Below are 49,067 nucleotides of genomic sequence, written 5' to 3' on the forward strand. Positions count from 1 at the left end.
GGTGGTGGTCGGGCACGCCCCAATGCCATGTGCGCTGGCCGTTCTTGCTTCGACACGCTCAGCACGAACGGGGGGGGGTAGGCTCAGGGCGAACGCAGCGGGTAGGCTCAGGGCGAACGGGGGCGGGTAGGATCAGCGCAAGACCGGCAGGGCCGAGCGCATGGTCTGCACCGCTCCCCCGCCAATGGCCGCGCCGAACTTCTTGGCCAGGCGCTCGGCGACGTTGTCGCGGCGCGTGTAGTCGATCACTTCCTCGACCTTGACGATTTCGCGCGCCACGTAGTCGAGGTTGCCGAGCTTGTCGGCCAGGCCCATCTCCACGGCCTGCTGGCCGGTCCAGAACAGACCGCTGAAGGTGTCGGAGTCGATCTTCAGGCGCTCGCCGCGGCCGGTCTTCACGGCGTTGATGAACTGCTGGTGGATCTGATTGAGCATCGACTGCGCGTGCAGGCGCTGGGCCTCGGTCTGCGGGCTGAACGGGTCGAGAAAGCCCTTGTTCTCGCCGGCAGTGAGCAGACGGCGCTCGACGCCGAGCTTTTCCATGGTGCCGGTGAAGCCGAAGCCGTCCATCAGCACGCCTATGCTGCCGACAATGCTGGCCTTGTCGACAAAGATGTCGTCGGCCGCGGCGGCGATGTAATAGGCGGCCGAAGCGCAGGTTTCCTCGACCACCGCATAGACCGGCTTGCTGTGCTTGGCCTTGAGGCGCTGGATCTCATCGTAGATGATGCCGGCCTGCACCGGGCTGCCGCCCGGCGAGTTGATCAGCAGCACCACGGCGCGCGATCCCGAGTCTTCAAACGCGCTGCGCATCGCGGCGACCACGAACTCGGCGCTGGCTTCGGCGCCGGTGGCGATCTCGCCCTTGATGTCGACCACGGCCGTGTGCGGGCCACTGACAGTTGTGGTGGCCACGTCGCGGCCAAACATCATCCAGCCCAGCGCCAGCAGCACCAGCAGCCACGACATGCGGCCGAACAGCCGCCAGCGGCGCGCGGCGCGCTGCTCGCGAATGGTCGCCATGACCAGGTTTTCAAGCACCTCGCGCTCCCAGCCCGGCGACTGCGCAGCGGAGGACGCGGATGCGGGGGCGGCGCTTTCGGGCCGCGCCTGCGCCCACAGATCGGGGGCTGCGGGGTGGACGGGTTCGGAGCCAGGGGTTCCAGGAGGCAAAGGGGTGGTCATGTCAGAGCTCGACAGGGTGCAGGTCTTGGGAAGTATGCCAGTGCACCACACCCTGAGCTTCGCACACTACTATTTTCACCAGACCGCCGCGGCAGGGTCCGCCCGCACAGGCACCGGTGTCGGGCGCGTAGGCCGCACCGTGGGTTGCGCACAACAGCCATTGGCCGGAATCGTCGAATATCCGGTTGGGCTGCCAGTCCAGTTCCATGGGAACATGGGTGCAGCGGTTCAGATAGGCGTGCACGCCGCCCTGGAAGCGCACCGCGAAGGCCCGGCAGCGCTGGCCGGCGTAAAGCACATCGAAGGGCTGGGCCAGGCCGCCCTCGGCCAGGTCCTCGCTGCGACACAGGAAGACCGCCGGCATTGCAGGCTCAGCCGTTGGCCAGCAGCCACTGGTGCAGCCCGGCCACCGATTCCGCCACGTACAGCGGCTCGAACTCGCCAAAGCCGCCGGTCGCATGCGCGCCGTACGACACGCCCACGCGCGCGCAGCCGGCGTTGCGCGCCATCAGCAGATCGTGCGTGGTGTCGCCGATCATCAGCACGCGTTCGGGCTCGACGCCGAATTCGGCCATCAATTCCTGCAGCATCAGCGGATGCGGCTTGCCCGCGGTCTCGTCGGCGGTGCGCGAGCCGTCAAACAGGCCCTTGAGCGCGACGCTGGCCAGCACTTCATTGAGCCCGCGCCGGCTCTTGCCCGTGGCCACGGTGAGCAGATAGCCGCGCTCGCGCAGCGTCTCGAGCAGCGGCACCACGCCGTCGAACAGCGTCAGATCGTTCTGGTGCTGCAGGTAGTGGTAGCGGTAGCGGTTGCCCAGCTCGGCGTACTTCTCGGGCGGTACATCGGGCGCCGCATGGGCCAGGGCCTGGGTCAGCGCCATGCCGATCACATAGGAAGCGGCCTCCTGGGTAGGCACCTGGCCGCCGACATCGCGCACCGCTTCCTGGATGCTCTTGGTGATGGCGGCTGTCGAGTCGTAGAGCGTGCCGTCCCAGTCGAAGGCAATCAGGTCAAAGCGGCGGGGGGAAACAAAAGACATGGCAGTTCCGTCGGAAATCAACAAGGCCTTCAGGCCACAAAGCTGGCGAGCTCGGCGGGCAACTCGGCGCGCAGTTCGACGCGCTCGCCCGAAGCCGGATGGTTGAACTGTAAACGCCACGCATGCAGGAACATGCGCTTGAGGCCGTGCTTTTGCACGCGGCGGTTCAGATCGAAATCGCCATACTTGTCGTCACCGACAATGCCATGGCCCTGCGAGGACAGGTGCACGCGGATCTGGTGCGTGCGCCCGGTCTTGATCGTGACTTCGAGCAGGCTCATCGCGGGCAGGCCCTGCAGCGGCCGCGCGGCAATGTGGCTGCGCACCTTGACCAGCGTCACCGAGCGCATGCCGTCGGGGTCGTCGGGCGTGGTCACGCGCACGCGGCGCTCGCCGTCGGGCAGCAGATATTTGTGCAGCGGCGTGTCTATGACCTTCTTGTTCGCGGGCCAACTGCCCTGCACCAGCGCCAGATAGGTCTTGCCGGTCTCGCGCTCGCGGAACTGGTCCTGCAGGCCGGTGAGCGCCGAGCGCTTCTTCGCGACCAGCAAGATACCCGAGGTTTCCCTATCGAGCCGGTGCACGAGTTCGAGAAACTTGGCCTCGGGACGCGCCTGGCGCAGCTGCTCGATCACGCCGAAGCTCACGCCGCTGCCGCCGTGCACGGCGACGCCCGCGGGCTTGTCTATGGCCAGCACATGGTCGTCCTCGAGCAGCTGCGGGAATTCGCGTGCCGGTGCCGGATGGGCCGCCTTTTCAGCGACTTTCTCGGAAATGCGCACCGGCGGCAGGCGCACGCTGTCGCCTTCGGCCACGCGCGTGTCGGCGCTGGCGCGGCCTTTGTTGATGCGCACCTCGCCGCTGCGAATGATGCGGTAGACATGGGTTTTGGGCACGCCCTTGAGGTGCCGTATCAGGAAGTTGTCCAGGCGCTGGCCAGCGGAATCGGCGTCGACTGCGATGAGGCGTGCAGCGGGAATTGCAATGCCTTGGGCTCGGTCCATCGCCGGTTTGCCCTCTATAATGTGTTTCACCTGCGCGATACTAGTGTAAGTGGTTGATTTGCATGGAGTTTAGTCCACCCAGCCATTTCCCGCTGCGCAGGCAGGTCGATGCCAGCCGGTTTCGCACACGCAGATTGCAGGCCAGATGCCTGTATTGGCCTGTGTCACACCGGGCATTCTGACGAATTGAAACAACGGAATCTCACAGTTGGCGGCTTTCGGCGAACCTCAAGCGTTCGCAACCTGCCAACGGATCAAAGCGAGCATGTGGATCTTTTATGCATGGATGGTCTTTATGGGTCGGAGGTCTTCACCTCCGCACTCGGCCGTCCGCGCTCTCAGGACTCCCGCCTCCCCGGCGTTGCCACTTTCACGCACCATGGTGAAACTGCGCGCGCATTTACTCGCTCCCATCCACGCGCCTTTGCCCCCTTTGCTGACATAACTCAATGATGGTCAGCAACCCGCGGCATCCCCGGCCATTCCTTTTCGTTTCAAGACGTCAGTCCGGCATCATCGGCTCCGACAGAGCCCGTCTTTGATTGAGAGTCACAGACGTGCCGCTACGACAGCGTATGGCTGCCGATAGGCGCGTCTTATAACGAATAAAGGAAACGCATCATGAAACGGATGCTTATCAACGCTACGCAGGCCGAAGAACGCCGCCTGGCCATCGTCGACGGTCAAAAACTCCTCGACTACGAAATCGAAATCGAAGGCCGCGAACAGCGCAAGGGAAACATCTACAAGGCAGTCGTGACACGCGTCGAGCCTTCGCTCGAAGCCTGCTTTGTCGACTACGGCGAAGACCGCCACGGTTTCCTGCCCTTCAAGGAAATCTCGCGCCAGTATTTCGCCGAAGGCGTTCCCGCCAGCCAGGCGCGCATCAATGACGTGATCCGCGAAGGCCAGGAAATGCTGGTCCAGGTCGAAAAGGAAGAACGCGGCAACAAGGGCGCGGCCCTGACCACGTTCATCTCGCTGGCCGGCCGCTATGTGGTGCTGATGCCCAACAACCCGCGCGGCGGTGGCGTCTCGCGCCGCATCGAAGGCGAAGACCGGGCCGAACTCAAGGAAGCGATGGACCAGCTCGAATACCCCAAGGGTATGAGCATCATCGCGCGCACCGCAGGCATAGGCCGCAGCGCTCCCGAACTGCAATGGGATCTGAACTACCTGCTCAAGCTCTGGAGCGCCATCGACAGCGCGACCAAGGGCAAGGGCGCGTTCCTGATCTATCAGGAATCGAGCCTGGTGATACGCGCCATCCGCGATTACTTCAACAACGAGATCGGTGACATCCTCATCGATACCGACGACATCTACGAACAGGCCCAGCAGTTCATGGCGCACGTGATGCCCGAGCACACTGCCCGGGTCAAGCGCTACCGCGACGACGCCCCGCTGTTCAGCCGCTTCCAGATCGAACACCAGATCGAGTCGGCCTACTCGCGCACCGTGACCCTGCCCTCGGGCGGCGCGGTGGTGATCGACCACACCGAAGCCCTGGTCTCGGTGGACGTGAACTCGGCGCGCGCCATCAAGGGCGGCGACATCGAGGAAACGGCCACGCGCACCAATCTCGAAGCCGCCGACGAAGTCGCGCGCCAGATGCGCCTGCGCGATCTGGGCGGCCTGATCGTGATCGACTTCATCGACATGGAAGAGTCGAAGAACCGCCGCGAAGTCGAGAACCGCCTGCGCGATGCGCTGCGCCAGGACCGCGCCCGCGTGCAGTTCGGCAGCATCAGCAAGTTCGGCCTGATGGAAATGAGCCGCCAGCGGCTCAAGCCCGCGCTGTCCGAAGGCGCGCACATCAACTGCCCACGCTGCGGCGGTTCGGGCCATATCCGCGACACCGAGAGCTCGGCGCTGCAGATCCTGCGCATCATCCAGGAAGAGTCCATGAAGGACAACACGGCCGCCGTGCACTGCCAGGTGCCGGTCGAAGTGGCTTCGTTCCTGCTCAATGAAAAGCGCACCGAGATCGCCAAGATCGAACTCAAGCAGCGCGTGTCGGTGCTGATGGTGCCCAACAAGTCGCTGGAAACCCCGCACTACAAGCTCGAGCGCCTCAAGCACGACGACCCGCGCCTCGAGAACCTCGACGCCAGCTACAAGCTCGCCGACGAAGTCGAAGCCAACACCGCCGTGACGCGCCGCTCGCAGGAGCCGACCAACAAGCAGACGCCGGTCATCAAGGGCGTGCTGCGCGATACGCCCGCTCCCGTGGCCGAGCCGCGTCCCGACGCCGCGCCGCGCGCTGCCGCACCCGCGGGCGCCGCTGCGCGCCCTGCAGGCGCTGCGGCCCGCCCGGCGGCCACGCCCCGCGCTGCGGCCGCCGCACCGCGCGAGCAAGGCTTCTTCGCCTGGCTCAAGAACCTGTTCGGCTTTGGCACCGCTCCAGTGGAAGCCGCGCCGGTCACGCCCGCACCCGAAACGCCGGCAGCACGCGAAGCGCGTGAACCCCGCCGCGACGGTCGCCCTGGCGAGAACCGCGGTCGCCGCGGCGAGGGCCGCCCCGGCGAGCGCAACGGCCCACGCGAAGGCGGCCGTGAAGGTGGCCGCGATGGCAACCGTGAAGGCGGCCGTGATGGCAGCAACGCCGGTGAAGGTCGTGGTCGCCGTGGCGAGCGCGCCGACGGTCGCAACGGCCCGGGCCGCGACGGCGAACGCGCCGAAGGCCGCAACAGCCGCAACGACCGCCCTGAAGGCGAACGCAACAGCCGCCCCGAAGGCGAGCGCAACGGCCGCAACCGCGGCGAACGTGGTGACCGCACAGGCCGTGAACAGGAAGCACGCCAGCCGCTGGAAGCCGCCGCACATCTGGCGCAAGTCGGTGCGGTGGACGGCGAAGTCTCGCTCGAGGCCGATGGCCGCGGCGAACGCGCACCCCGTCGCGAACGCGGCGAGCGCGCAGAGCGCCCCGAAGGCAACGCCCGCCGTGAACGCGGTGAACGTGGCGAGCGCCGTGAACGCGCTCCCCGCCCTGCCGAGGCCCCAGCGGCCGAAGGCCAGCCCCAGGACCTGAACGCTCCCGTGCTCGAAGCGGCTGTGGTCGAAGGCGAAGGCTTGCCCCAGGCCACGAATGCCGAAGGCGAACCCCGCCAGCGCCGTTCGCGCGACCGCTACGGCCGTGATCGCCGCGAGCGCGGCGAGCGCCCCGCGCGTGACGCCGCTGCCCAGCCGGCATTCGATGCCGCCGAGCCCGCCGAAGGCCAGGCCCAGGTGTTTGTGCCCGAGCAGAACGACGCCGAGCCCGCGCGCCGCAGCTACTTCAGCGCCACCCCCGCCGAAACCGCAGCACCTGCAGCACCTGCAGCCCAGCCTGCAGTCGCGCCCGTGGTCGCAGCGCCCGCAGCTGCGGCACCGGTCGCAGCCGCGCCCGTGGCCGCACCGGTCGCCGCTCCCGTGGCACAAGCTCCGGTGCTCGCGCCGGTCGAGATCGCCCCGGTCGCAGCTCCTGTGGTCGCAGCTCCCGTAGCAGCTCCTCAGGCTGCAGCGCCCGTCGCCGCCGGTCTGCCGCAGATCGCCAGCTTCACGCTGCCCGTCGATGCGCTGCATGGCATTGCGCGTGAATCGGGCCTGGAATGGGTGAACTCGGACGCCGAGAAGATTGCCGCCGTCCAGGCAGCGATCGCCGCCGAACCCAAGCCCGTGCATGTGCCGCGCGAGCGCCCCGCGCCCGTGGTGCTCGACGAAGGCCCGCTGGTGCTGGTCGAGACCCGTCGTGACCTGCGCGACATGACTCTGCCGTTCGAGCAGTCCAGCAACGCTTAAATGCGCTGAAACCAGGGGCCTTCAGGGCCCCTGGTTGTTTCTGGGCCTGTTGTTTCCATTGATTCCGCTTTCCGTCCATGCTGCTGCTGCTGTCCCCCGCCAAATCGCTCGACTACGAAACCCCGCTGCCCGCGGGCCTCAAACACACGCTGCCCCCGTTCATCGCGCAATCGAGTGAACTCATCGATGTGCTGCGCCTGCAGACGCCGCAGTCGCTGGCCGAACTGATGGGACTGAGCGACAAGCTCGCGGCCTTGAATGTGGCGCGCTATGCGGCCTGGAGTCCCGAGTTCACCGCCGCGAACGCGCGCCAGGCGCTGTTTGCGTTCAACGGCGACGTCTATGAAGGCCTGCAGGCGGGCACGCTGTCCAAGCCCGACATCGCCTGGGCCCAGGATCACCTGGCAATGCTCAGCGGCCTCTATGGGGTGCTGCGCCCGCTGGACCGCATGCAGCCCTACCGGCTCGAGATGGGCACGCGCCTGGCGACGCCCGCGGGCAGCAACCTGTATGCGTTCTGGGGCCGGCAGATTGCCGAGCACCTGAACGAGCGCCAGAAGGACCAGACCGATCCGGTCGTCGTCAATCTCGCGTCGCAGGAATACTTCAAGTCGGTGGACCGCAAGCACCTGCGCGCGCGCGTGGTCGAGTGCGTGTTCGAGGACTTCAAGGCCGGCAAGTACAAGATCATCAGCTTCCACGCCAAGCGCGCGCGCGGCATGATGGCGCGCCACGCGGTGCGCGAGCGCCTCACGCGGCCCGCGCAGTTGCAGGGTTTTGCGGCCGAAGGCTATGCTTTTGCCGATGCGGTCTCGACGCCCGAACGGCTGGTGTTCCGTCGCCGGGCCGACTGATCGCATCCACACCGGACCCGCTTTTTTTCGCTCAGGTGAAAATAGGCGGTCAGGCCCAGGCCGCATCCCCCCTGATTGCCATGTCCCAATCCATGACTTCCTCCTCGTCAGCGCAAGGCCAGGCTGTTGCCGGCGCCTCCCCGCAACTGCTCCAATGGATAGACGAGCAGCGCCGCATCGGCGTGCTCGACGCCACCATGCTCACGGCGATGACCGCCGCGGGCTGGAATGAAGCCGTGGCGCGTGAAGCCCTGCAGGGGCCGGCCCAGCGCGCCGCGCCCACCTCGGGCCTGCCCGAACCCGACCTCGCGGGCGAGCCCGGCATGATCGATGTCGGCGACCGCCAGGTGCGCGTGCTGATGAGCATGAAGGCGCCGCGCGTGGTGCTGTTCGGCCAGATCCTGTCCGATGCCGAATGCGCGGCGCTGATCGATGCCGCCAAGCCCAGGCTTTCGCGCTCGCTGACCGTTGAAACCACGTCGGGCGGCGAGGAAATCAACGCCGACCGCACCAGCGACGGCATGTTCTTCCAGCGCGGCGAGCTGCCGCTGGTGCAGCAGCTCGAGGAGCGCATTGCGCGGCTGCTCAACTGGCCGATTGAAAATGGCGAAGGCCTGCAGGTGCTGCGCTACGGCCCGGGCGCCGAGTACAAGCCGCACCACGACTATTTCGCGCCCGACGAGCCCGGCACGGCGACCATCCTGCGCCGCGGCGGCCAGCGCGTGGGCACCCTGATCATCTACCTCAACGAACCCGAGCAGGGCGGCGCGACGATCTTCCCCGAATCGGCGCTGCAGGTCGTGCCCCAGCGCGGCCATGCGGTGTTCTTCAGCTACGACCAGCCCGATCCCGGCACGCGCACGCTGCACGGCGGCGCGCCCGTGATCAAGGGCGAAAAATGGATTGCCACCAAATGGCTGCGCGAAGGCAGATTTGATTAAGCCGGGCATTGCGCCCGGGATCTGGCCGCTCCTGCCGGGCTGGCCGGCCCACTTCGGCGCCTCGGCGCCGCATCTCCAAAGATTTTCCGAATGAACACCCCTGAACACTCGCAGCTGGGCAAGACCTCTGCGTATATCGACCAGTACGACGCCAGCCTGCTGTTTCCGCTGCCGCGCAAAACCAAGCGCGCCGAGCTGGGACTGGACGCGCAGCCGCCGTTCTTCGGCGCCGACCTCTGGACCGCGTTCGAGCTGTCGTGGCTCAACCTGCGCGGCAAGCCCCAGGTCGCGCTCGCGCATGTGACCATTCCCTGCGAGACGCCCAATATCATCGAGAGCAAGTCGTTCAAGCTCTATCTCAACAGCTTCAACAATGCGCGCTTCGCCGATGCCTCGGAAGTGCTGGCGCGGCTGCGCGCCGACCTGGGAGAAGCCGCCTGGCGCGGCAGCGACCAAGGCTCCAGCGTGGGCGTGACGCTGTTGTCGCCCGAGATGTTCGACCGCCAGCAGGTGCATGAATTCGACGGCATCAGCCTCGACCGCCTCGACGTCGAATGCACGCACTACCAGCCCGCGCCCGAACTGCTGCGCGCCGACGACAGCCAGCCCGCGGTGACCGAAACCCTGACCAGCAACCTGCTCAAGAGCAACTGCCTGGTCACGGGCCAGCCCGACTGGGGCAGCGTGCAGATCCGCTATACGGGCGCGAAGATCGACGAGGAAGGCCTGCTGCAGTACATCGTGAGCTTTCGCAACCACAACGAATTCCACGAGCAGTGCGTGGAACGCATCTTCATGGACATCTGGCGGCGCTGCGCTCCGCTCAAGCTCTCGGTCTACGCACGCTACACGCGCCGCGGCGGCCTGGACATCAACCCGCTGCGCACCAGCCATCCGCAGGCGCTGCCGGCCAATATCCGCAACGCAAGGCAATAAATATGGCCCCCACGCTTGCTCGCTACGCGTAGCTCGCGCTGGGGGGCGGAGCCCCCCAGATGCGTTTTGTCTGGGCGGCCCGGCGGCGGCTTGTCTGACCCCCACGCTTGCTCGCTTCGCGTAGCTCGCGCCGGGGGGCGAAGCCCCCCGGTGAAAAACCTCAATCCAGCCTGAACACCGCCACCGACCGGCGCAGCATCTGCGCGCGGTTGCCCAGCGAAGCGGCCGATGCGGCCGACTGCTCGACCAGCGCGGCGTTCTGCTGCGTCACCGCGTCAAGCCGCGCCACGGCTTCGTTGACCTGGCCAATGCCCGCCGACTGCTCGCGCGTGGCGATGCTGATCTGGTGCACCAGGCTGCCCACGCGGTCCACGGCCGTGACCATGCCCTGGATGGTGTCGCCGGCCTGGGCCATGCGCACATTGCCGTCGTTGATGCCTTCGACGGTGCTGTTGATCAGCGTGCCGATTTCCTTGGCCGAAGCCGCGCTGCGCTGGGCCAATGCCCGCACTTCGCCGGCCACCACCGCAAAGCCACGGCCCTGCTCGCCCGCGCGCGCGGCTTCGACCGCCGCGTTGAGCGCCAGCAGATTGGTCTGGAAGGCAATGCTTTCAATCACGCCAATGATTTCGCGCATGCGCGTCGAAGAGCCGCGAATGCGCTCCATGGCTGCGCCGACTTCCTGGATGGCCGCGCCGCTGCGGCTGGCCACCTGGGTGCTCTGCTCGCTTTCACCGGCCATGCGCTGCGCGGTCTCGGCGGTCTGGCTCACGGTGCCCGACAGCTCCTCCATCGACGCCGCGGTCTGCTGCAGACTCGTGGCCTGCGATTCGGTGCGGTTGGCAAGGTCGGCGCTGCCCTGGGCAATTTCCTGCGAAGTCTGGGCAAAGCTCTGCACATCGTGCAGCAGATCGCCGAGCACGGCGCGCAGATTGATCTGGATCTGCTGCATGCGCCGCAGCAGGTTGCCCATTTCGCCCGCGTAGCGGTTGTCAGGGGCGGTCATGAGGTTGCAGCCCGCAAGGTCGGAGGCAAACTGCCCCGCGGCTTCGAGGCCCGAGGCACAGCGCGATTGAAAACGCCACAGCACCCAGGCCGAGCCCAGCGCCAGCACCAGCAGGCGCGTGCCCCAGGCCAGCGGCCCGGACCAGCCGAGAACATCGGGCAGCAGCGTCAGCAAGGCCACGACGGCCAGCATCAGCGCCATGCGCGCCGTGAGCCCCAGGTCATGCCACAGACCCGCAATGGAGCGCCAGCCCAGGTAGCGCACCTCGCCGCCGCGCAGGCGCAGCGTCGCCTGACCCGCGGCCTCCTCGGCGCGCATGCGCGCATACAGCGCCTCGGCTTCGCGCACTTCGTTGGCCCCAGGCTTGCTGCGCACCGACATATAGCCGTTGGGCTTGCCGTTCTGCATGATAGGCGTGACGTTGGCGCGCACCCAGTAGTGATCGCCGTTCTTGCGGCGGTTCTTGACCAGGCCGGTCCAGGGATAGCCATGGGCGATGGTGCGCCACATGTCCTTGAAAGCCGCGGCCGGCATGTCGGGGTGGCGCACCAGGTTGTGCGGCTGGCCCATCAGTTCTTCATAGGAATAACCGCTGACGCGCACGAAAGCGGCGTTGCAATGGGTGATTTCGCCCTTGGTATTGGTGGTAGACACCAGAAGCTCACCGTCAGAAAAATCATGGTTGTTTTGGCTGACGGGCAAATTGACACGCATGCGCAGTACTCCTCGGGATGACTTGTTTTATGTGTTGTACAGGCACGACCTGGCCGCGCCCAGCCCCTCTCGAGGGTCTAACCCACGATCATCGCATAGCGCGCCCGGCTTTCCCCGGCTAGAACAGCGACGCAGTAAAAGGGTCGGCTTCCGGGCGCGTGCGCCGGGCCGGACCTTTGAGCGGAGCGGCCTGCTCGCCCGCCTTGACCAGCGCGCCCACGCGCACGCCCAGCAGCCGCAGGCGCTGGCTCAGCGGCACGCGCTTGAGGCATTGGCCGGCCGCGCGGCGAATCGCCGCGGCATCGGCAATCGGCAGCTCCAGCGTCATGTCGCGCGTCGCGGTCTTGAAGTCGGCGTAGCGCAGCTTGATGCCTATGGTGCGGCCCGAATAGCCTTTGCGCTGCAGGTCGGCAGCGACCTGTTCGCACAGCGCGGTGAAGACCTGGGCGAGTTCCGCGCGGTCTTCGCGCGCATGCAGATCGCGCTCGAACGTGGTCTCGCGGCTCATGCTCACGGGCTCGCTTTCGGTGACCACGGGGCGGTCGTCGCGGCCCCAGGCGGCTTCGTGCAGCCAGGCGCCATAAGCCTTGCCGAAATGCTGCAGCAGCCAGGCGCGCGGGCGCGCCGCGAGATCGGCGATGGTCTCTATGCCCAGTGCCTGCAGCTTGGCCTCGGACTTGGGGCCTATGCCGTTGATCTTGCGACAGGCCAGCGGCCAGATAAGCGCCTGCAGGTCTTCGGCCTGGACAATGGAAATGCCCTGGGGCTTGTTGAATTCGCTGGCCATCTTGGCCAGCAGCTTGTTGGGCGCGACGCCGATCGAGCAGCTCAGCCCCGTGGCATCGGCGATCGCGCCCTGCATCAGCTTGGCCAGCGAACGCCCGCCCTGGCGCTGGCCGCCGGGCACATCGGTGAAGTCGATGTAGACCTCGTCGACGCCGCGGTCCTCCATCAGCGGCGCCATCGACAGCACGATCTCCTTGAACCAGCGCGAATAGCGCCGGTATTCGGCGAAGTCCACGGGCAGCAGGATGGCCTGCGGGCACAGGCGCGCGGCCTTCATCAGGCCCATGGCCGAGCCTATGCCGAACTGGCGCGCCGCATAGGTGGCGGTGGTGATCACGCCGCGGCCGGTGTAGTCCTTGAGCAGCGGAAACTCCTCGACCGGAATGGACGACAGCGGCTGGCCGGCATAGCGCTGCAGCAACGCGTTGTCGGGCGCGCGCCGGCCGCCGCCTATCACCAGCGGCAGGCCCCTGAGCTGCGGGTAGCGCAGCAGTTCGACGGAAGCGTAGAACGCATCCATGTCGAGATGGGCAATGCGGCGCGGCAGGGGCGTTTCGGCAGTCACCCAGGGATTGTGCGGGCAGCGGCGCGGGCGCGCCGGCAGGCCATCAATACTCCAGCGTGACCATGACCAATCCGCAAAGCATCAGCAGCATGCCGATCTTTTCCGGCCAGCTCAGCGGCTCGCGCAGCACGCGGCGCGAGACCAGGTAGCTGAACACCACTTCGACCATGCCCAGCGTGCGCACCTGGGCCGCGCCCTGCATCGCATAGGCGCTGAACCAGGCGAGCGACGCGGCCGCCCCCATGCTGCCCGCGACCAGCGACACGCGCCAGGCGCGCCACACGGGCGCAATGCCGCCGGGATGGCGCCAGGCGACCCAGGCGCCCAGCACCAGCGACTGCAGCGTCTGGGCCAGCGTCACGCCCCAGGCGCCGTTGATCCAGGGCGAGGATTCACCCAGCGCCAGCGCGCCGCCGCGAAAGCCCACCGAGGCAATTGCAAAGCAGGCGCCGCAGGCCAGGCCGTAGAGCGCCGAGCGGCTGAACCAGGCCGACATCGACCAGCGCTTGTCGCGCGCCGGCAGCGACAGCGTGAATACGCCTATGGTGGCGATGACCATGGCGACCACGGCCAGCGTCGTCGGCAGTTCGTGCAGGAACACGCTGGCAAACAAGGCGACCTGCAGCACTTCGGTCTTGGACAGCGTCACCGCCACCGCGAAGTTGCGCTCCTTCATTGCCAGCAGCAGCATCGCCGTGCCGCCCACCTGGAACAGCGCGCCCAGCGCGATCCAGGCCAGATAGGCCAGGCTGAAATGCGGCAAGGCGCGTGGCGTCAGCAGATAGAGCAGGCCAAGCCACAGCAGCGCGAACGGCAGGCCGTAGAGAAAGCGCACCAGCGTCGCGGGCAGAGTGCCTATGGCCTGGGTCAGCGAGCGCTGGGCCGCGTTGCGCGCGGTCTGGGCCAGGGCCGCGAACAGCACCATGGGAACCCAGAGCCAGGAGAAATCGATCAGAGAGGAGGACATGCGGCGGACCAGAAGATGGGGCCGAATGCCCCTGCGCCGAGCATAGCGCCCGCCGCCGGCGCGCGGCTGCGCTTTTGGCGAGGCGCGCCGCAGCGATCAGCGATTGCTGCGACGGCGCCGATCAAGCCGCGGGAAAGGGCAAGGGATAGCTGCCCGGCACCAGGATGGAGCGGTCCACCTGGTCGATCTGCGTGCGGCCGCAGAACGCCATGCTGATGTCGAGTTCGCGCTGGATGATCTCCAGCGCGCGCGTCACTCCGGGCTGGCCGTAGGCGCCCAGGCCGTAGAGAAAGCTGCGCCCGATCAGCGTGCCCTGCGCGCCCAGCGCGCGCGCCTTGAGCACGTCCTGGCCGCTGCGAATGCCGCCGTCCAGCCAGACTTCGATGTTCCTGCCCACAGCCTCCACGATCGAGGGCAGCGCCGCAATCGACGAGGGCGCGCCGTCGAGCTGGCGCCCGCCGTGGTTGCTCACGACCAGCGCGTCGGCGCCGCTGTCGACCGCATGGCGCGCGTCTTCCGCATCCATGATGCCCTTGAGAATGATCTTGCCGCCCCAGCGCTTCTTGATCCACTCGACGTCGGCCCAGCTCAGTTGCGGGTCGAACTGCTCGGCGGTCCACGCCGACAGCGACGACAGGTCGGACACGCCTTTCGCATGGCCCACGATGTTGCCGAAAGTGCGCCGCTGCGTGCCCAGCATGCCCAGGCACCAGTGCGGCTTGGTCGCGAGATTGATCAGGTTGCGCAGCGTGGGCCGCGGCGGCGTCGACAGGCCGTTCTTGATGTCCTTGTGGCGCTGGCCCAGGATCTGCAGATCCAGCGTGATCTGCAGCGCCGAGCAGTTGGCGGCCTTGGCGCGATCGATCAGGTTCTCTATGTATTCGCGGTCGCGCATCACATACAGCTGGAACCAGAACGGGTGGCGGTCAGTGGCCTGGGCCACGTCCTCGAGCGAGCAGATGCTCATGGTCGACAGCGTGAACGGAATGCCGAAGGCCTTGGCCGCGCGCGCGCCCAGGATCTCGCCGTCGGCATGCTGCATGCCCGTGAGCCCCGTGGGCGCGATCGCCACCGGCATGGCCACGTCCTGGCCCAGCATGGTGCTGCGCGTGCTGCGGCCGCTGAGGTTCACGGCGACGCGCTGGCGCAGCAGGATGCGCCGGAAGTCGTCTTCGTTGGCGTGGTAGGTGCCCTGGGTGTACGAGCCTGAATCCGCATAGTCGTAGAACATGCGCGGCACGCGGCGCTGGGCCACGGCGCGCAGGTCTTCTATGCAGGTGATTTTGGAAAGATCGGATGCCACTGTGCCCCCTTTTTTAATCAGGCTGCATCGTAATGCGCGGCGCCGCCGCCGTGGGGGCTGGGGTGCTGAAAGGATTTCTGGGGACGTGAAATTTTCTCCGCCGCCAGCTTCGTATTGAGCCCATCGCGGCATGAGCGGCCCGTGCTCGAACAAAGGACGGGACTGTTGTTTGCGGCGGCCGTTGTTTGCGGCGGCCGTTCACCCTTCGACAAGCTCAGGGCGAACGGGGAAGGGCCACAAGCTCAGGGCCAACGGGGAAGGGCCACAAGCTCAGGGCGAACGGGGAAGGCCCACAAGCTCAGGGCCAACGGGGAGGCCTGTTGGGCGCAATGTCTGCAGCCCGTTCGTGGTGAGCCCGTCGAACCATGAACGGCCCGCCCTCAGCCAGACCTACCGCACCCCGGCCCCGCGCACCTCGAATGCCACGCTGTCGAGCACCACCCCCTTGGCATCGCGCAACTCCATGCGGTGGCGCCCCGGCCACGGCAGCCAGGCCCAGTGCGCGCCGCGCGCGACCTCCTTGCCGTCGAGCCACCAGCGCAGCGCGCGCGCGTCGCCGGCCGCGAGCCGGGCGGCGAACTGCAGCCGCTGTCGATCGGGCGGAATGTCGGGGTCGAGCGCGATGATGGTGCCGGGCGCGGGCCGCGCGATCCGGCCTTGCGCTACGGCCGTCAGCGAGGGGGCAGCGCCCTGCTCCAGCGCAAACAGCGCCTGCTGCGTTCCCGGCAGAAACCATTCGCTGCGCGCCGCGGCCAGCGGCTCGCCCGTCGCCGGGTCGGGGCCGTAGCGCACAGCAGCGCGCAGCAGCGCGGGCTGATTGGCAGAAGCAACCGGAGGCGGGGGCGCGCGGCTCGAACGCTGCGCATGCAGCAGCCCCATCAGCTCGGCCCAGATGGGCGCGGCGCCGCTGCTGCCGCTGACGCCATGCATGGCTTCGCCGCCCGCGTTGCCGACCCAGACGCCCACGGTGTAATGCTGCGACCAGCCCACGGCCCAGTTGTCGCGCATGTCCTTGCTGGTGCCGGTCTTCACCGCCGTCCAGAAGCGCGTGGCCAGCACGCTGTCGGTGCCGAACGTGGGCGCGCGCGCGTTGCCGTCGGAAAGTATGTCGCCAATGATGAACGCCGCACGCGCATCGAGCGCGCTGCTGCAGGCCGGCGCGGGCCGTGGCGCTGCCGGCAGCGTCGCCTCGGCCACGGGCCGCCAGCAGCCGCCGTTGGCCAGCGCGCGATAGGCATTGGTCAGCTGCAGCAGCGGCACTTCGGCGCTGCCCAGCGCCAGGCTGTAGCCGTAGTAGCTGCCGCTTTCGCGCAGCGGCATGCCCAGCGCGCCCATCTGGGCAAAGAACGCGTCGGGCGAGACCATGGCCAGCGTGCGCACCGCCGGCACGTTGAGCGAGGCCGCGAGCGCCGTGCGCACCGAGACCCAGCCCTTGAAGCGCCGGTCGTAGTTCTGCGGAATGTAGAGGCCGCCGGCCGTCGGAATGTGGGCCGAGGAGTCCTCGATCAGCGAGGCCGCCGTGAGCCGGCGCTCGGCCAGCGCCTGGCCATAGAGAAACGGCTTGAGCGTGGAGCCGGGCTGGCGCAGCGCGAGCACGCCGTCGACTTCGCCCGCCTGGCTCAGCGCGCCAGATGAACCCACCCAGGCCAGCACTTCGCCGCTGGCGTTGTCGAGCACCAGCACCGCGCCGTCCTCGACATTGCGGCCCTGGAGCTCGCGCAGATGCTGCTGCAGGCTGCGCATCGCCTGGCGCTGCAGCGGCGCGCTGAGCGTGCTGCGCAGGCGCGCGGGCAGCTCCTGGCCGGCGTCGGTTCGTCCCGAGCTTGGCGAAGATTGGACGGCCTGCGCGAGCACGCGCCGCGCGAAATGCGGCGCCACGCCTTCGGCCGCGGGCCATTGGCGCTGCTGCAGGCTGCTTTCGGTGAACAGCTGCAGCGCCGCGCAATCGATCTTGCGCGCCTGCAGCTTTTCGAGCAGATCGCAGGCGCGCTGGGCGACACGCTGCGGCGCGGCATTGGGCGCGCGCACCAGCACCGCGGCAACGGCGGCTTCGCGCGCGTCCAGCCCATGGGCGGCCTTGCCGAACAGCGTGCGCGCCAGCGCGTCTATGCCCACCAGCTCGCCGCGAAACGGCACCATGTTCAGATAGGCCTCGAGAATCTGGTCCTTGCGCCAGCGGCGGTCAAGCACCTGCGCGGCCACGGTCTGGCCCACCTTCTGCACCAGGGTGCGCCCGCCCGGGCCGCGGCGCCAGTCGCCGTCGACCAGGCCCGCGAGCTGCATCGTGATGGTGCTTGCGCCGCGCGTGCGCTGGTGCCACAGCCGGCCCCAGGCGGCCGACGACACCGCCGACCAGTCGACGCCGCTGTGTTCGTAGAAGCGCTGGTCCTCGCTGAGCACCAGCGCGTTGCGCAGCGCCGGCGAAACATCCTGCAGCGCGATCCATTCGCCGCGGCGCACGCTGGCGTCGGTGCGCAGCCGCTGCAGCACTTCGCCCTCGCGCGACAGCACCAGCGTCTCGGAGGGGCGGTGGGCGGCGCGCACTTCGTCATAACTGGGAACGGCCCAGGCCGCGGGGGCGGCCATGCACGCCAGGCACCACAATGCCGCCGCGCGCCACGCGCGCTTGAGCTGCTCCATGGCCTCAGCCCAGCGTCAGCACGACAGGCTGGTGGTCCGATGCCTGGGTGTGGCCATCGGTCTGCCAGTCGCGCACGCGCGACTGCAGGCTGTCGCTGACCAGCATGAAGTCGCAGGCCACGGGCTCGGGCCCGTAGCGCCGATCGAACAGTTTGAACGTAGGCGGCTGGGGGTCGTCGGCGTGCAGCAGCCGCCAGCTGTCATGCCACTGGCCGGGCTGCAGTGCGCCCTCCTCGCCCGTCGCCCAGCGCGCCGTGAGCGCCGCGTACTCGGCCTCCTGCGGCTCGAAGTTGAAGTCGCCGCACAGCACCGCCTGGTGCGTATGCGACTTGGTCTGGAACGGCGAGCCGTCACGGCAGTCCTGCGGCGGCGCATCGGCAACGCTGCAGGCCGCGAGGTGCAGGCCGCGCAGCGCCAGCGCCTGGGCCATGCGCTGGGCCTTGGAGTAGTACTCGAGGTGGGTGGTCATCACGCGCACCGCGCCCAGGCGCGCGTCCATCACCGTGACCACGGTGCAGATGCGGGGCATGCTGCGCACGCCGGCATCGGCCGGGTACGGCAGCGGATAGTGCTGCACCTGCAGCGCCGGCAGACGCGTGGCGATCAAATTGCCGAAGCGCTGGCGGCCGGTGGTCGTGAACTCATCGACGGCCGCGCCGAAGAACAGCTGCCAGCCGGGCAGCAGCTTCTGCAGCTGCGCGAGCTGGTCGCCGGGAGCGCCCTGCAGGCCCGGATAGTTGACCGCGATTTCCTGCAGGCACAGGACATCGGCGTCGGCAAGAGAACGCGCGCGTTCGATGATGCGCTGCGGGCTGACCAGGCCGTCGAGGCCACAGCACCATTGGGTGTTCCAGCTGAGGATTTTCATGCAAGCATTACACCCCAAGGCGGCAGCGGTCCAAGCCAGCAAATGCCGTCTGTGCGTCCCGGTCCCGGCGCTACTTGATGCCCGCGCGCATGAAGCTCTGCACGAACTGGCGCTGGAACAGCAGGAAGGCAATCAGCAGCGGCGCCGAGGTCATCAGCGTCGCGGCGGTGATCGTCGACCATTCGACGCCCTGCTCCACCGACGAGAACACCTGCAGGCCCACGGTGAGCGGCCGCGACTCCACGCTGTTGGTGATGATCAGCGGCCACAGGAAGTTGTTCCAGTGAAAGCTCACCGAGACCAGCGCGAACGCGGTGTAGACCGGCTTGGCCAGGGGCACATAGACGCGCCACAGCGTCTGCAGCGCGCTTGCGCCCTCGACGCGCGCGGCTTCGTCGAGCTCCCTGGGAATGCCCATGAAGGTCTGGCGCAGCAGGAAGATCGCGAACGCCGAGGCGAAGTACGGCAGGCCTATGGCCAGCAGGCTGTCGACCAGGCCCAGCTTCGCCATGGTCTGGTAGTTCTCCACCAGCAGGATGTCGGGCATGATCATCAGCTGCACCAGCACCAGCGCGAACGCCACGTTCTTGCCGCGGAACTCGTAGCGCGCAAATGCATAGGCGGCCAGCGTGCTGAGCACCAGCTGCGCGGCCAGGATCATGCCCACCAGCAGCGTGGTGTTGAGGAAGTAGCGTGCAAACGGCGCGGCCTGCCAGGCATGGCGGAAGTTCTCCAGCGTCCAGGGCGCGGCGAGATCGAAGCGCGTGGAGAACTCCGCGGGGTGAAACGCCGTCCAGACCGCGTAGACCAGCGGCAGTATCCACAGCAGCGCCAGCACCCAGGCGGCAAGCGTGTCCAGCCACGAGACCGTGTACAGCGCCGGGCCCTGGCGCGGCGAATCCTTGACTGCGCTCATTTGTAATGCACCCGCTTGTCCAACACGAAAAACTGGAACAGCGCGACGCTGGCCAGCACCACCACCAGCACCACGGTGATTGCCGCCGCATAGCCCGCGTCCCAGAACTTGAAGCCGACTTCGTAGAGGTGGTAGAGCAGCAGGCTGGTCGCGTTGTCGGGGCCGCCGCGCGTCAGGATGAACACATGGTCGACCAGCCGGAACGCATTCACCACGGCGTTGACCAGCACGAACAGCGTGGTCGGCATCAGCAGCGGCCACTGCACGCGCCGGAAGTAATACCAGCGCGACGCGCCTTCTATCGCGGCCGCTTCCTTGAGGCTGGGGTTGAGCGTCTGCAGCGCCGCGAGGTAGAAGATCATGAAGAAGCCGGCTTCCTTCCAGATCGCGACCAGCGTGATGCAGGCCAGCGCGGTCGAAGGATCACCCAGCCAGTTGTGCGACGGCAGGCCCAGCGCGCCCGTGATCTGCTCGAGCAGGCCGTATTGCGGCGTGTAGAAGAACAGCCAGATATTGGCCACGGCAATCATGGGCAGCACCGTGGGCGTGAAATACGCCATGCGCAGGAATGCGCGGCCGTGCATGCGCTCGTTGACCCACAGCGCCATCGCCAGCGCCAGGCCTATCGACAGCGGAATGGTCGCGCCCGCAAACCACAGGTTGTTGCGCACCGCCTGCCAGAACACCGGGTCATCGACCATCACCTGGTAGTTCTCCAGCCCCACCCAGTGGCCCGGCCGGCTGCCGCGCGGCGTCGAGAAGAAGCTGTCGATCAGCGTCGCCAGCGCGGGCCAGTGCGTGAACGCCACCAGCAGCGCCAGCGCCGGCAGCAGCAAGAGCCAGGCATGCAGTGCATGCTGGCTGACTGCAGCACGCGGCGCGGCGAAGTTCGTGCCCGCGGCCATGGTCTTACTGGTAGCTGCGCAGCAGGCGGTCGGCTTCGCGCTGCGCGTCCTTGAGCGCCTGGGCCGAGGTCTTGCTGCCGTTGAGCGCGGCCTGCACGGCGTCGTTGAGCAGCTTGGTCACGCGCTGGTTGTCATGCGTGGAGAACTCGGCCACCGACACCGGCAGCTGGTCACGCGCGACCAGAGCCTGCGGAAAGTCCTGTCCGTATTTCTTCAGCACCGGCGTGTCGTAGGCCGCGGGCGATACCGCCACATAGCCGGTGTCCATGCTCCACTGCGCGGCGCGCTCGGGCTGGGTGACCCATTTGATGAACTCGAACGCGGCCTGCTGCTGCGCCGGCGTCGACTTCTTGAAGATGTAGAAATTGCCGCCGCCCGTGGGCGAGCCCTTGCGCACATTGCCCGCGATCTGGCCCACGCCGAAGTCGAACTTGGCATTGGCCTTGAGGTTGGTCAGATTGCCGGTCGTGGTGACGATGATTGCCGCCTTCTGCTCGATGAAGTCCTTGGGCGTAGTGCCCCACTCGACCACGCCGCTGGGGTGCACGCCGCTGCGCGCCAGATTGACCCAGTAGTCCAGCGCCTCGATGACCTTGGGATTGTCGAGCGTCACCTTGGTGCCGGTGTCGTTGGCCAGCAGCACGCCGTTGGGCGTGGTCAGCGTCTGCAGCATCCAGTAGCCAAAGCCCGTCGATGGAATCTGTATGCCGTACTGCACCACCTTGCCGCTGGCGTCCTTGCGCGTGAGCTTTTGCGCCGCCTCGCTCAGTTCCTTCCAGGTCTGGGGCGCGCGGTTCGGGTCCAGCCCGGCCTGCTTGAACAAATCCTTGTTGTAGTACATCACCACGGTGGAGCGCTGGAACGGCACGCCCCAGGTCTTGCCGCCGGTCTGGCTGTTGGCCATGAAGGCCGGGTAGAAGCTCTTGAGCCAGGCCTGGTCGTCGGCGGTCTTGACGAACTGGTCTATGGGGGCGATCGCGTCTTCGTCGATCAGCGTGAACATGTCGGTCGACAGCAGCACCGAGGTTGCGGGCGGCTTGCCCGACTTGTGCGCGGTCAGCGCCTTGACGATGGTTTCCTGGTAGGTGCCGGCGTAGATCGGCGTCACCTTGATGTTCGGGTTGGCCTTCATGAAATCGGCGGCAAAGCCGTCTATGGTCTTGGCAATCGCGCCGCCCACGGCCACGGGATAGTAGAACGGCACTTCGACCTGTGCCTGGGCCAGGGCCTGGCCGGACATGCCGATGGTGCCCATTGCGCCGGCGACGGCCAGGGTCTGGAGGAAGGTCTTGCGCTGCATGAAAGCTCCTGAAAGAAATGCAATGAATGACGGGCGCTGCCGCGGCAAGGCCCGAAAACCGGAAGGCGAAAATCAGCCGGCGCGCGCGCCCAGGCGCAGGCCGTCGGCGCCGAAGAAATGGGTGTCGTGGTCCTGCCAGGCCAGGCGCACCTGCGCGCCCGTGGGCACCTGCTGCGGGCCGGGAGCGCGCACCGTGAGCACTTCGCTGCCCACCTGGCAGCGCAGCACCAGATCGGCGCCCAGATATTCCTGGCCCACCACCTGGGCGTCTATGCCGCGCTGGCCGTCGGCGACCACGGCAATGGCTTCGGGGCGCAGCCCCATGCAGCGCGCGCTGCCGCCGCCCACGCCCACGTCGCTGCCAGCGATGCGGCCATGCTCGAGCGCGATCAGATTCATTGCGGGCGTGCCGATGAAGCGCGCGGCAAAGCGGCTTGCCGGGCGGGCATACATTTCGCGCGGCGTCGCGCATTGCTCCACGCTGCCCTGGTGCAGCAGCACCACCTGGTCGGCCATGCTCATGGCTTCGGCCTGGTCATGGGTCACATAGACCACCGTGAGGCCCAGGCGCTGCTGCAGTTCGCGCAGCTCGCTGCGCATTTCCTGGCGCAGCTGGGCGTCGAGATTGGAAAGGGGTTCGTCCATCAGGCAGACCTTGGCCTGGGCGACCAGCGCGCGCCCCAGCGCCACGCGCTGCTGCTGTCCGCCGGACAGCTGGGCGGGCCGGCGATCGAGCAGGGCCGTGAGGCCCAGCAGCTCGGCGGTCTCGGCCAGGCGCTTGGCGGACTCGGCCGCAGCCACCTTGCGCACCGACAGGCCGAAGCCTATGTTCTGCGCCACCGTGAGGTGGGGAAACAGCGCATAGTTCTGGAACACCATGGCGATGCCGCGCTCGGCGGGAGGCAGGTGGCCGACTTCGCGGCCATCGATGCGCACACTGCCCGCGGTCGCGGTTTCCAGCCCCGCAATGATGCGCAGCGTGGTCGACTTGCCACAGCCCGAAGGCCCGAGAAGTACGCAGAAAGTTGCCGGTTCAATGCGCAAGTGCAGCGCGCGCAGCGCCGTTGTTGCACCCCAGGACTTTGCGACACCATCGAGTTCTATCAAGGACATGAGTGCCTAGTCTAGGCAAGTCATGTGACGGATGCGTGTCAATTTTCTAGGTGCTTGCCCTGAAGCCACGACAGTCCTGTGACGGACATCTTTATACCGCCGTGCCCGCCGGCCCGGGCGCTGCGTGCAAAGATGACGATGGTCGCAGAACCAGCTATTCATGACGCTCGAAGCCAACGCAACTGCCGCGCCCCTGCAAGGGGGGCAGCGAGCAAGCGCCGCCGCGCAGCGAGGCTGCCGTCCCCCTCCACCGCAGGTTGAGAGGGGGAAGCCGCGTCAGCGGCTCAGGGGGTGACCTTTACGGCCCCGTTTGGCGCCTCGCCGAACATCTCGGGCGCGTACAGCGCCTCGACGCGCGTGGGCGGCAGCGCGAACTCGCCGACATTGCTCACGCGCACGCGGTAGCGCAGCTTGATGCTGCCGCGCGGCAGCCACTCGTAGTAGCCGCGCCACGACGAGAAGCTGCGCTCCTCGAACGTGGGCTGGCTGCCTTGGTCGCCGCTGTCGGTCGCGCCCTGCTGCTGGGCGATCTCGGAGTCGCGCCCCAGGCCGCTGCCCAGGATGGTCGCGCCCGCGGGAATCGGATCGGTGATAGCGACCCAGCCCATGTCGGCCGTCGAGGTGACGTCAAGCGTCACATCGAGCACCTCGCCGCGCTGGTAGCTGCCCGCGGGCAGCTGCGACGGCGTGACGCGGGTGACGGTCTTGCGCACCGTGTAGCCCGCGCTGAACGGCTTGCTCAGCGGCACCGCCGCCACCGATTGCAGGCTCAGCCAGGGCTTGCCCGCGCCTTCGTGCGTGACCGTGAGCGGGCCCGGCGCCCAGGGCAGGAACAGGCCGTTGGCGCCCGCGGCGGCGACCGGCGCGCCCACGGGGCTGGCGCCCAGAGGAACGCCCGGCACAGCACCGGGCGACGCCGCCATGCCGCGCCATTCCTTGACCACGCTTTGCGTGCCCAGCTGGGCCAGCGTGCGGCCCGCGACCGGCGTGCTTTCGCGCTCGCGCGAGAACGCCTGCAGCGCCAGCACGCCCCACAGGTTGGCCGTGGTCGTGGTCCAGGCGCCGCCGCGCTGGCGCGCGATCAGTCCCTGGGCCAGGCGCGGCACGTCGTCCTTCCACTCGGGCAGCGACAGCGCCGTGAGCAGCAGGCGCGCGGCATTGCTGTCGCCGCCCTGCATCTGCCACCACCAGTTGTCGTCCTTCTCGGTGCTGAACACCACCTGGCTGCCCTGGAACGACAGCCGGCTTTGCAGCAGCTGCTTGGCTTCCTGCAGACGCGTATCGCGCTGCGCGGCTTCGGGCATGCGCTGCAGGATCTGCACCCAGTCCAGCAGCGCGTGCGTGGGCCATTGCGTGGGCGCGACGCGAATGCTTTCCAGCATGCGCGGCACGGCGCGGCCGTTGCGCGACAGCGCCTCGATCGCCGCGAGCTTGCGCAGCTCCAGCGCCAGCGCCTGGTCGTTGCGCGGATTGTTCAGCGGGCGTTCGAGCCGGCCTTCGACAAACGCGATCAGCGCGCTTTCCATCTGCGCGCGCAGCGCTTCGGGCAGGGCCAGGCGCGGGTCCTGGCGCGCGGCCTCGTGGCTGGCGGCCAGCAGATAGGCGGTCAGCGTGTCGCTGCCGCGGTGCGGAGCACCGGCGCGCGGCGGGAAATACGACGCCAGCCCGTTCTCGTCGAGATAGCTGGGCATCTTGGCAATCACCTGCTGCCACTGGGCGGCGTCGCCCAGGCCCAGCGCGCGGCTGCTGATCTGCTCCAGGCAGGTGTAGGCGTAGCGCAGCCACCAGTCGCGCACGCCGGTCATGCCGTCGGCCAGCTTGGGCGCGAGCGCCAGGCGCAGTCCGCCGCGGCCCGGCAGGGCGTCCGCCGGCGGCGACACCGGCAGCTGCCATGAGCCATCGATCTGCACCAGCGTCGCCTGCTGCACCGTGAGCGGCACGGCGGCCTCGATGCGCTGGCGCGTGCGAATCGCGTCGCGCGCCGGCGGCGCGCCCGGCGTCACGTCCTGGGCGTCGATTTCCCAGTCCAGGCCCGCGGCCAGGTTCTCGAGCGCGCTGCTGCCCGCGGCGTTGACCGGCACCGTGACCTCCCACGCGACTTCCTGAGAAGCGCCCGCGGCCAGCGCGATGCGCTGCGCGGCCAGTGTGAGCGGCGCGGCGCGCGGCTGCACCTGGACCTGCATGGTGCGCTGGGTGGTGTTGCGCAGCGTGACCTGGGCGCGGAAGCGGTCGCCTTCGCGCACCAGCGGCGGCAGGCCGCTGATGATCTGCAGGTCCTGCGTGCTGCGGATCTTGGTGCGCCCCGTGCCGAACAGCTGCACGCCCGCATCGGCGACGGCAACGATCTCGAACGTGGTCAGCGAATCATTGAGCGGCACCGTGACGCGCGCCTGGCCCTTGGCGTCGAGCACCACGCCAGGCTGCCACAGCAGCACGCTGTCGAACAGCTCGCGCCGCGGACTGCGCCCGCCGCCGCCGCCCGCGGCAACGGCCTTGCGCCCATAGTGGCGCCGACCTATCACTTCCATCTGCGCGGTCGCGGTCTGCACGCCCCAGGCGCGGCGCGGCAGCATCGCGTCCAGCAGGTTCCAGCTGCCATTGGGCATGAGTTCGAGCAGCGCCTGATCGACCGCGGCAAGCGCAACTTCGGCCCCGGCCGCCGGTTGCCCATTGGGCAGCTTGGCGCTGATCGTGACCTGGGCCGTGCCGCGCACCGGATAGGTTTCGCGGTCGGCGCTGACCTGCACCGCGAGCCGGTTCGCCGCGGCGTCGACCTTGATCTCGGCCATGCCCAGACGGAACGCGGGGCGGCTCAGATCGACCAGGGCCGTAGGCGCCACATATTCGCGGCCTTCGTGCCAGAACGCATTCCACCAGGCACGCGGCGCCTGGTAGCCCCAGGTGAAGAAGCTGTACCAGGGCACTTCACGCAACCGCCCGCGCAGCGCCAGCACGCTCACGTAGACGTTGGGCCCCCAGCTTTCCTCGATCTTCAATTCGACCGTCGGGTTCTGGCCTTCGAGCTGCACCACGCGCGTGCTCAAAATGCCTTCGCGCTCGACGGCCACCAGCGCGGTCGCGTAGCGGAACGGCATGCGCACCTGCAGGCGCGCGGTCTCGCCGGGCTGGTAGCTGCGCTGCTCGCTCAGCAGTTCCATGCGGTCATGGTCTTCGCCGCCGAACCACAGCTCGCCCTGGCGCGTGACCCAGACCGAAGTCGCAGCCTGGACTTCGTTGCCCGCGCTGTCGCTGGCCGTGGCCACGAGTTCGACTTCGCCCGCCTGGGCGATCTTTGCCGTGCAGTGCAGCCGGCCCTGGGCGTCGCTCTTGCCCGAACACATCGTGCCCAGGTCCTTGAGCGTGGTCTGGTTGTCGTAGCTGTAGAAGCCGCCGACCAGCCGCTTGCGGCTGCTGGTGGTGATGCGCGCCAGCGCCTGCACCTTGAGCGCCACGCCCGCCTGGGGCTTGCCGTCCAGGCCCAGCGCCAGCGCCGAGAACTGCATTTCGCGCTCGGTCGAGACCCAGTTCTCGGCCTGTATGCCCGCGACCACGGCCGCGGGCCACAGCGTCTGCGTGCTGCGCAGCGTCTGCACTTCGCCGCTGGGGTCGGCATAGGTCGCTTCGACCAGCAGTTCGCGCGCCTGGTTGCCGCGCGGCAGCGACTGCAGCTCGACCTGGCCCGCGCCCTGGCGATTGAGCACCAGCGGCAGCGCGTCGGCAACCACCTTGGTGTCCTGCGCCGCGCTGGCCTCCTCGTCGTCGCTTTGCGCGTTGTCTGCGGCCGCGCGCGGCGGGCCGAAGTGGAAGTCGTCATAGCCCGCGAAATCCAGCGACTTCGCGCGCACCATGGCCGAGACCCGCACCGGCAGGCCGTCGGCCGGCCCGCCCGAAAGGTAGTTGAGCTGCACTTGCACCGGCAGCTTCTCGGCGCGCACCAGCGGCTTGGCGTTGACCGGGCCGACCCGGCCTTCGAACACCGGCAGGCGGAACTCCTCGACGCGGAACGACCCGCTGGTCAGCGCGCGAAACTTGGCTCCATCCTGCGGCTCGCGCAGCTCGACCTGGTATTCGCCGAGCTTGGCGCCCGCGGGCACGGGAAAGCGGCTTTCGGCGCTCAAGCCCCCGCTGCCGGTCTCGCGCCAGACCAGGGGCTGGCGAAAGCTCTGGCCGCTGCCCAGATGGGTGATGCGCAGCTCGCTGGGACGCTGCGGCGGCAGCGCCAGCCCCTGGCCATTCTGCTGGCGCAGGAAGTGCTTCATGGCCAGGGTTTCGCCGGCGCGCAGCAGCGTGCGGTCGAACACCGTGTGCGCGAGCATGTCGGCCTTCTCGCTGGAGCTGGTCGGCACATTAAAGCGCCAGGGCTCTATGCCGCGCTGCCAGTCGCTCCAGGCAAACGCCAGCTCGGGGCCGGCCGTGGTCTGGGCGCGCGCGCTGACGAAATAGGCGGCATTGCGGTAGCCGTCGCCGTGGCATTGCGGCGGCTGGGGCGACAGATCGGCAAACTGGGCGATGCCCTGGGCATTGGTCACGGCCGAGGCCAGCACTTCGCCGTTGCAGCTGGACACCTGGACCTTGGCGCCGGCAACGACCTGGCCCTTGTCGAGCGTGGTCACCCAGGCCGCGGAATTCTCGCGGCCCAGCTTGAAATGCACGGCGAGGTTGGTCACCAGCGCCGAGCTGCGCACATACATGCTGCGCTTCTCGCCATAGCGTTCATCGAGCAGCGCCGCGCCCAGCAGCGGCGAGGCGATCTCGACCACATGGAATCCGGGTGTCAAGGGAATGCCCACGACTTCAAACGGCCGCGGATCGCCGGCCTGGGCCGCGGGCAGCGACATGGCCTTGACGTTGGACTGGCCGGCAAGCAGCGACAGCATGCGCGTCTGCACGCTCTGGCGCTGATCGGGGTCTATCACCGGCGGCAGCGCGCCCTGCACGTCGCGCCGCGCCTGGGCACGCGTGACCTGGTCGCGTTCATAGTTCTGCAGCTTGCGCAGCCAGGCAATGATGTCGGCATCGGTGCGCGGCTCGAGCAGGCTGACCTCGCTGCCCGGCTGCAGTTGCTGGCCTTTCAGCGCGGCTTCGACCTTGCGCACCGTCACCGGCAGCAGCGCCGGGCCCTCGGGGCCTTCGGCAAAGCGCTCCACGATGCCGAACGGAGAAGCCGCGAACTTGACCAACGGCGGCATGTCGCCCGTGGCCACCGTGAGCGGAAAGGATGCGGCATTGCGCAGCGTGCGCCCGGCCGCGTCCTTGAAGTCCTTGGGCAGTTGCAGCTGGTAGCTGGTCTGAGCCGCCAGGCCTTCGAAGCGCAAGCCGTCGACCAGCCCCTGAGGGTCGGGGCGCACAGAAGGGTCGTCGCCTTCGTCGATCACCGGCTTGAGCGTCGCGCCGCCGCCCTGCAGGCGTACCGCTTCAGCCAGCGCGCGCGACACGGGCGCGTTGAACGACAGCCGTATCGGCCGTATCGGCAGGCAGGCGGCCTGGGCGTTCTCGCGCTCGCAGCGCATCTCGGCCGAGAACGGTTCACGCACGCTGTACGCGAACTCCTGCGCATTGCGCGTGGCCACGCCGCTGGGCGTGGCGACACCGCTGCCCAGCACCAGACGCAGCTTGGCGCCGGGCGTGAGCGTGCGATTGCAGGCCAGCGTGGCGTACTGCAGCGGCGCGGCCGCGGCCGGCTTGTCCCAGCCGCGCATCTTGAGCAGCGCCTGGCGCTCGTCGCCGTCGATCCAGCGCAGCGGAATGCGCTCGCCCACGCCTTCGAGCGCGCAATAGCCGTTGGCCAGCAGCGTCTCGCGTGCCACCGGGCCGTTGAAGCGCAGCACGAAGAACTGCGACTCGTCGATGGCTTCATAAGTGGGCGGCAGGATGGAAACCGCCTGCGGGCCGCCGGTGCTGAACTGGTAGCGGGTGGTGCCCGACAACACCTGGCCCGTGGGCGACTTCAGGCCGGCGAGCAGCTGCGCCGTGCAGCGCACGCCCGGCGGCAAGGGCTTGGAAAAATCAAACACCCATTCGCGCTCGCTGGTCCAGCGGCCCGTGCCGGCCGCGGCCGAGGCGTCGCTGCATGACAGCTGCAGCGGCGCCGCGGCCTTGGGGTCGCCAAAGCGCACCGCGGCGCTGTCGAACTGCACGCGCACCTGCGCCACCTGCGCAACTTCGCCTTGCGGGTTGAATTGCCCCACGGCCAACGCCAGCGCATTGCCGGCCCACAGCGCCAGCGCGGCGCCTGTCCAATGTTTTATTCCCACGTCTTACCCTCTCGATCCGGCCGGGCCGGTGCTGCCTGGGCCGCTCGATGGCGGCTTTTTGCGGCGTATCGGCCGATCATGGGTGGGCCGGAGCGCTTTGCCAAAAAAAACCCCACAGAAATTGCGGGGCTTTTCGTTCAGTGCAGGACGCTTATTGCGGCTGGTAGCCGCTGTTGCGAATGATGGCCGTCCAGGCCCGCGTATAGGCCTGCTCGCGCTGCGCGAGCTGCTGCGGCGACATATGGCCTACGGTCAGGCCCAGCGCCACCAGTTGTTCATGGACTTGCGGTATCTGCAACACCTTGGCGGTCGCGGCCGAGAAGCGCTCGATGAACGCCGTGGGCGTGCCCTTGGGCGCATAGAAACCGTAGTACGGCATGTCTTCATAACCCTTGACGCCCTGCTCGGCCAGCGTCGGCACATCGGGCATGGACGCCTGGCGCCGGTCGCCCAGCACCGCGATCACGCGCATCTTGCCCGCGCGCTGGTGCTCGATGAAGTCCTGCACCGCGGCAATGCCCGCAGGAATCTGGTTGCCCAGCATGTCGGCCAGCATGGGCGCGCTGCCGCGATACGGCGCGGCCACGAGATCGAGCTGGAAGCGGCTGGACAGCTGCTTGACCAGGAACTCGGGCGTGGACGCGGGCGCGGGAATGCCCACGGCGCTCTTGCCGCCCTGCTGGCGCACCCACTGCACGTATTCGGCAAGGTTCTTTGCCGGCGTCTGGCTGGACACCGCGAGCGCGTTGACGAAGGTGGCAATGCCGGTCACGGGAACGAAGTCCTGGGCCGGGTCGAAACCGGGCTTTCTGACGACCTGGGGCAGGATGGAAATCGTGTGGTCGTGCGTCAGGAACAGCGTGTGGCCGTCGGCCGGCGCCGCCTTGAGCTGCTGGGCCGCGATCTGTCCGCCCGCGCCCGGGCGGTTGTCGACCAGCACCGTGGTGCCCAGTTCATCGCGCAGCTTCTCGGCCAGCAGGCGCGCGATCGCGTCCGTGCCGCCGCCCGGCGGAAAGCCCACGAGAATGCGGATCGGCTGGGGATCGGCCGCATGGGCGCTGGCGCCCCAGGCCACCACGGACGACACCACGGCGGCATGGGACAGAAGTCGGCGACGTGAAAGACGCATGAAGGATCACTCCAGTGGAATCAGAAGAACGCCGGCGCGGCCGCGGCCGCGCGCGGCTGGATTTACGCCAGACGTGCCTTGTGCAGCGCCAGCTGGGCGCGCACCTGGGCCGGCGCCGTGCCGCCCAGCGTGTTGCGCGCATTGAGCGAACCGCGCAGGCTCAGGCACTCGAACACGTCCTGCTCGATCTGCGGGTGAAAGCCCTGCAGCGTCGCCAGCGGCAGCTCGGACAGGTCCACGCCTTCGGTGATCGCGGCCTTGACCGCATGCGCCACGGTCTCGTGCGCGTCGCGGAACGGCAGGCCCTTCTTGACCAGATAATCGGCCAGATCGGTGGCCGTCGCATAGCCCTTGAGCGCCGCGCGCTCCATCGCTTCGGCGTTCACGCCTATGCCGCCTTCCTTGACGCCCGTGGCCGGGTTGAGCTGGCCGCCGACCATTTCGCTGAAGATGCGCAGCGTGTCCTTGAGCGTGTCGACGGTGTCGAACAGCGGCTCCTTGTCTTCCTGGTTGTCCTTGTTGTAGGCCAGGGGCTGGCCCTTCATCAGCGTGATCAGACCCATCAGGTGGCCGACCACGCGGCCGGTCTTGCCGCGCGCCAGTTCGGGCACGTCGGGGTTCTTCTTCTGCGGCATGATCGACGAGCCCGTAGTGAAGCGGTCGGCAATCTTGATGAAGCCGAAGTTCTGGCTCATCCACAGGATCAGCTCTTCGGAGAAGCGGCTGATGTGCACCATGCACAGCGCGGCGGCGGCGCTGAACTCGATCGCGAAGTCGCGGTCGCTCACCGCGTCCAGGCTGTTCTGGCACACGCCTTCCATGCCCAGGCTGCGCGCCACGCGTTCGCGGTCCAGCGGGTAGGTGGTGCCGGCCAGCGCGGCAGAGCCCAGCGGCAGCACGTTGACGCGGCGGCGCACGTCGGCCATGCGCTCGGCGTCGCGCTTGAACATCTCGACATAGGCCAGCAGATGGTGGCCGAAGCTCACGGGCTGGGCCACCTGCAGGTGGGTGAAGCCCGGAAGTATCACTTCGACATGGCGCTCGGCGGTTTCGACCAGCGACTTCTGCAGCTCGCCCAGCAGGCCGCTGATCACGTCGATCTCGCCGCGCAGCCACAGGCGCACGTCGGTCGCGACCTGGTCGTTGCGGCTGCGGCCGGTGTGCAGGCGCTTGCCCGCGTCGCCGACCAATTGCGTCAGGCGCGCTTCGATGTTCAGATGCACGTCTTCGAGATCGAGCTTCCATTCAAAGCCGCCGGCCTCGATCTCGGCCGTGATCTGGGCCATGCCCTTTTCAATGGACGCATGGTCTGCGGCGGAAATGATGCCCTGGGCGGACAGCATTTCCGCATGCGCCAGGCTGCCCATGATGTCGGCTTGCCACAGGCGCTTGTCGAAGAACACGCTCGAGGTGTAGCGCTTGACGAGGTCGCTCATGGGCTCGGAGAACAACGCCGACCATGCCTGGGCCTTGGTATCGAGCTGATTGTGGGAAGGTTGCGTGCTGGAGTTGTTGGACATGGACGGGCAATAATCAGAGGGTTCAGGACAGCCGGAACAACCGGATGCCGCAATGCAAGATATGCAAATTTTATCGACCCCGGCCGGATCCGACGAATCCGGTGCTGTACTAGCCCCCACGGCCGGTGCGGCGCAGCGCGTTCTGGTGTTCGATGCCTGTCATGTCGGCGTGGTGCTGCGGGCCGTGTTGTTCGTGCAGAGCGTGGTCGCGACGGCCGCGCTTTTCGGCGCCGGCAGCGCGCTCGAATGGCTGGCCGGCATGGCGCTGGTCACCAGCGGCACGCTGCCCGCAACGCTGCTGTGGCTGGTCGTTGCCTGCGGCATGAAGCGCCTGCTGCAGCGCCTGCCCCGGCAGGCCCAGGTCCTCGCCGGCATGGGGCTGGGAACGCTGTGCGGCCTCTATGCCTGCGCCATGCTGTGGCTGGTCGATGACGCGCCGGCCTCGTTCTGGCTGGCCAGCGCGGCCTCGGGCGCGCTGCTGTCGGCGCTGCTGGTGACCGCGCTGCAGCTGCGCGCGCGCGCGCGCGCACCGGCCGCGACCACGGCGCGGCTGGCCGAACTGCAGTCGCGCATACGCCCGCATTTCCTGTTCAACACGCTCAACAGCGCCATTGCGCTGGTGCGCGCCGAGCCGGCCCAGGCCGAAGCCTTGCTGGAAGACCTCAGCGACCTGTTCCGCTGCGCGCTGGCCGAACCCCGCGCCAGCACCACGCTGGCCGAGGAAATCGCCTTGGCGCGGCAATATCTCGCCATCGAGCAGGTGCGCTTTGGCGCAAGACTGCGCGCGCACTGGCAACTCGACCCCGCGGCGGGCGGCGCGCGGCTGCCGCCGCTGCTGCTGCAGCCGCTGGTGGAAAATGCGATACGCCACGGTGTGGAGCCCAGCCCCGACGGCGGCAGCCTGGAGTTGACCACGCGGCTGCACCGCGGCCGTGTCGAGATCACCCTCGTCAACAGCCTGCCGCCGGCCTCGGCCCGGTCCACGCCCGGCCATGGCATGGCGCTGCGCAATGTGCGCGAGCGCCTGTCGCTGCTGCACGATCTGCAGGCCGACTTCAGCGCCGGCAGCCACCAGGGCCGCTACCGCGTGCGTATCATCCTGCCGCTGGAGGACGTGGCATGAATCGCCCCTTGCACATTCTGTTGGTCGATGACGAAGCGCTGGCGCGCAGCCGGCTGCGTACGCTGCTGGCGGACGCCGCGCGCAGCGACCCGCCGCTGCCGCCGCTGGTCGTGCATGAAGCCGCGGACAGCGCCCAGGCCTGGGCGCTGCTCGACGCGCCCGATTGCGCGATCGAGCTGCTGCTGCTCGACATCCACATGCCGGGCCAGGACGGGCTGTCTCTGGCCGAACGCCTGCGCGGCCTGGCCCAGCCGCCCGCGCTGGTGTTCGTCACCGCGAACAGCCAGCATGCGGTCGATGCCTTCGAGCTCGATGCGCTCGACTACCTGACCAAGCCCGTGCGCCTCGCGCGACTGCAGCAGATGCTGGCCAAGCTGCTGCGCCAGCGGCTGCCCGCGGCCGCCGCGCAGGAAAGCCCGGGCACGCTGCTGATCCAGGACCGCGGCCGCACCGAACGCGTGCCGCTGGCCGAAGTGGTCTATTTCAAGGCCGAGCTCAAATACGTGACCGTGCGCACGGCCGAACACAGCTACATCCTCGACAGCGCTCTGGGCGAACTCGAAACGCGCCATGCCGCGCAGTTCCTGCGCATACACCGCAACGCGCTGGTCGCGCGCCGCGCGCTGCGCGCGCTGGAAAAGCACCATGACGCCGAGGAAGGCGATGGCTGGGCCGTGCGCCTGGACGGCATAGACGAGCCGCTTGCGGTCTCGCGCCGCCAGCTGCCCGGCGTGCGCGCGGCGCTGCGCGATCAGCCCGAGCCGTCAGTGTGAATGCGCCAGGCCGCTGACCAGCGTCACCAGCACCATGCCCGCAACGAGCCAGGCGATCTGCGCGAAGGTCTCGCGCGCCGTGAGGCGCTTTTGCAGCTGGGGAATCAGATCGGCCAGCGCCACATAGACAAAGCTGCTCGACGCCAGCACGAGGAAATACGGCAGCCAGTCCTGCAGCTGACCGACGAGAAAGTAGCCCGCGATGCCGCCCAGCGCCGTCACCGCGCCCGCCAGCGAAACCTTGACCAGCGCCACGCGCCGGTTGCCGCTGGCATGGCGCAGCACCACCAGATCACCGATATGGTGGGGCACCTCGTGCGCCAGCACCGAGGCCGCGGCGATCAGGCCCAGGCGCATGTCGGCCAGGAACGCCGAGGCAATCAGCACGCCGTCGCCAAAGCAATGCACGCTGTCGCCCGTGAGCACCGCCCAGCCGCCCGTGGCTTTGCCGTGGTCATGGCCATCGTGGCCATGCGCGTGACCATGCCCGTGGCTCGGATGGTTGTCATGCCCATGGCCATGCTCGTGGCCGTGGTGCCAGAGTTCGGCCTTGTCGAGCAGGAAGAAGAAGACCACGCCGATCAGCAGCGTGAGGAACAGGTCGTGCGCGCTGGCCTCGCTCTCGAACGCTTCGGGCAGCAGATGCATGAAAGCCGTCGCCAGCAAGGCCCCCGCAGCCAGGCTCAGCAGGCGCTGGGGCATCATGCCGCCGTTGTTGGAGGACACGCCCACGCGCATGAGCAATGCAGCGACCCACACGCTGCCAATGCCCGCGGCCAAGGTGGCCAAAATGATTGCTGCCAAAGTCATAGCTGTTTTTGCTTTTCTTGATGGGCCACAAAGGCCGATCCCGCTGATTTTCGCAGAAGACGCATGCCGCCGTTGGCGGCAATGCAAAACGGCGGTGGACTATGGCGCTTGTTGCCGTCCTCCCCACGTTCGTCCTGAGCTTGTCGAAGGATGAACGACCGGCCCTCAAGCCATCGTGCAGCCTCGCCGCAGGCATGCCACGCTCCCTGAAACGCCCTTCGACGGCGCCGCCGTGGCAGGCTCAGGGCGAACGGTCATCGGGATTTCGAGCGCGTTGCTCGGAATCCCGCCCGTGCCGAGCCACTTTCAATGCGCCTGGTCCCAGTTGGGCCCCACGCCCACTTCGGCCAGCAGCGGCACCTTCAACTCGGCCACGCCCGCCATCAGGCGCGGAATCTCGCTGCGTATCCAGCCCTCGTCGCCCGCGGGCAGCTCGAACACCAGTTCATCGTGCACCTGCATGATGACCTTGATGTCGGGCTTGTGCGCGTCGAGCTCGGCCTGCACCGCGACCATGGCCATCTTGATCAGGTCGGCGGCCGTGCCCTGCATGGGAGCGTTGATCGCCTGGCGTTCTGCGGCCTTCTTGCGCGGGCCGTTGCCGCCGTTGATGTCGGGCAGGTACAGGCGCCGGCCGAGCACGGTCTCGACATAGCCATGGGCGCGCGCGAACTCCACGGTCTCGTCCATGTAGCGCTTGACGCCGGGATAGCGCTGGAAATAGCGGTCGATATAGGCCGCCGCGGCCTTGGTCTCTATGCCCAGGTTCTTGGCCAGGCCGAAACTGCTCATGCCGTAGATCAGGCCGAAGTTGATCACCTTGGCATAGCGGCGCTGTTCGCTGCTGACCTGGTCGACTTCAACGGCGAACACTTCGGCGGCGGTCGCACGGTGCACGTCGCGGCCGTCCTGGAAGGCCTTGAGCAGCGACTCGTCGCCCGACAGGTGGGCCATGATGCGCAGCTCGATCTGCGAATAGTCGGCGCTGGCGATCACGCGGCCCGCGGGCGCGATGAAGGCCTCGCGCACGCGCCGGCCTTCGGGCGTGCGGATGGGAATGTTCTGCAGGTTGGGGTCGTTGCTCGACAGCCGGCCGGTCACGGCCACGGCCTGGGCGTAATGCGTGTGCACGCGGCCCGTGGCCGGCAGCGCGAGCTGGGCCAGTTTGTCGGTGTAGGTGCCCTTGAGCTTGGACAGGCTGCGGTGCTCCAGCAGCTTGGCCGGCAGCGGGTAATCGGCGGCAAGCTTCTCCAGCACTTCCTCGTCGGTGCTGCGCGCGCCGGTCGCGGTCTTCTTGACCACGGGCATGCCCAGCTTGTCGAAGAAGATCTCGCCCAGCTGCTTGGGGCTGGCCAGGTTGAACGGCTGGCCCGCGATCTCATAGGCTTCGTTTTCGAGCTGCACGATGCGCTGGCCCAGCTCGTTGCTCTGCTTGGCCAGCGTCGCAGCATCGATCAGCACCCCATTGCGCTCTATGCGGAACAGCGCTTCGCTGGTCTGCAGTTCGAGGTCATAGACGGCGCGCAGCGCGGCCTCGGCCTCGAGCTGGGGCCACAGCACGCGGTGCACGTCCAGCGTCTGGTCCGAGTCCTCGCACGAGTAGGCTGCGGCCTTGTCGACCGGCACCTGGGCAAACGGAATCTGGTGCACGCCCTTGCCGCACAGATCTTCGTAGCTCGTACCGCTGCGCCCGGTATGGCGCAGCGCCAGGCTGGACAGCCCGTGCGGACGGTGCACTTCGAGCACATAGCTTTGCAGCATGGTGTCGTGCGCATAGCCCTGCACCTGGATGCCATGGTTGGCAAACACATGGCGGTCGTACTTGACGTGCTGACCGAGCTTGGGCCGCTGGGCATTCTCGAGCCAGGGCTTGAGGCGCGCGAGCACTTCGTCAAACGGCAGCTGCTCGGGCACGTCCAGGCCCGCGTGGCGCAGTGGAATATAGGCCGCGGCGCCGGGCTCGACGCTGAAGCTGATGCCCACGATCTCGGCGCGCATCTCGTCGAGCGAGGTGGTTTCGGTGTCCAGCGCCGTGAGCGGCGCGGCCTCGATCTTCGCCAGCCAGGCATCGAAGCTGGCCCAGGTCAGTATCACGTCGTAGTCGACGCTGCGCTGTTGCGCGGCTTGCGCTTCCTCGGTGGCCTCGGCGGATTCCTGCTGCTCGGCAAACATGTCGCCCGTGTCCTGGTCGGCGCGCGGCTTGGCGGCTTTCGCTTTGGCCTTGGGCTCTTCCGCTGCGGCTTCGGCCTGGTTTTCCAGCGCCATCGCCAGGCCCTTGAAGCCGTACTCGAGGTAGAAGTCGCGCAGCGCCTTGTTCTCGGGCGCGCGCCAGGCCAGGCCGTCGAGCGACGGCAGGCCGACCACTTCCTCGACCAGATCGCAATCGGTCTTGATGGTCACCAGCTGGCGGCCCGTGGGCAGCCATGCGAGGCTGTCCCGCAGGTTCTGGCCGGCCACGCCCTTGATCTCGTCGGCGCGCGCGAGCAAGGCGTCGAGCGAGCCATATTCATTGAGCCACTTGGCCGCGGTCTTGGGGCCGACCTTGGGCACGCCGGGAACGTTGTCCACGGTATCGCCGACCAGCGTCTGGAAATCGACCATCAGCGACGGCGGCACGCCGAACTCGGCGGTGACGCCGGCGACATCGCGCACCTTGCCGTTCATGGTGTCGATGATGGTGATGTGCTCGTCGACCAGCTGGCTCAGATCCTTGTCGCCGCTGGAGACCACCACGCGCACGCCCTGGCGCGATGCGACCTGGGCCAGCGTGCCTATCACGTCGTCGGCCTCGACGCCCTTGATGGCCAGCACGGGCCAGCCGAGCATGCGCACCACGGCATGGATGGGCTCGATCTGCGCGCGCAGGTCGTCGGGCATGGGCGAGCGCTGGGCCTTGTACTCGGGGTACAGCGCGTCACGGAAGGTCGGACCGCTGGTGTCGAAGATGCAGACCGCGTAATCGGCAGGCACTTCCCTCTTGAGGGACTGCAGCATGTTGATCATGCCGCGGATCGCGCCGGTGGCGGGACTCGTCGGGTCGCCGGGCCGGGCCCGCAGATCGGGCATGGCGTGGTAGGCGCGGTACAGATAGCTGGAGCCATCGACCAGCACCAATGTCTTGGAATTGCTCATGCCAGGATTGTGCACGGCGCGGCCCGGCCTGCGCGCTGGATTTCCCCACGGGATCAATTGAACACTGGCTCTACAATCACCCCATGCGCGCCGCCCCACTTCTCCTCCTCCTCAGCCTGGCTGCCAGCCCGTTGCTGGCCCAGAATCCGCCTGGCACTGCCGTCCAGGCCGCTACTGACGCGGCCGAACCGCGTACCGCCCCCCAGGGCGACAAGAACAACCAGCGCGTGGAACGTATCCGCGTCGAGGACGAGGGCAGCCGCGTCGACGAAGTGCGCATCGGCGGCCAGACCCGCAGCATCACCGTGACCCCCAAGGTCAGCGACATGCCCGCCTACGAAGTGCAACCCAGCGAAGGCGTGCGCAACCGCAGCCGCAGCAGCTCGGACACCACGGGCCCGCGGGTGTGGAACATCCGCAAGTTCTGAGCTTCCCAGCGCTCCCCCCTTTCTTCCTCTTCTTTCCTGCGCCGCCCTCGGGGCGCGCTTCTCGCCATGGCCGTTTTTACCGAAGTCTCCGAAAAAGAGGCGCGCGACCTGCTGCGCCACCTGCCGCTGGGAACCTTCCAGAGCCTGCGCGGCATTCAGGGCGGTATTGAAAATACCAACTACTTCCTGACGACCGACCAGGGCGAATGGGTGCTGACGCTGTTCGAAAGGCTCACGGCCGAACAGCTGCCGTTCTATCTGCACCTGATGAAGCATCTCGCGCACGCCGGCATTCCCGTGCCCGACCCGCAGGCGCACAAGCAAAGCGGCGACATCCTGCTGCGCGTGTGCGGCAAGCCCGCGGCTGTGGTCAATCGCCTGCGCGGCAGCAGCCAGCTCGCTCCCGCGCCCGTGCACTGCGCGGCCGTTGGCGACATGCTCGCGCGCATGCATCTCGCGGGCCGCGACTTCGAGCGCCAGCAGCCCAATCTGCGCGGCCTTGCCTGGTGGAACGAAACCGCGCCCGTGGTCATGCCCCATCTGGACAGCGGCCTGGTCGACCTGCTGCAGTCCGAACTCGCCTTCCAGAACCATGTCGCAGCTTCGTCGCAGTACGCCGCGCTGCCGCGCGGCCCGGTGCATGCCGACCTGTTCCGCGACAACGTGATGTTCGAGGGCGAGCAGCTCACGGGCTTTTTCGACTTCTATTTCGCGGGCGTGGACAGCTGGCTGTTCGACCTCGCGGTCTGTCTCAACGACTGGTGCATAGACCACGCCACGGGAGCGCACGACGCTCCGCGCGCCCAGGCCATGCTCGCCGCCTACCAGCGCGTGCGCCCGCTCACGGGCGCCGAGCGCCAGCTGCTCAACGCACAGCTGCGCGCCGGTGCGCTGCGCTTCTGGATTTCGCGCCTGTGGGACTTCTACCTGCCGCGTGAAGCCGCGATGCTCACGCCGCACGACCCGCGCCATTTCGAGCGCGTGCTGCGCCAGCGCATTGCCGCGCCAGTGCAACTGACATGAGGCCGGCCGCGGTACACGCGGTGCAGCAAAAACGGCGCTGAAGACAAGCAGCTGGACTACAGAATCAAAGACTATTGAAATCTATATTTCGATAGTTTTTAACTCAATCCACTGCTTTTCTTCCTTTGCGCCTGCGTGTTCCCCCCGGACATCATCCGCCGGAACGCGTCATCCAAGGCAGGCAAGCGGTTCATCCTGCCATGGACATCGAAATCGTTCCCGCGCGCAGCAGCTTTCAGTGGCTTGGGCTGGGTTTCAGGACCTTCTGCCGCCGGCCCCTGGCCTTTGTGCTGCTCCCCATACTGCTGAGCTTCCCGCTGGCCATCTGCTATCTGCTGGCCAGCCCCAGTCCCGTCATCGAGACGGTGCTCTATAACGCCGTCCTGCCGTTTCACAGCCTGATGACGATGATCGTCGCGTCCCAGGCATTTTCCGGCACCACATCGCTGCCGGCGCTGATCGTCCTGACGCTGCGAGCCTTTCGCACGCACCTGCGCGCATTGATCACGCTGGGCGCGGTGCATGCGCTGGCCCTTTGCTGCATCGTGGCAATGGTGTCGCTGGTGCAGGACCGCGGCTTCGCGCTGGAGCATCTGCCCATGGCCCTGCAGCTATCCCCTGGAGGCGAGTCCGGTCCCGCGCAGGTGGACATCATCAAGCTGCTGGCGATCGTGCCGCAAGTGCTGTTCGGCTTTGCTCCGGCGCTGGTCTACTGGTACAGCGCCACGCCGGGCCAGGCCATTTTCCTCAGCGCCGCAGCCTACCTGCGCAACTGGCGTGCGTTTCTGCTGTTCGGCGTGATACGTACCGTCCTGGTCGCCGGCCCGCTGCTGGGGGTCATGCTGATCCTGGCCTTTCTGCCCGCAACCGCCAGCGCGGCGAATGCCGCGCTCATCGAAGGCGCGGCCGGGGTCATCACGATTCCGGCCGTCATCCTTTCCATCTCCCAGCTGTTTTCCTTTCGCGACTGCTTTGCGCCCCGGCGCACTTGGTTTTCCAGCCTGCCGCGCCTGCAGTGCAGCACAAATCAATTGTAATTTTCAAAATTAAAAATATAATCGATAGCTTAGGACTATCAATGTTGAATGCGCTTGGGCTTTTATCAACGGTTCACGGCACGCAACTCCACATCTGCAACTGCCATGAATTTCTCCATTGCGCCTGCGCATGCCAGCCTTCAATGGCTGGGACTCGCTCTTCAGACCATTTTCCGCAATCCCCTGGCCTTCGTGCTGCTGGCCGGGCTGCTGCGCATCTGCCATGTGCTGCTGTGCCGCATTCCCTTTGTCGGCACTCCGCTGTCGGCCGCCATCGAGCCCATCACCGCCTTGATCATGCTGATCGTGGTGGCGCGGGCCTCCAGCGGCCACAGGTCAACGTCCGCCCTGCTGTGGTCCGGATTGCGCGCGTTCCGCGGGCCGCTGCGCGGTCTGCTCGCGTTGAGCGCGGTGCAGCTCGTTGTTTTCCTGCTCGCGCTGATGCTGCTGTCCGCGCTCTTCGACCAGGGCTTTGCCTATCGTCATCTGCAGGGTCACCATGGGCTCTTGGACGGCGAGCGGCCTGAACGGATGCTCGCGTGGCTGCACATGCTGGTACTGCCACCGGCCGCGTTGCTGGCTTTCGCCCCCGCGCTGGTGCACTGGCACGGCCTCGGCCCCCTGCAGGCCATGCGCTCCAGCGCCGCGGCTTGCCTGCGCAACTGGCGCGCCATTCTGCAGCTGATCCTGGTCCAGGCAGTCGTCGGCCAGTTGCTCATCAGGCTGCTGACATGGCTGATGGAATCCATGCCGGCGACAAGCGAATTTGCACTGCAGGCACTTGCCGACAGCCTGGTCTTCCTTTCCTCCGCCATCTTCAGTATTTCCTGGTTCTTTGCCTTTCGCACGCTGTTCTCGGGCGCAAGGCCTGCCCCCGCTGCGCCACCAGGCGACCGACTGCCCTGCGAGTCCCGCGCCGTCCCCGCCCGCAACGGCTTGCGCTGGCTGCAGATGGGCTTCAAGACCTTCAGGCGCCAGCCGCTGGTGCTGGGCCTGGGCATGATCGCCTCAATGCTCATCGTTTTCTTGCCGTTTGCCATGCTGCTGGCAATGGTCGTCACGGCCCAGGCCGACAGAGGCGCCCAGCCCCTGCGCGCCGTGCTGCAAGCCGCCGGGCGCGCATTGCGCCAGGAGTTCTGGCGGCTGCTGCGGCTGGGCGCGCTGTACGTGGGAATCAGTTGGCTCGTTCTGAGCGTCACCTTCGTGGTGGGGATCAGGGTCGCTGCACCCCTGTCGGCGATGGCGGCCCAGGCCGACGCGCACATTGCGCTGGCCATGCTCATGGTCGCGGCCGCTGTTCTCATTGGGTTGGCGACGCTGCAGTTCTGGCATGCCCCCGGGCTGATCCACTGGCAGCGCCTGTCCCCGCTGCAGGCACTCAGGTGCAGCAGCCATGCGGTGCGACTCAACTGGCGCGCGTTTTCCTTGTTCTTTGTGCTGTGGGGGCTCATCTATGCCGTCTTCGGCACGGCCCTGATCATGCTGATCCGGCTGCCCGCACCCGGGAGCTTCGCGTTCACGGCAATCTCCACGCAGTTCGGGATCTGCGTGATACATCTATTGAATGTCATCTTCATGTCGTGCATCTATTTCAGTTTTCGCGACTGTTTTGCCTTGCCCGACAGCGCCGATTCGCGCGCCGACTGAGATTCGGCCTGCCGGCGCCGCGCGCAGCAAGCTGCCCTTGTCTTCAGCGGTCAAAAAAGCCTGCGGTACAGTAACGCCATCGGCGCCCGAAAGCGCCCGTTACTGCTTGCCCAGGACTTTGACTGCTTCATGAAACTCCAGATCGTTCCCGCCCGCACAGGTGTCCAGTGGGTCAAACTCGGCGTCCAGACTTTCTGGCGCCAACCCCTGGCCCTGGCCGCGATTTTTATTCTGGCCATTGTCGGCATGTCGCTGATCAGCATCGTGCCGTTGATCGGCCCCGCGCTGGCGCTGGCGCTGCTGCCCGCGACCTCGCTGGCGATGATGGTCGCGGCCGCCGAAGCCACCCAGGGCCGCTTTCCCACGCCGGCGCTGCTGCTGGTCGCGTTTCGCACCGGCCGCCAGCGCCTGAACGCCATGGTCACGCTGGGCCTGCTGTACGCCGTGGGCTTTCTCGCGATCATGGGGCTGTCGGCCTTGATCGATGGCGGCACGTTCGCCGAGGTCTATCTGGGCGGCGAGCCGATGACGCGCGAGATCGCCGAAGATCCCGCGTTCCAGTCCGCGATGTGGCTGTCGATGGCGCTGTACATCCCGCTGTCGCTGATGTTCTGGCACGCGCCCGGATTGATCCACTGGCATGGCATTCCGCCCGCCAAGGCGCTGTTTTTCAGCCTGGTGGCCTGCATGCGCAACTGGCGCGCCTATCTGGTCTTCTGCCTGGCCTGGATGGTCTTCTTCATGGCCTGCGGCATCGTGCTGGCGCTGGTCACCGGCATTCTCGCGAGCCTGATCGGCGGCATGGCCGCCGGCATCATGGCGGGCGCTGCCATGATCCTGGCGGCGATGTTCTTCACCTCGGTGGTGTTCACGTTCCGCGACAGCTTTTCCGCGCCCGATCCCTCGGACGCGACCGATCCCGAACTGCATGAAGCCTGAGCGCCTCGCGGTCGCCCTTCGAGCCCCATGAAAAAAACGCCCCGAGGGGCGTTTTTTACTGGGGAATCGCTTCGCCGCGTGGACTGGGCGAAACCGCCTCAGACGCCGACGGGCTTGCCGTCTACGCGCTGGATCACCACCGTCGACGAGCGCGGGCGCACCGTGCCGCTGGCCAGCACCGTGGCGTCGGTCGTGTCGTACGCAGGCCAGTTGCCTGGATGCTGGATGTTCAGGAAGATGCTGGTGTTGTCGGGCGAGAACGCAACGCCTGTCACTTCGGCTTCGTTGGGGCCGACGAAGAAGCGGCGCAGTTCGGCCTGGTTGCTGGCATTGATCACCGGACCCGTGCCCGTGCTGGCCGACATGGGCTTGGGAATCACGGCCAGCATCTGGTCGTTGGTCGCCTTGGCCACGTCGTTGTTGCGGCCGCCGTCCAGGCCGTTGTCGGTCTGGATCCACATGATGCCGCGGCTGTCGAACGACATGCCGTCCGGGCTGGCGAGCTGGTTCACCGCGGTCAGCGACGAACGGTTGGTGTCGGCATTCGCGCCCGCGGCCGCGCCGAAGACGAAGATGTCCCAGCGGAAGGCGTTCGAGCCGCTGGCATCGTGCCAACGGATGATGTGGCCGTTGGCATTGTTCAGGCGCGGGTTGGCGCCGTTGGTGCCGGTGGTCGCATTGCGGCTGGTGTTGTTGGTCAGCGTCAGGTAGACATCGCCATTGGTCGGGTGTACCGCAGTCCACTCGGGGCGGTCCATGGGCGTGGCACCGACGAAGTCGGCCGCACCGCGGGTGTTGATCAGGATCGCCTCCAGGCTGCCGAACTCGGCGCCCAGCGTCTTGCCGCCCTTGCCGACGGTGTTCGGTGCCAGTGCCAGCCACTCGCCCGAGCCGTTGTCGTTGAAGCGCGCGACATACAGCGTGCCCTTGTCGAGGTACTTGGCGCCCACGGCCAGGCGGTCGCTGCGCGTGGCGTCCTTGGGATCCCAGACGGCTTCGGAGACAAAACGGTAGACGTATTCAAAGCGCGAGTCGTCACCGCAGTAGAACGCCAGCGGCTGGCCGGCCACGGGGTTGCCATAGGCCGCGCCTTCGTGCGCAAAGCGGCCCATCGCCGTGCGCTTGGTGGCGATGCTCGAAGGATCGTAGGGATCGATTTCGACCAGGTAGCCGAAGCCGTTGACTTCGTTGCGCCAGTCGGACAGGGCATCCGCGCCGCTGGCCGTGACGTTGAAGCGCGCGAACTCGCCGTTGACTTCGGTGGCGTCGCCGGCAGCGGTTTCCCACTCGTAGCGGCCCTTGGTGCTGGACACGCCAACGCGCTTCTGGTGCGCGGGAATCGTGCCGGTGTTCAGGAAGCAGGCCGCCCAGTTTTCCTCGGCGGTGATGTAGGTGCCCCAGGGCGTGGTGCCGTTGCCGCAGTTGTTGTTGGTGCCGCGCACCTGCGTGCCGTTGGGCGAGAACGGGGTCTTGACCCAGTCCGTGCCGCCGACCGGGCCGGCCAGGCGCATGGGCGTGCCCGAAGTGAAGCGGCGGTTGTACTTGGAATTGAGAACGATGTTCCAGTTCTTGCCTTCCTTGCGCACATGCATCACGGCCACGCCATGGGCATTGATTTCCTTGCGCACCTCTTCGGCCGGACGCTTGCCCGCGACCTTGGTCGGACCTGCGGGATGCAGCGCGAACTCATCGATGTACTCGTGGTTGACCACCAGCAGGCCTTCGGTCGAGCTGCCGGCGATGGGGAAGAAGTGCATGCCGTCGTGGTGCATGCCGGTCGAGTTCAGCAGATCGTTGGAGCTGTTGTTGCCGTTGCGATCCCAGGCCGCGGCATTGTCGTTGAGCGGCGTGCCCCAGGCGCCGAGCACCTGGGCCGTATAGCCTGCGGGCACCACGCAGCCATGGGTCATGGAGTTGGGCAGCGACTCGAAGCCCAGCTTGAGTTCCGGCTCGACCGGCTTCACGGGATCGACGGGGGCCGGGTCGCCATCACCGCCACAGGCCGAAAGGCTCAAGCCCGCCATCAGGGCCACTGCAGCACCCAGGCTGCCACGTGTCACGGCACGGCGCGAGAGGCTTGCCTCGAGAATGGTACTGAAGGGCGCGTTGTCGCTGTGGTTGCGAACAACCTTGTCGGAAATGGATTTGCTCACGTGGCGGCTCTCTTGGTTTTGTCGATTCATCGACGGGTGCCGCCACTCTAGGAAATCAATATGACGATAGCGTGAAACCCGACACAAGACAGGTTGCCGGCCCGATCAGGCGTTGTTGCGCCGCAGCTTGGCGAGGTGGACACGGTCATCCACGCTGGAAAACAGCACCGCCAGAGCAATGCCCACGGCCGCGCCCAGCAAGGTGTCGATGACACGCTCGACAGGCATGTTTCCCATTGTCGGCGCGTGCGACGCGAGCATTGTCATCAACAGCGCCATCGGCGTGACCGTGATCTGCCCGAGTGCGTAGTTGAAGCCGATGATCACTTCGGTCAGGAACTGGAACACGACGACAGCCAGCACGATGACCCACAGCGGCGGGTGCTGGGCCAGTATCAGCCACACCAGGCAGGCGCCGATCACCGTGCCTCCCAGGCGCTGCAGCGCGCGGCTCATGGTCACATGCAGATGACTGCCCTGCATGACAGCGGTGGCCCCGATGGCCGCCCAGGCAGGATGCTGTCCGCCCGCGGCCCAGGCCAGCAGCGCCGCAATGGCCGCGCCCACGGCAATGCGCGCGCCCGCTATCCATTGATGCGACATCGGCGGAATGCGCACCACGGGAATCTGCAGCGCGCTGACCTCCTGCGCGCGCAGGCGGTCGGTGAGCGAGCAGACCAGCCAGCCTATCAGCCCGCCCGCCGCAGTCGCGAGCAGGCGCGCGGCCAGCTCCTGCCAGGTGGCCACCGGGTGCAGCGCAGCGCCGGCGGCGAACACGATGATCACCGCGCCCGGGCCGCCGATATTCCAGCGGCTCACCGCCACGGTCGAGGCCCCGGCCACCAGCGCCAGCACCAGCACCAGCGCCCATTCGCTGGCGCCGAACAGCCCCGCGAGCGAGGGAAACAGCACGGCCGCCAGCAGCAGCAGCGCCGCCGCGGCAACGATGCGCCGGCGCCGCGCCAGCGGCGCAAAGCGCCCGAACAGCGCGGCCAGCGCGCCCAGCGCGGGAAAGCCCACGAGTTCGGGCCAGGGCGACAACAGCGTCAGCACCAGCGCCGCGAGCACCGCAAGGCTGGCCTGCAGCCCGGCAATCAGTGCGATGCGCAGCGACAGCTGCGGCGCGAGCGCCAGGCTGTCCTGCAACTGCTGCGGATGCAGCAGGTGGATCGCGGCACGGGTCCTGGAGGCCGCCTGGACCGGGTCTTTTTCTTTTTCCATGCGCGCGCTCCTGCTCGAACTCAGTCGACGATGGTCAGCTTGGCGATCGCCAGCGCCAGCCACTTGGTGCCGTGGCGCGGGAAATCCACCTGCGCGCGCGCGTCGTCGCCCGTGCCTTCGATGGCCAGCACCTTGCCTTCACCGAACTTGTTGTGGAACACCGCGATGCCGGCACGCAGGCCATGGCTGGGCGCGGCCTTTTGCGGCGGCACGGGCGGGCTGGCAAAAGTCTCGGACTTGGCGCCAAAGCCGCCGCGGCCGCCGCCGTAACCTCCGCCGCCGTAACCTCCCGCTGACTGGGGCGTGAACGTGCCAAAGCCCTGCTGCTTGGGCGTGATCCACTTGAGCGCACTCTCGGGCAGCTCGTCGAAGAAGCGGCTCTTGATGTGAAAGCGCGTCTGACCGTGCAGCATGCGCGTCTGCGAATGGCTCAGGTACAGGCGCTTTCTCGCGCGCGTGATCGCCACGTACATCAGCCGGCGCTCTTCCTCGAGGCCGCCGCTGTCGCTCATCGCGTTCTCGTGCGGAAACAGGCCTTCTTCCATGCCGCCGATGAACACCGCGTCGAACTCCAGGCCCTTGGACGCATGCACGGTCATCAGCTGCACCGCATCCTGGCCCGCCTGGGCCTGGTTGTCGCCGGCTTCGAGCGCGGCATGCGTGAGGAAGGCGACCAGCGGCGACAGCGTTTCGCCGGTATCGATGTCGACCATGCCCGCGGCCGGCTGCGATCCCGGCAGCACCTGGTCGAGCATGGGTTGCGTGGGATCGATTCCCTGGCTCACCGGGCTCTGGCGCAGCGCCTGGCCATGCTCGTCGAGCGGCAGCGCCACGGCGTCGCGGCCAAAGCCTTCCTGGGTCACGAAGCTCTCGCCCGCATTCACCAGTTCCTGCAGGTTCTCTATGCGGTCCGCGCCTTCCTTTTCGTTGCGGTAGTGCTCGACCAGGCCGCTCTCCTCGAGCACGGCCTCGATGATCAACCGCAGATTCTTGCCCTGGGTCTGCTCGCGCAGCACTTCGATCTTGGCGACAAACGCGCCCAGGTTCGCGCCCGCCTTGCCGGGCACGGCCGTGACGGCATCGCTGAGCGAGCAGCCCGCGCTGCGCGCCGCATCCTGCAGCACTTCGACCGTGCGCGCGCCTATGCCGCGCGGCGGGAAGTTCACCGCGCGCATGAAGCTGGTGTCGTCATGCGGGTTCTCGAGCAGGCGCAGATAGGCCAGCGCGTGCTTGATTTCGGCGCGCTCGAAAAAGCGCAGGCCGCCGTAGACGCGGTAGGGCACGCCGGCATTGAACAGCGCGGTCTCAATTACCCGGCTTTGCGCATTGCTGCGGTACAGGATGGCGATCTGCTGGCGCTCGAAGCCGTCGTTCTTCACGAGCTGGCGGATTTCATCGACGATCCACTGCGCTTCGGCCAGATCGGTGTGCGACTCGTAGACGCGCACCGGCTCGCCCGGGCCCTGCGTGGTGCGCAGGTTCTTGCCCAGGCGGCGGCTGTTGTGGCTGATCAGCGCATTGGCCGAGTCGAGGATGTTGCTGAAGCTGCGGTAGTTTTGCTCGAGCTTGATCTGGCGCTGCACGTCGAACTCGCGCACGAAGTCGGCCATGTTGCCCACGCGTGCGCCGCGGAAAGCGTAAATGCTCTGGTCGTCGTCGCCCACGGCGATCACCGAGCCCTGGGTGCGCATCTGGCCGCCGACCTCGTCGCCCGCGAGCTGCTTGAGCCAGGCGTACTGCAGGCGGTTGGTGTCCTGGAACTCGTCGACCAGGATGTGCTGGAAACGCCGCTGATAGTGGGCGCGCAGCTGCGGCTGGTCGCGCAGCAGCTCGAAGCTGCGCAGCATCAGTTCGCCGAAATCGACCACGCCTTCGCGCTGGCATTGCTCCTCGTAGAGCTGATAGAACTCGACTTTCTTGCGCGTGTCGGGGTCCTTCACGGCGACGTCGCCGGGACGCTGGCCTTCTTCCTTGCAGCCCGCGATGAAGTACTGCAGCTGCTTGGGCGGGAAGCGCTCGTCGTCGACGTTGTGCTGCTTGCACAGCCGCTTGACGGCCGACAGCTGGTCCTGCATGTCGAGGATCTGGAACGCCTGGGGCAGGCCAGCGGCCTGGTGATGCGCGCGCAGCAGGCGGTTGCACAGGCCGTGGAAGGTGCCTATCCACATGCCGCGCACATTCACCGGCAGCATGGCCGACAGCCGCGCCGTCATTTCCTTGGCCGCCTTGTTGGTGAAGGTCACGGCCAGGATGCCCGCGGGCGTGGCCTGGCCGGTCTGCAGCAGCCAGGCAATGCGCGTGGTCAGCACCCGGGTCTTGCCCGAACCGGCGCCGGCCAGTATCAGCGCATGGCCTGCGGGCAGCGTCACGGCCGCGAGCTGCTCCTCGTTGAGGTCGGCAAGCAGGGGAGATGCAGACGCGGCGACGGGCGCGCTGCTGGAAAGCAGGTCAAGAGGAAACATGCTGCGATTGTAGAAACCCCGCCCCGCCCTGCACATGTGCGCAATCAAAAGCCTTGCGGCCCTGTTGCGCGTGCCGCCATCCCGGGGGCATTGGCGCGAGGTATGCAGTACGGGTAGAATCAATCACCGGGCCCAAGTTTCTTGTGGTCCGGTTTTTTGTGCCCGCGTCCTGCGGGCCCGCGGTGGCCGCCTCCAGCGGCAGCGTCCGCAAACCGGTCTCCAGGCCAAGCGCCCCATCGCCACGGAAATTGTTCCGCGGCGACCCTTTATGGAGCTTGGAAATTCATGGAAATCTTCGACTACGACAACATTCTTCTGCTGCCCCGCAAGTGCTGTGTGGAAAGCCGTTCGGAATGTGATGCCAGCGTGACGCTGGGCAGTCGGTCGTTCCGCATCCCGGCCGTGCCGGCCAACATGAAGACCGTCGTCGACGAGGCTATCTGCACCTGGCTGGCGCAGAACGGCTACTTCTATGTGATGCACCGCTTTGACCTCGACAACGTGCAGTTCGTGCAGGACATGCACGCCAAGGGCTGCTTTGCGTCGATCTCGCTGGGCGTCAAGCAACCCGACTACGCCACGGTCGACCGTTT

The 49,067-nt window shown here is 67.4% G+C and carries 34 protein-coding genes; 12 read left to right on the top strand and 22 right to left on the bottom strand.

Annotated features, from left to right (window positions below; translation table 11 throughout):
* Window positions 1-132: 132 nt before the first annotated feature.
* The 4 genes from RR928_RS09045 to RR928_RS09060 are packed head-to-tail and all read right to left on the bottom strand — an operon-like array spanning window position 133 to window position 3,259.
* Window positions 133-1,185 (bottom strand): S49 family peptidase, encoded by a 1,053-nt coding sequence (locus tag RR928_RS09045; RefSeq protein WP_332549867.1) that lies wholly within the window; start codon window positions 1,183-1,185, stop codon window positions 133-135.
* Between the two features lies 1 nt (window position 1,186).
* Window positions 1,187-1,549, bottom strand: a complete 363-nt coding sequence (locus tag RR928_RS09050; protein ID WP_332539224.1) for a Rieske (2Fe-2S) protein — start codon at window positions 1,547-1,549, stop codon at window positions 1,187-1,189.
* Between the two features lie 7 nt (window positions 1,550-1,556).
* Window positions 1,557-2,225, bottom strand: coding sequence for an HAD family hydrolase (locus tag RR928_RS09055; RefSeq protein WP_332539223.1), 669 nt, complete (start codon window positions 2,223-2,225; stop codon window positions 1,557-1,559).
* A gap of 29 nt (window positions 2,226-2,254) precedes the next feature.
* Entirely contained in the window at window positions 2,255-3,259 is a 1,005-nt protein-coding gene (locus RR928_RS09060) for an RluA family pseudouridine synthase (RefSeq protein WP_442881535.1), read from the bottom strand.
* Window positions 3,260-3,850: 591 nt separating this feature from the next.
* Between RR928_RS09060 and RR928_RS09065 the strand changes: the two genes are divergently transcribed.
* The 4 genes from RR928_RS09065 (at window position 3,851) to queF (ending at window position 9,740) form a co-directional block, all read left to right on the top strand.
* A complete protein-coding gene (locus RR928_RS09065; protein WP_332682247.1) occupies window positions 3,851-7,009 on the top strand; it encodes an Rne/Rng family ribonuclease in 3,159 nt (1,052 codons plus the stop codon).
* A gap of 77 nt (window positions 7,010-7,086) precedes the next feature.
* Window positions 7,087-7,863 carry a peroxide stress protein YaaA gene (yaaA, locus tag RR928_RS09070; RefSeq protein WP_332539220.1) on the top strand — a complete coding sequence of 259 codons (777 nt, stop codon included), beginning with the start codon at window positions 7,087-7,089 and terminating at the stop codon, window positions 7,861-7,863.
* Window positions 7,864-7,943: 80 nt separating this feature from the next.
* A complete protein-coding gene (locus RR928_RS09075; protein ID WP_332539218.1) occupies window positions 7,944-8,804 on the top strand; it encodes a 2OG-Fe(II) oxygenase in 861 nt (286 codons plus the stop codon).
* Window positions 8,805-8,894: 90 nt separating this feature from the next.
* Window positions 8,895-9,740: an NADPH-dependent 7-cyano-7-deazaguanine reductase QueF gene (queF, locus tag RR928_RS09080; protein ID WP_332682249.1), complete on the top strand. Its 846-nt coding sequence runs from the start codon at window positions 8,895-8,897 to the stop codon at window positions 9,738-9,740.
* Window positions 9,741-9,900: 160 nt separating this feature from the next.
* Here the strand turns inward: queF and RR928_RS09085 are convergent, their stop codons facing one another.
* The 13 genes from RR928_RS09085 to argH form a co-directional block, all read right to left on the bottom strand.
* Window positions 9,901-11,460: a methyl-accepting chemotaxis protein gene (locus tag RR928_RS09085; protein ID WP_332539216.1), complete on the bottom strand. Its 1,560-nt coding sequence runs from the start codon at window positions 11,458-11,460 to the stop codon at window positions 9,901-9,903.
* Window positions 11,461-11,578: 118 nt separating this feature from the next.
* Complete coding sequence (gene dinB / locus RR928_RS09090) at window positions 11,579-12,766, bottom strand: DNA polymerase IV (RefSeq protein WP_332682267.1); 1,188 nt, start codon at window positions 12,764-12,766, stop codon at window positions 11,579-11,581.
* 88 nt (window positions 12,767-12,854) lie between these two features.
* Complete coding sequence (locus RR928_RS09095; protein ID WP_332539215.1) at window positions 12,855-13,778, bottom strand: DMT family transporter; 924 nt, start codon at window positions 13,776-13,778, stop codon at window positions 12,855-12,857.
* 121 nt (window positions 13,779-13,899) lie between these two features.
* Window positions 13,900-15,081 carry an alpha-hydroxy acid oxidase gene (locus RR928_RS09100; protein WP_332539214.1) on the bottom strand — a complete coding sequence of 394 codons (1,182 nt, stop codon included), beginning with the start codon at window positions 15,079-15,081 and terminating at the stop codon, window positions 13,900-13,902.
* A gap of 390 nt (window positions 15,082-15,471) precedes the next feature.
* Window positions 15,472-17,721, bottom strand: a complete 2,250-nt coding sequence (gene pbpC / locus RR928_RS09105) for a penicillin-binding protein 1C (protein WP_332682252.1) — start codon at window positions 17,719-17,721, stop codon at window positions 15,472-15,474.
* Window positions 17,722-17,725: 4 nt separating this feature from the next.
* On the bottom strand, window positions 17,726-18,589 hold the full coding sequence (locus RR928_RS09110; protein WP_332539212.1) for an endonuclease/exonuclease/phosphatase family protein: 864 nt from the start codon (window positions 18,587-18,589) through the stop codon (window positions 17,726-17,728).
* A 70-nt stretch (window positions 18,590-18,659) separates the two neighbouring features.
* On the bottom strand, window positions 18,660-19,505 hold the full coding sequence (locus tag RR928_RS09115) for a carbohydrate ABC transporter permease (protein WP_332539211.1): 846 nt from the start codon (window positions 19,503-19,505) through the stop codon (window positions 18,660-18,662).
* Entirely contained in the window at window positions 19,502-20,410 is a 909-nt protein-coding gene (locus RR928_RS09120) for a carbohydrate ABC transporter permease (RefSeq protein WP_332539209.1), read from the bottom strand. The genes RR928_RS09115 and RR928_RS09120 overlap by 4 nt, the downstream gene beginning before the upstream one ends.
* A 4-nt stretch (window positions 20,411-20,414) precedes the next feature.
* On the bottom strand, window positions 20,415-21,710 hold the full coding sequence (locus RR928_RS09125) for an ABC transporter substrate-binding protein (RefSeq protein WP_332682254.1): 1,296 nt from the start codon (window positions 21,708-21,710) through the stop codon (window positions 20,415-20,417).
* A 72-nt stretch (window positions 21,711-21,782) separates the two neighbouring features.
* Entirely contained in the window at window positions 21,783-22,823 is a 1,041-nt protein-coding gene (locus RR928_RS09130) for an ABC transporter ATP-binding protein (RefSeq protein WP_332534075.1), read from the bottom strand.
* Between the two features lie 284 nt (window positions 22,824-23,107).
* Entirely contained in the window at window positions 23,108-29,071 is a 5,964-nt protein-coding gene (locus RR928_RS09135) for an alpha-2-macroglobulin family protein (protein ID WP_442881906.1), read from the bottom strand.
* Window positions 29,072-29,228: 157 nt separating this feature from the next.
* The gene (locus tag RR928_RS09140; protein ID WP_332548712.1) at window positions 29,229-30,206 is read right to left on the bottom strand and encodes a Bug family tripartite tricarboxylate transporter substrate binding protein; all 978 of its coding nucleotides are present in this window, start codon (window positions 30,204-30,206) and stop codon (window positions 29,229-29,231) included.
* 62 nt (window positions 30,207-30,268) lie between these two features.
* Window positions 30,269-31,726, bottom strand: coding sequence for an argininosuccinate lyase (gene argH / locus RR928_RS09145; protein WP_332548713.1), 1,458 nt, complete (start codon window positions 31,724-31,726; stop codon window positions 30,269-30,271).
* Window positions 31,727-31,778: 52 nt separating this feature from the next.
* Here argH and RR928_RS09150 point away from each other — a divergent pair, with 52 nt between their 5' ends.
* Both RR928_RS09150 and RR928_RS09155 read left to right on the top strand, forming a co-directional pair.
* On the top strand, window positions 31,779-32,849 hold the full coding sequence (locus tag RR928_RS09150) for a sensor histidine kinase (protein WP_332548714.1): 1,071 nt from the start codon (window positions 31,779-31,781) through the stop codon (window positions 32,847-32,849).
* A gap of 8 nt (window positions 32,850-32,857) precedes the next feature.
* A complete protein-coding gene (locus tag RR928_RS09155; RefSeq protein ID WP_332534080.1) occupies window positions 32,858-33,622 on the top strand; it encodes a LytR/AlgR family response regulator transcription factor in 765 nt (254 codons plus the stop codon).
* Here the strand turns inward: RR928_RS09155 and RR928_RS09160 are convergent.
* Together RR928_RS09160 and polA are read right to left on the bottom strand one after the other, a co-directional pair.
* Complete coding sequence (locus RR928_RS09160) at window positions 33,614-34,432, bottom strand: ZIP family metal transporter (RefSeq protein ID WP_332534070.1); 819 nt, start codon at window positions 34,430-34,432, stop codon at window positions 33,614-33,616. The two genes, RR928_RS09155 and RR928_RS09160, sit on opposite strands and share 9 nt — an antisense overlap.
* A gap of 306 nt (window positions 34,433-34,738) precedes the next feature.
* Window positions 34,739-37,564: a DNA polymerase I gene (polA, locus tag RR928_RS09165; protein ID WP_332534069.1), complete on the bottom strand. Its 2,826-nt coding sequence runs from the start codon at window positions 37,562-37,564 to the stop codon at window positions 34,739-34,741.
* Between the two features lie 83 nt (window positions 37,565-37,647).
* Between polA and RR928_RS09170 the strand changes: the two genes are divergently transcribed.
* From RR928_RS09170 to RR928_RS09190, 5 genes are all read left to right on the top strand, one after another.
* Window positions 37,648-37,992 carry a hypothetical protein gene (locus tag RR928_RS09170; RefSeq protein WP_332534068.1) on the top strand — a complete coding sequence of 115 codons (345 nt, stop codon included), beginning with the start codon at window positions 37,648-37,650 and terminating at the stop codon, window positions 37,990-37,992.
* A 66-nt stretch (window positions 37,993-38,058) separates the two neighbouring features.
* Window positions 38,059-39,015, top strand: a complete 957-nt coding sequence (locus RR928_RS09175) for a homoserine kinase (RefSeq protein ID WP_332534067.1) — start codon at window positions 38,059-38,061, stop codon at window positions 39,013-39,015.
* A 200-nt stretch (window positions 39,016-39,215) separates the two neighbouring features.
* A complete protein-coding gene (locus RR928_RS09180; protein WP_332534066.1) occupies window positions 39,216-40,052 on the top strand; it encodes a BPSS1780 family membrane protein in 837 nt (278 codons plus the stop codon).
* 105 nt (window positions 40,053-40,157) lie between these two features.
* Window positions 40,158-41,699 carry a BPSS1780 family membrane protein gene (locus RR928_RS09185; RefSeq protein WP_332682260.1) on the top strand — a complete coding sequence of 514 codons (1,542 nt, stop codon included), beginning with the start codon at window positions 40,158-40,160 and terminating at the stop codon, window positions 41,697-41,699.
* A 129-nt stretch (window positions 41,700-41,828) separates the two neighbouring features.
* Complete coding sequence (locus RR928_RS09190) at window positions 41,829-42,638, top strand: BPSS1780 family membrane protein (protein ID WP_332534064.1); 810 nt, start codon at window positions 41,829-41,831, stop codon at window positions 42,636-42,638.
* 98 nt (window positions 42,639-42,736) lie between these two features.
* On the opposite strand, the gene RR928_RS09195 is transcribed toward RR928_RS09190, so the two are convergent.
* The 3 genes from RR928_RS09195 to RR928_RS09205 form a co-directional block, all read right to left on the bottom strand.
* Entirely contained in the window at window positions 42,737-44,791 is a 2,055-nt protein-coding gene (locus RR928_RS09195) for a PhoX family protein (RefSeq protein ID WP_332682262.1), read from the bottom strand.
* Window positions 44,792-44,896: 105 nt separating this feature from the next.
* Complete coding sequence (locus RR928_RS09200) at window positions 44,897-46,012, bottom strand: FUSC family protein (protein WP_332534062.1); 1,116 nt, start codon at window positions 46,010-46,012, stop codon at window positions 44,897-44,899.
* A gap of 20 nt (window positions 46,013-46,032) precedes the next feature.
* Window positions 46,033-48,474 (bottom strand): UvrD-helicase domain-containing protein, encoded by a 2,442-nt coding sequence (locus RR928_RS09205; RefSeq protein WP_332534061.1) that lies wholly within the window; start codon window positions 48,472-48,474, stop codon window positions 46,033-46,035.
* A gap of 285 nt (window positions 48,475-48,759) precedes the next feature.
* On the opposite strand from RR928_RS09205, the gene RR928_RS09210 reads away from it, so the two are divergent.
* Window positions 48,760-49,067 (top strand): IMP dehydrogenase (locus RR928_RS09210; RefSeq protein ID WP_332682265.1); only part of this gene is annotated, 308 nt, incomplete at its 3' end.

Origin of the sequence: Comamonas sp., assembly GCF_036666375.1 — a bacterium.
Classification (GTDB): Bacteria; Pseudomonadota; Gammaproteobacteria; order Burkholderiales; family Burkholderiaceae_C; genus Comamonas.

Bases quoted from the DNA above. Each gene is read 5' to 3' on its own strand.
- RR928_RS09045 (WP_332549867.1), bottom strand. From the start codon at position 1,185: ATGACCACCCCTTTGCCTCCTGGAACCCCTGGCTCCGAACCCGTCCAC.
- RR928_RS09050 (WP_332539224.1), bottom strand. From the start codon at position 1,549: ATGCCGGCGGTCTTCCTGTGTCGCAGCGAGGACCTGGCCGAGGGCGGC.
- RR928_RS09055 (WP_332539223.1), bottom strand. From the start codon at position 2,225: ATGTCTTTTGTTTCCCCCCGCCGCTTTGACCTGATTGCCTTCGACTGG.
- RR928_RS09065 (WP_332682247.1), top strand. From the start codon at position 3,851: ATGAAACGGATGCTTATCAACGCTACGCAGGCCGAAGAACGCCGCCTG.
- yaaA (WP_332539220.1), top strand. From the start codon at position 7,087: ATGCTGCTGCTGCTGTCCCCCGCCAAATCGCTCGACTACGAAACCCCG.
- RR928_RS09075 (WP_332539218.1), top strand. From the start codon at position 7,944: ATGTCCCAATCCATGACTTCCTCCTCGTCAGCGCAAGGCCAGGCTGTT.
- queF (WP_332682249.1), top strand. From the start codon at position 8,895: ATGAACACCCCTGAACACTCGCAGCTGGGCAAGACCTCTGCGTATATC.
- RR928_RS09085 (WP_332539216.1), bottom strand. From the start codon at position 11,460: ATGCGTGTCAATTTGCCCGTCAGCCAAAACAACCATGATTTTTCTGAC.
- dinB (WP_332682267.1), bottom strand. From the start codon at position 12,766: ATGGATGCGTTCTACGCTTCCGTCGAACTGCTGCGCTACCCGCAGCTC.
- RR928_RS09095 (WP_332539215.1), bottom strand. From the start codon at position 13,778: ATGTCCTCCTCTCTGATCGATTTCTCCTGGCTCTGGGTTCCCATGGTG.
- pbpC (WP_332682252.1), bottom strand. From the start codon at position 17,721: ATGGAGCAGCTCAAGCGCGCGTGGCGCGCGGCGGCATTGTGGTGCCTG.
- RR928_RS09110 (WP_332539212.1), bottom strand. From the start codon at position 18,589: ATGAAAATCCTCAGCTGGAACACCCAATGGTGCTGTGGCCTCGACGGC.
- RR928_RS09115 (WP_332539211.1), bottom strand. From the start codon at position 19,505: ATGAGCGCAGTCAAGGATTCGCCGCGCCAGGGCCCGGCGCTGTACACG.
- RR928_RS09120 (WP_332539209.1), bottom strand. From the start codon at position 20,410: ATGGCCGCGGGCACGAACTTCGCCGCGCCGCGTGCTGCAGTCAGCCAG.
- RR928_RS09125 (WP_332682254.1), bottom strand. From the start codon at position 21,710: ATGCAGCGCAAGACCTTCCTCCAGACCCTGGCCGTCGCCGGCGCAATG.
- RR928_RS09130 (WP_332534075.1), bottom strand. From the start codon at position 22,823: ATGTCCTTGATAGAACTCGATGGTGTCGCAAAGTCCTGGGGTGCAACA.
- RR928_RS09140 (WP_332548712.1), bottom strand. From the start codon at position 30,206: ATGCGTCTTTCACGTCGCCGACTTCTGTCCCATGCCGCCGTGGTGTCG.
- argH (WP_332548713.1), bottom strand. From the start codon at position 31,726: ATGTCCAACAACTCCAGCACGCAACCTTCCCACAATCAGCTCGATACC.
- RR928_RS09150 (WP_332548714.1), top strand. From the start codon at position 31,779: ATGCAAGATATGCAAATTTTATCGACCCCGGCCGGATCCGACGAATCC.
- RR928_RS09160 (WP_332534070.1), bottom strand. From the start codon at position 34,432: ATGACTTTGGCAGCAATCATTTTGGCCACCTTGGCCGCGGGCATTGGC.
- polA (WP_332534069.1), bottom strand. From the start codon at position 37,564: ATGAGCAATTCCAAGACATTGGTGCTGGTCGATGGCTCCAGCTATCTG.
- RR928_RS09170 (WP_332534068.1), top strand. From the start codon at position 37,648: ATGCGCGCCGCCCCACTTCTCCTCCTCCTCAGCCTGGCTGCCAGCCCG.
- RR928_RS09175 (WP_332534067.1), top strand. From the start codon at position 38,059: ATGGCCGTTTTTACCGAAGTCTCCGAAAAAGAGGCGCGCGACCTGCTG.
- RR928_RS09180 (WP_332534066.1), top strand. From the start codon at position 39,216: ATGGACATCGAAATCGTTCCCGCGCGCAGCAGCTTTCAGTGGCTTGGG.
- RR928_RS09185 (WP_332682260.1), top strand. From the start codon at position 40,158: ATGAATTTCTCCATTGCGCCTGCGCATGCCAGCCTTCAATGGCTGGGA.
- RR928_RS09190 (WP_332534064.1), top strand. From the start codon at position 41,829: ATGAAACTCCAGATCGTTCCCGCCCGCACAGGTGTCCAGTGGGTCAAA.
- RR928_RS09200 (WP_332534062.1), bottom strand. From the start codon at position 46,012: ATGGAAAAAGAAAAAGACCCGGTCCAGGCGGCCTCCAGGACCCGTGCC.
- RR928_RS09205 (WP_332534061.1), bottom strand. From the start codon at position 48,474: ATGTTTCCTCTTGACCTGCTTTCCAGCAGCGCGCCCGTCGCCGCGTCT.